Source organism: Telluria sp. LT2P80 (assembly GCF_059685955.1).
In genome coordinates this window covers 1-44,953 of the sequence record NZ_JCASIO010000015.1, presented here as the reverse complement: position 1 = coordinate 44,953, position 44,953 = coordinate 1, and the positions used below count along the sequence as shown (strand labels likewise).

General features: G+C 54.3%; 42 protein-coding genes and 2 pseudogenes. 33 read left to right on the top strand and 11 right to left on the bottom strand.

Features of this window, described 5'->3' with window-relative positions; genetic code table 11:
- Positions 1-302: 302 nt before the first annotated feature.
- The 6 genes and pseudogenes from AC56LW_RS23255 (at position 303) to AC56LW_RS23230 (ending at position 4,803) form a co-directional block, all read left to right on the top strand.
- The gene (locus AC56LW_RS23255) at positions 303-710 is read left to right on the top strand and encodes a hypothetical protein (protein ID WP_499638057.1); all 408 of its coding nucleotides are present in this window, start codon (positions 303-305) and stop codon (positions 708-710) included.
- Between the two features lie 130 nt (positions 711-840).
- On the top strand, positions 841-1,335 hold the full coding sequence (locus tag AC56LW_RS23250; protein WP_499638054.1) for an energy transducer TonB: 495 nt from the start codon (positions 841-843) through the stop codon (positions 1,333-1,335).
- Positions 1,336-1,779: 444 nt separating this feature from the next.
- Positions 1,780-3,807, top strand: coding sequence for a hybrid sensor histidine kinase/response regulator (locus AC56LW_RS23245; protein ID WP_499638052.1), 2,028 nt, complete (start codon positions 1,780-1,782; stop codon positions 3,805-3,807).
- A 199-nt stretch (positions 3,808-4,006) separates the two neighbouring features.
- Positions 4,007-4,207: pseudogene (locus AC56LW_RS23240) on the top strand (hypothetical protein); the annotation flags it as partial.
- On the top strand, positions 4,184-4,414 hold the full coding sequence (locus tag AC56LW_RS23235) for a YdeI/OmpD-associated family protein (protein WP_499638063.1): 231 nt from the start codon (positions 4,184-4,186) through the stop codon (positions 4,412-4,414). The pseudogene AC56LW_RS23240 and the gene AC56LW_RS23235, both read left to right, overlap by 24 nt.
- A gap of 161 nt (positions 4,415-4,575) precedes the next feature.
- Positions 4,576-4,803, top strand: coding sequence for a DUF8220 family protein (locus AC56LW_RS23230; protein WP_499638049.1), 228 nt, complete (start codon positions 4,576-4,578; stop codon positions 4,801-4,803).
- A gap of 1,173 nt (positions 4,804-5,976) precedes the next feature.
- Here AC56LW_RS23230 and AC56LW_RS23225 read toward each other — a convergent pair.
- Both AC56LW_RS23225 and AC56LW_RS23220 read right to left on the bottom strand, forming a co-directional pair.
- On the bottom strand, positions 5,977-6,669 hold the full coding sequence (locus AC56LW_RS23225) for a nucleotidyl transferase AbiEii/AbiGii toxin family protein (RefSeq protein WP_499561095.1): 693 nt from the start codon (positions 6,667-6,669) through the stop codon (positions 5,977-5,979).
- Positions 6,662-6,880, bottom strand: coding sequence for a hypothetical protein (locus AC56LW_RS23220; RefSeq protein WP_499638046.1), 219 nt, complete (start codon positions 6,878-6,880; stop codon positions 6,662-6,664). Before AC56LW_RS23220 ends, AC56LW_RS23225 begins: the two co-directional genes overlap by 8 nt.
- Positions 6,881-7,166: 286 nt before the next feature.
- Here AC56LW_RS23220 and AC56LW_RS23215 point away from each other — a divergent pair, with 286 nt between their 5' ends.
- The 8 genes from AC56LW_RS23215 (at position 7,167) to AC56LW_RS23180 (ending at position 11,959) form a co-directional block, all read left to right on the top strand.
- On the top strand, positions 7,167-7,793 hold the full coding sequence (locus AC56LW_RS23215) for a tyrosine-type recombinase/integrase (RefSeq protein WP_499561092.1): 627 nt from the start codon (positions 7,167-7,169) through the stop codon (positions 7,791-7,793).
- A gap of 205 nt (positions 7,794-7,998) precedes the next feature.
- Positions 7,999-8,328 carry an H-NS histone family protein gene (locus AC56LW_RS23210; protein ID WP_499561090.1) on the top strand — a complete coding sequence of 110 codons (330 nt, stop codon included), beginning with the start codon at positions 7,999-8,001 and terminating at the stop codon, positions 8,326-8,328.
- Positions 8,329-8,468: 140 nt separating this feature from the next.
- Positions 8,469-9,035 carry a hypothetical protein gene (locus tag AC56LW_RS23205; RefSeq protein WP_499638043.1) on the top strand — a complete coding sequence of 189 codons (567 nt, stop codon included), beginning with the start codon at positions 8,469-8,471 and terminating at the stop codon, positions 9,033-9,035.
- Between the two features lie 139 nt (positions 9,036-9,174).
- Positions 9,175-9,351 (top strand): hypothetical protein, encoded by a 177-nt coding sequence (locus AC56LW_RS23200; RefSeq protein WP_499561086.1) that lies wholly within the window; start codon positions 9,175-9,177, stop codon positions 9,349-9,351.
- A gap of 119 nt (positions 9,352-9,470) precedes the next feature.
- On the top strand, positions 9,471-10,016 hold the full coding sequence (locus tag AC56LW_RS23195; RefSeq protein WP_499561084.1) for a hypothetical protein: 546 nt from the start codon (positions 9,471-9,473) through the stop codon (positions 10,014-10,016).
- 610 nt (positions 10,017-10,626) lie between these two features.
- Positions 10,627-10,845, top strand: coding sequence for a hypothetical protein (locus tag AC56LW_RS23190; protein ID WP_499561082.1), 219 nt, complete (start codon positions 10,627-10,629; stop codon positions 10,843-10,845).
- A gap of 96 nt (positions 10,846-10,941) precedes the next feature.
- A complete protein-coding gene (locus AC56LW_RS23185; RefSeq protein WP_499638040.1) occupies positions 10,942-11,445 on the top strand; it encodes a hypothetical protein in 504 nt (167 codons plus the stop codon).
- Positions 11,446-11,548: 103 nt separating this feature from the next.
- The gene (locus tag AC56LW_RS23180; RefSeq protein ID WP_499561078.1) at positions 11,549-11,959 is read left to right on the top strand and encodes an FmdB family zinc ribbon protein; all 411 of its coding nucleotides are present in this window, start codon (positions 11,549-11,551) and stop codon (positions 11,957-11,959) included.
- Positions 11,960-12,145: 186 nt separating this feature from the next.
- On the opposite strand, the gene AC56LW_RS23175 is transcribed toward AC56LW_RS23180, so the two are convergent.
- The 6 genes and pseudogenes from AC56LW_RS23175 to cadR all read right to left on the bottom strand — a co-directional run bounded on the left by AC56LW_RS23175 (position 12,146) and on the right by cadR (position 16,406).
- The gene (locus tag AC56LW_RS23175; RefSeq protein WP_499561076.1) at positions 12,146-12,760 is read right to left on the bottom strand and encodes a hypothetical protein; all 615 of its coding nucleotides are present in this window, start codon (positions 12,758-12,760) and stop codon (positions 12,146-12,148) included.
- 68 nt (positions 12,761-12,828) lie between these two features.
- Positions 12,829-13,011 carry an antitoxin VbhA family protein gene (locus AC56LW_RS23170; protein ID WP_499638037.1) on the bottom strand — a complete coding sequence of 61 codons (183 nt, stop codon included), beginning with the start codon at positions 13,009-13,011 and terminating at the stop codon, positions 12,829-12,831.
- Between the two features lie 88 nt (positions 13,012-13,099).
- Positions 13,100-14,356, bottom strand: coding sequence for a tyrosine-type recombinase/integrase (locus AC56LW_RS23165; RefSeq protein WP_499561072.1), 1,257 nt, complete (start codon positions 14,354-14,356; stop codon positions 13,100-13,102).
- Positions 14,353-15,159 carry a hypothetical protein gene (locus tag AC56LW_RS23160; RefSeq protein ID WP_499561070.1) on the bottom strand — a complete coding sequence of 269 codons (807 nt, stop codon included), beginning with the start codon at positions 15,157-15,159 and terminating at the stop codon, positions 14,353-14,355. Before AC56LW_RS23160 ends, AC56LW_RS23165 begins: the two co-directional genes overlap by 4 nt.
- Before the next feature lie 517 nt (positions 15,160-15,676).
- Positions 15,677-15,840 (bottom strand): annotated as a pseudogene (locus AC56LW_RS23155) (transposase); the annotation flags it as partial.
- Between the two features lie 173 nt (positions 15,841-16,013).
- Complete coding sequence (gene cadR, locus AC56LW_RS23150; protein ID WP_499561068.1) at positions 16,014-16,406, bottom strand: Cd(II)/Pb(II)-responsive transcriptional regulator; 393 nt, start codon at positions 16,404-16,406, stop codon at positions 16,014-16,016.
- 89 nt (positions 16,407-16,495) lie between these two features.
- On the opposite strand from cadR, the gene AC56LW_RS23145 reads away from it, so the two are divergent.
- From AC56LW_RS23145 to AC56LW_RS23080, 14 genes are all read left to right on the top strand, one after another.
- Complete coding sequence (locus AC56LW_RS23145; RefSeq protein WP_499561066.1) at positions 16,496-18,766, top strand: heavy metal translocating P-type ATPase; 2,271 nt, start codon at positions 16,496-16,498, stop codon at positions 18,764-18,766.
- Positions 18,767-18,822: 56 nt separating this feature from the next.
- Positions 18,823-19,158, top strand: coding sequence for a cation efflux protein, CzcI family (locus tag AC56LW_RS23140; RefSeq protein WP_499561064.1), 336 nt, complete (start codon positions 18,823-18,825; stop codon positions 19,156-19,158).
- Positions 19,159-19,419: 261 nt separating this feature from the next.
- A complete protein-coding gene (locus tag AC56LW_RS23135) occupies positions 19,420-20,595 on the top strand; it encodes a TolC family protein (protein ID WP_499638034.1) in 1,176 nt (391 codons plus the stop codon).
- Positions 20,592-21,860 carry an efflux RND transporter periplasmic adaptor subunit gene (locus tag AC56LW_RS23130; protein ID WP_499561060.1) on the top strand — a complete coding sequence of 423 codons (1,269 nt, stop codon included), beginning with the start codon at positions 20,592-20,594 and terminating at the stop codon, positions 21,858-21,860. The genes AC56LW_RS23135 and AC56LW_RS23130 overlap by 4 nt, the downstream gene beginning before the upstream one ends.
- Before the next feature lie 11 nt (positions 21,861-21,871).
- Positions 21,872-25,045, top strand: coding sequence for a CusA/CzcA family heavy metal efflux RND transporter (locus tag AC56LW_RS23125; RefSeq protein WP_499561058.1), 3,174 nt, complete (start codon positions 21,872-21,874; stop codon positions 25,043-25,045).
- Between the two features lie 164 nt (positions 25,046-25,209).
- Positions 25,210-25,791, top strand: a complete 582-nt coding sequence (locus tag AC56LW_RS23120) for a hypothetical protein (protein ID WP_499561056.1) — start codon at positions 25,210-25,212, stop codon at positions 25,789-25,791.
- A gap of 112 nt (positions 25,792-25,903) precedes the next feature.
- Positions 25,904-26,830, top strand: a complete 927-nt coding sequence (locus AC56LW_RS23115) for a cation diffusion facilitator family transporter (protein WP_499561054.1) — start codon at positions 25,904-25,906, stop codon at positions 26,828-26,830.
- 16 nt (positions 26,831-26,846) lie between these two features.
- Positions 26,847-27,431, top strand: a complete 585-nt coding sequence (locus AC56LW_RS23110; protein ID WP_499561052.1) for an SIS domain-containing protein — start codon at positions 26,847-26,849, stop codon at positions 27,429-27,431.
- Between the two features lie 615 nt (positions 27,432-28,046).
- Positions 28,047-28,412 (top strand): flagellar hook-basal body complex protein FliE, encoded by a 366-nt coding sequence (gene fliE / locus AC56LW_RS23105; protein WP_499561050.1) that lies wholly within the window; start codon positions 28,047-28,049, stop codon positions 28,410-28,412.
- A 357-nt stretch (positions 28,413-28,769) separates the two neighbouring features.
- Positions 28,770-29,177 (top strand): diacylglycerol kinase, encoded by a 408-nt coding sequence (locus tag AC56LW_RS23100; protein ID WP_499561048.1) that lies wholly within the window; start codon positions 28,770-28,772, stop codon positions 29,175-29,177.
- Positions 29,178-29,357: 180 nt separating this feature from the next.
- On the top strand, positions 29,358-31,004 hold the full coding sequence (locus AC56LW_RS23095; protein WP_499561046.1) for a phosphoethanolamine transferase: 1,647 nt from the start codon (positions 29,358-29,360) through the stop codon (positions 31,002-31,004).
- Positions 31,005-31,744: 740 nt separating this feature from the next.
- Positions 31,745-31,960 carry a hypothetical protein gene (locus AC56LW_RS23090; protein ID WP_499561044.1) on the top strand — a complete coding sequence of 72 codons (216 nt, stop codon included), beginning with the start codon at positions 31,745-31,747 and terminating at the stop codon, positions 31,958-31,960.
- Positions 31,961-32,179: 219 nt separating this feature from the next.
- Positions 32,180-32,863, top strand: coding sequence for a response regulator transcription factor (locus AC56LW_RS23085; protein WP_499561042.1), 684 nt, complete (start codon positions 32,180-32,182; stop codon positions 32,861-32,863).
- Positions 32,856-34,115 (top strand): sensor histidine kinase, encoded by a 1,260-nt coding sequence (locus tag AC56LW_RS23080; protein ID WP_499561040.1) that lies wholly within the window; start codon positions 32,856-32,858, stop codon positions 34,113-34,115. Before AC56LW_RS23085 ends, AC56LW_RS23080 begins: the two co-directional genes overlap by 8 nt.
- A gap of 738 nt (positions 34,116-34,853) precedes the next feature.
- Here the strand turns inward: AC56LW_RS23080 and AC56LW_RS23075 are convergent.
- A complete protein-coding gene (locus AC56LW_RS23075) occupies positions 34,854-35,300 on the bottom strand; it encodes a helix-turn-helix domain-containing protein (protein ID WP_499561036.1) in 447 nt (148 codons plus the stop codon).
- Between the two features lie 68 nt (positions 35,301-35,368).
- Between AC56LW_RS23075 and AC56LW_RS23070 the strand changes: the two genes are divergently transcribed.
- A protein-coding gene (locus tag AC56LW_RS23070; RefSeq protein WP_499561034.1) for an IS3 family transposase occupies positions 35,369-36,456 on the top strand; the annotation gives its coding sequence in 2 pieces (ribosomal slippage) (positions 35,369-35,621 and positions 35,621-36,456; 1,089 coding nt in all).
- 30 nt (positions 36,457-36,486) lie between these two features.
- Here AC56LW_RS23070 and AC56LW_RS23065 read toward each other — a convergent pair.
- Positions 36,487-37,686, bottom strand: a complete 1,200-nt coding sequence (locus AC56LW_RS23065) for an ISL3 family transposase (RefSeq protein WP_499638060.1) — start codon at positions 37,684-37,686, stop codon at positions 36,487-36,489.
- A gap of 135 nt (positions 37,687-37,821) precedes the next feature.
- Here AC56LW_RS23065 and AC56LW_RS23060 point away from each other — a divergent pair, with 135 nt between their 5' ends.
- The 3 genes from AC56LW_RS23060 (at position 37,822) to AC56LW_RS23050 (ending at position 42,564) form a co-directional block, all read left to right on the top strand.
- Complete coding sequence (locus AC56LW_RS23060; RefSeq protein WP_499561032.1) at positions 37,822-38,832, top strand: DNA-binding protein; 1,011 nt, start codon at positions 37,822-37,824, stop codon at positions 38,830-38,832.
- Positions 38,833-39,368: 536 nt separating this feature from the next.
- A complete protein-coding gene (locus tag AC56LW_RS23055; protein WP_499638031.1) occupies positions 39,369-41,237 on the top strand; it encodes a site-specific integrase in 1,869 nt (622 codons plus the stop codon).
- 535 nt (positions 41,238-41,772) lie between these two features.
- Entirely contained in the window at positions 41,773-42,564 is a 792-nt protein-coding gene (locus tag AC56LW_RS23050; RefSeq protein ID WP_499638028.1) for a hypothetical protein, read from the top strand.
- A gap of 54 nt (positions 42,565-42,618) precedes the next feature.
- Here AC56LW_RS23050 and AC56LW_RS23045 read toward each other — a convergent pair whose 3' ends face one another.
- Positions 42,619-43,779: an IS30 family transposase gene (locus tag AC56LW_RS23045; RefSeq protein WP_499638025.1), complete on the bottom strand. Its 1,161-nt coding sequence runs from the start codon at positions 43,777-43,779 to the stop codon at positions 42,619-42,621.
- Positions 43,780-44,008: 229 nt separating this feature from the next.
- Between AC56LW_RS23045 and AC56LW_RS23040 the strand changes: the two genes are divergently transcribed.
- The gene (locus AC56LW_RS23040; protein ID WP_499638023.1) at positions 44,009-44,671 is read left to right on the top strand and encodes a thiol:disulfide interchange protein DsbA/DsbL; all 663 of its coding nucleotides are present in this window, start codon (positions 44,009-44,011) and stop codon (positions 44,669-44,671) included.
- Positions 44,672-44,953 lie beyond the last annotated feature (282 nt).

Genomic DNA, 44,953 nt, shown 5'->3' with positions numbered 1-44,953 from the left:
GCGGTCTTCACCTTCAATAAAGCGTTTCATCTGGCCCCTGCATTGATGAGATACTGGCTTAACGTTTCCTCAACCGGTTTCGTTTACACGAAGTGGTGTTTTTACACAGCCTGGGCCAGAAGCGGACTTTCGGCAACGCTAACGCATTAAAATGGAAGGATGGCATGTCTGGAGTACATCTGGAACTGATGCGGGACCCTTCCCGAATATTTCCACAACCCGCCGATCCTGATTCGGTACATAGTGCGAAGGTTTGGTTCTGTAAATACAGGAGCCTTGGATCACTGGCAGAACTATGTAACTTGGAAGAACTGGTGATCGCTGGTTTTCCTGATGAGTCCTTTGAATTCCTCGCAAGGCTTGAAAAGCTGCGCTTTTTGAGCGTTCTGCATATGCCTAAGATTTTTGATATCGCGCCATTAGCCAGACTAACGCAGCTGACGTCATTATCCTTGTCAACTCTTCCAAGTTGGGACGCATCACGGAAGACGACCACCATCCAATCGCTTGAACCATTGGCGGCAATCCCTGGGCTGGCACATCTGGAGCTTTTTGGTGTCTGTCCACTGGACAAATTGCTTGCTCCACTTGAAAAATGCCGGCGCCTCCAAACGGTTCGAATCTCGCAGTACCCGCGAGTGGAAACCAGCCGATTTTATGCTGCAACCAATGTTGACAATCGGTTTAACGCAGCGCCTTCCTTCTCCTGAGCCATCAACGGCCGCTTCGGGTCGGGTCCGGTCCTTCGTGACAGTTTGAGAATTTTCTAGCCTGACAACCTGCTATGCTGCGCCGACAGGCGGGGTTCGGCCAGAAGCGGATCAGACAGATAGGAGTGTTATGTTACGGATTAAACGAGCGGTCGTCGTTGCGAACTTACGTCTCAAATCGGATGCGGCGATCGCCCTCCTTGGCCTTGCCCTTATCTCGACTCTATCCAGCCTCGCCGGCTGTACACAGGCGCCCGCCGCACAAGCAGGCACCTTCACGCGCGGAAGCACCGCAATTGCCAGCACAACGACGACGGCCGAGAAGAACGTCACATGCGCCAGGCCCGAATATCCAAAGGAAGCGCGCCGGCGCGGGTTACAGGGCACCACGACTATCCGCTTCCTCATCGATACCGACGGCAGCGTCGCCCAGTCCGTTATCCTGAAATCCAGCGGCGACTTATCGCTCGACGAGGCGGCTCGCTCGGCCCTGTCCAAATGCCGATTCAAGCCAGCCGTAAAAGATAGCCAGCCACAGCGCGCTTGGGCTCCAGTCCAGTACGTCTGGTCATTAGCCCCCACCGGCAGTTCCCGGATGCCACCTAATGCCGCTGTCCAGCCTTAAGCAATCCGTCGCTCTACCAAATATTAAAAAATGAATGTCGTGGAGGAAGCTGAGAAACAAAGCCTCAAGGTGCCGTAAGGGCCGCTGCAGGCCTTGGGTCATGTCGCTTACTTCTCGTGGCTTGTTCGGGTTGACAGCTGCCATAAGATGAACGGCGGATATCGGCCAAAAGCGGTCCATCACGATGCGTTAGATCGGCGAATACCGGACAGTCGCGTTCTGGATCGAGCTTGGCTTATTGCAACCGGCAACAGTCGGCCAAGAGTGTCCATGGTGGTTAGCTACCGCTGTACGGACAAGGTAGAGCTTTTCGCCCAGACAGACTGTTCTAATCAAGTCGTACGATTTGACGGAAATAACAGTGGCGGCTTAAAAAATCCAATATGTTATGGTTCATTCAGTTAAACCCCTCCAGCGCTCAACTCAACAGTAACGGTACTTGCTGTGAATAAAAATTTCCCTGTAGAACAAGTATTCCCGCTCGCTGGCGCAAGTGGAAAAAGCATCTCTAACCAAGACTGGTCGGCTCATCCATTGGGTATTATCAATGGGTGGCCCCTTGTACTTCGCGCAAATTTAAGTACAGCGTTGTGCTCTAGCTTTGCATCGTTCGTGGCTTGGGGACCTAAGTTCTACACTTTCTATAATGACGAATATGCAAGGGTCTTGGGGAAAAAGACTTCGCTTGGGCAAGGTCTTCCCCTGACCGAGCTATGGCCTGAGATTTCCGATGTTGTACGTTCACTCGCCGAAAAGGCGTTCGCAGGTATAACCCAAAATTTCGACGACAGACCCTTCGTAGTTCACCGACATGGCTACACCGAGCGCACTTACTTTACATTCTGTTTTAGTCCCGTACACGATGAAGACGGTTTCGTTGGCGGCATCTTGGGTACTCTAGTAGAAACGACCGAAAAGGTAGCTGCGCTCTCACGGATTCAGGATAGCGACGAACGCTTCCGCCTAGCTTTAGAGGCTTCAGGAAATATTGGTACATGGGTTGTTGATCCCGAAACAAACATGACCTCTATGGACGAGCGCTTTGCTGCTCTTTTCGGAGTCGACCTTCAGGTCGCACGAAATGGTACTAACATCGACGTCTTTACCGACCGGATTCATCCTGAAGATCGCTCGTTGGTGGAAGCAGCTGTCGCAGAAGCGATCAAGAATGGAGAACGCTATGACATCGATTACCGGATCAAACAACGGTCAGGAGTGGTGGTATGGGTTACCGCGAAGGGAAAAATGTTTACTGACGCGAGAACCGGTAAGCAGCGGTTTGCAGGCGTAGCCGTTGAAATAACGGAGCGAAAGCAGATGGAAGAAGCTTTGCTTGAGAATGACCGCCGCAAGGATGAGTTTCTGGCAATGTTGGCGCACGAACTACGCAATCCTTTGGCTCCGATCATGGCTGCTGCGGAAGTGCTTCGGCTTGCGAAGTTCGACGAAGCGCGTGTCAAGCAAACGAGCGAGATAATTTCGCGTCAGGGCAGGCATATGACCAGTCTGATCAATGACCTGCTCGACGTCTCTCGTGTAACGCGTGGCCTCGTCACGCTAGATACGATTGACCTTGATGCAAAGCGTATCGTGGCGGAAGCCGTTGAACAAGTCCGCCCACTGATCGAAGTGCGTCGCCATCACATCGCTGTTCACACGTCCCCTGAATCAGCCTATATTCGAGGCGATGGCAAGCGCCTCGTGCAGGTGGTCGCAAACTTGCTAAACAATGCTGCAAAGTACACTCCTGAAGGTGGAGCAATCGATCTAAAACTGGCAGTGCGTAGCGCCACTGTTCTGATTACTGTAGAAGACAACGGTATTGGTATGGCATCTGATTATTTGAGCAAAGTGTTCGACATGTTCAGTCAGGCGCAAAGAACAACAGATCGAGCGCAGGGTGGATTGGGAATCGGACTATCACTGACGAAAAGCTTAGTCGAAAAACACGGTGGTTCTGTGGAGGCGGAGAGTGCCGGCTTGGGCCGAGGTAGTAGATTCACGGTTTCGCTGCCAAGAATTTCGGTTTCAACTGCAGAAACAGAAGTTCAGCCAGATCGTTCGGAAAGCGTGCGGCATAGCGGCCTGCGAATCATGGTGGTAGACGACAATGTAGATGCCGCCACTATGCTTGCCATGTTCCTTGAAGCGCAAGGACATCAAGTGATTGTCGAGAATGACTCTCGACGCGCGCTGGAGTTGGCCCGCGAAAAACATCTGGAGGCTTTTCTGCTGGATATTGGCTTGCCGGAGATTGATGGCAACGAACTTGCGAGGCGGTTGCGGGCGCAGCCTGAATCAGCATCTTCGCTTTTAATTGCAGTAACTGGATACGGACAGGAGCAGGACAAGCAAAGTACCGCTGCTGCCGGATTTGACCATCATCTTGTTAAGCCAGTTGACATGACGCAGTTGGCCTTGCTACTTGCCAACTTAGGGCAAAAAAACGTCGTGGAAGGTGGGCGAGCTTGAGCGCTCGATCCGGCTTCATGAACGACAAGAACTTACCCTCGCTTCCAGCGTCATACACATAGCTGCGAGGCAAGGTACTGAACATAGGCAGCCGTTGAGCGGCGGGTTTGGGTCGGGTGCTTCCGGTCGTCACTACACGATGAGTACGCCAGAATGAGGTCCGATTCCAAAGGAGAACCTCATGAAACCGAACGTGCAGATGCCGTTTCATCAAGCGGCCTGGAACAAGGGCAAACTGGTCGGCCAAAAGATACCGTTGAAGTTGAAGGAGATATGGGCAATCCGAATCCGCCTTCAGCTGACGGAAAAAGTCAGGGACCTGGCCCTTTTCAATCTGGCCATCGATAGCAAGCTTCGCGGCTGTGACTTACTGAGTTTGAAAGTTAGCGACATCGCACACGAGCGGAGCAACATACCGGAGCTGGATGTTCCCGATCGCGAGCGATTTGAGCGCAACGCTGCGGCTTGGGCTTACTTCCAAGCCGCACCACCTGGCCATCGCAAGACCATCCTGAACTGGATTACGAGTGCAAAGCGGCAGGAGACACGTCGCAAGCGACTGGAGCAGTTGATGCAAGAGTGTGCAGCGGGCAAGCGACTAACTTGATCTCAGCTCAATGCTTGTGGGCGATTGCGAGGGGGGTAGCAACGGCTGCTTTGGGTCGATTCCAGACTGTCGCGGCCACCGCTGGCTTCTCAATCGAACAACCTGCTATGCTGGTTCGAACCACCGGGTTGGCCAAGAGCAGACGGAGGAAGGAACCATGCGTGAAGAATATTCAGATTTTTGATGGTGCCGCTAACGCGGTATGTGACATCTTCGCTGCGACTGATGAGGAATTCTCCCTCATCTTCCAAGATGGCTTAGACATAGCTTTTATCGATGAAGGCTACAAAAACCATTCGTCGCGAACATTGGATGCCGCTTTCACAGCAATTTCGAAACGCCGTGTACCCAAGCGCGAAGTGATGGGCATTGAGGGCATTGTCTTCTAGGGAAATGAACACAGGAAGGTCTACGATCCTTCGCGTTGCGTTGCGATGAGCAGACAGTCAATCCAGGTCGATAACGTTTAGAGAAATTTTCTTAATTGCAATCTTCTAAACTATAGTGAATGTCAAAGCAGCAAAAACGAATGCATTCCCAGGCTCAATCCGTTAGCCAAGTTGTTATTCTGAAACTATTTTTAGACGAATTGCAAGTTTATTTGTATTGACGGCAATCATAGATAAGTAAATATAAGCTAAAATGTAGTCTTATTCTTACAATGATCTACGGTGGCACATTCTATTCTTATCGTCGAAATCGATGATCTAATCCGTCAAACAATTAGCGACGTTTTCGAGTTTTTCGAATACCGTACTATCGTTACTAATTCCCATGACATCGCTTTGAGTATGCTGTTAGGTGTATGGTTTGGAACAATAATTTTCTGTCCAACTAGGGACGATCCAGATGGCAGGCGATTCGCTTGGGAAGTAAAAGCAATACAGCCAAACATCAAGACTATCGTAATAAGCGGACTTGGACGCCTTGAGCACCTATCTCCATATGTTGATGCGTTCATTACCAAGCCCTTCTCAGTTGTAAATATCTTAGGCACGATCCGAACAGTACGGGCTGAAAGTCAGGAGGATTTTGACTACAAGACGCCTCAGTCAAGAAAATAAACCAAGCCATTCGATTCAATACGATGATAATTTTCGATAACAGACCTCCGCAGTATATGACTTCGGCAGAGCTTGAAGACGCAGTCCGACGACGCCGTGACCATACCAAGAAGTTAGTTGTGGAAGCACGCAAACGTAGAGCTGCGTCGTCTAATTCTCCTCTTGCTAACGAAGTCGAAAAACCGATACATAGTTGAAACAAACGATACTTGACCGTCAGCACTCAGCTACCTTCACATTAGCGGGAATGCTCCGCTCCACAGTCCGCTGAGGGTTGGGAGCAGCCAGCCACGGGCCTGCCTCTGTTGGTGGCGTTAAGACAGGTAAGACACGCGAGCCGCGGCTAGCCCGCTAATTGCCTAGGGGAACGGAAGCGGGTGCGTCGCAATTTTCGTCCGGGTTCTCAGGCGCTACCGATGTCACAAGAGCACTGCCATACACGGCACGCACGCCACGCGTGGCCGCGGCGATTACCTCCGTCGCGCTTGCCGATGGCGGCTATGACGACGTGAATGACGCCTTTCCCCGCAGGACTGCCGGGATCTGCTCCACGAGCTCGAGCGCCATGTGCATCTTGGCTAAGCACTGCGCCAAGTAAGCGCGATCGCTCACCATCTCGATTGCGCCGTGGAAGGCACGATCTGATGACGAACCGTAAGCCTGGCGTACCTTATCCCAGGCTGCCTGCGGTACTGCACCCCAATGACCGATCATCATGGCCAGATCGATGATGTCTCGGCTAGCCACTGCCTTGTCGCGGTACCGATCGGTGTTGGCCAGTAGCTTTTCAGCGTACATATCGGCGCGAGAGAGGGTCGGCACACCTGTCGCCGTGTTCATCTCACCTTCAATCTGGATACGTCCCTCGCTGACGATCTCGAACTTCACTGGCACGTCGTCGATGCGCAGAAATGTGCGTATGCCGTACCGGTCCGCGCGTACCTCGCGCGCTAACTGCACCGGCCGGGAGAAGATAGCGCCTAAGGACGTGTCATGGATTGTATTGCGCAGCTCGCGATAGCCTTCTTGAGAAGCGCAGAGAAAGTCGATGTCGACTGATTCCCGGTATTCGTTCAAAGCAAGCACGATCGCGGTACCGCCGCCGAAGAAGCACTTGTTCTGGGAGAGGAAGTCGGCGTCGAGGGCGGCCAGCAGGAGCTGAATGCGATTATGGTGGTCGCGCTTAAACACTCATCAGCCCATGGCCACAGGTCTCCGTCAGGCCATCGATCAGCTCGCGCTCCTGGTCATCCAGCTGTTTGTGGTCGACGAAACGCCAGTTGCTCTCGTAGAGCCCGAAAGCCTCTTCTGCCGTGATGACATCGTCCGGCCGCCGGCTCCAGGCAAGCAGAGCCAGTTGTGGGTAGTCCCCGATCTTCAGGGTGAGCGGTGGGATTTTCATGAGAACGATTATCGGTCTTCCCGGCAGAAAGTCAACGCCTTGCCCGTGCACTCCTGATGAGGGTCCAAATTACCCGAGACCAGTCAACCCAGGAAAATCGGTTCACTTTGCTATCAATCAAAGCTACTGGCTTCCAGTGTCACCCCAGGAGGGGTGACGGTTGTTGAACGATTTTCCATTACACCGTACTTGAAGGTCCGCAATGGGTTGGGTGACGCCATCCGACTCCGTCCGTAACTACAGCAAGAGTACGCCAAAATAAGGTCCGATTCCTAAGGAGGACCTCATGAAACCGTGCATGCAGACGTCGGCTTCTCAAGCTGCCTGGAATAAGGGGAAACTGGTTGGCCAGAAAAGTCCATTGAAATTGAAAGAGATATGGGCCATCCGAATTCGCCTACAGTTGACTGAACAAGTCAGGGATCTTGCCCTATTCAACTTGGCAATCGACAGCAAATTGCGCGGCTGTGACCTGCTGAGCTTGAAAGTTAGCGACATCGCACAGGGACGTAGCATCATGCATCGTGCGATAGTCATGCAGCGTAAAACGCACCGTCCAGTACAGTTTGAAGTCACTGACATGACAAGGCAGTCGCTGTTGGCATGGATTGACCGAGCCAAGCTTTCTAACAACGCGTTCCTCTTCCCAAGCAGAGTCAAGCGGTCGCCGCATTTGTCCACGCGCCAGTACGCTCGCATTGTCAGACGGTGGATTACTTCAATAGGGCTTGATGTCGCAGCATACGGCACCCACACCATGCGTCGAACGAAAGCGACACTCATCTATCGAAGGACCAAGAACCTTCGTGCGGTTCAGCTTCTGCTAGGGCATACCAAGCTCGAAAGCACAGTTCGATACCTTGGCATCGAAGTTGATGACGCACTTGAAATTTCCGAGCAAACTGAGGCTTAGACTTACTGCCGCCGGCCGATGTCGGGGGGTATTCTGTCAACCTGATCGTTTGCTCAAGGTAGTAGGGCAGATAACTCAAATCATTCCGCATGCTTTGTTCAGGCCCTTTAGAAGACCGCTGACGGTGCTTCGTAAGACATGTGAATTAATGAGCACGTAGTAGAATCGGCACCAGAACGTTATAACTTACTGAAAAGGAAACAAAATGACTAAGATCGACCTGTCAAGCTACAGCCTTAGCGAACTGAAGGAACTCCAGCATGGCATCGGCCAAGAAATCAAGAACCGCCAACAAGGCGACTTAGCAAAAGCACGTCAGCAAATTCTATCGATTGCACAGGACGTAGGCGTGACAGTCGAGGAATTGCTCGCAGTAAATTCGAAAAAGTCGTCGAACGGGAAAGGGCAAAAGGTAGAGCCGCAGTACCACAATCCAGCTGAAAAAGGTCAAACTTGGTCGGGCCGTGGACGCCAGCCGAAATGGATCGCAGAAGGCATCGCTGGCGGCAAGCAACTGGCAGACTTCAGAATCTAATTTCAACGGTACACAGGTATATTTCTCCGTGCTAGCTCAACCGACAGCAGTTGTTGAATACGCAGCTTTCGGCCAAAAGCGGCCCTTTGGAAGCACAGCAGTGAGATGATTTTAGCCAGCAGTATTGATGAAGGATTCTGATGTTTCTCGTCCGTTGTGAAGCCAGATGTGATGAAGCTACGGCATTCCCGTCAAGGCTGCGCTCTGCCGTGCGTGACGCTGTTGCCTCCGTGACTATCGGCGAGTGGCATCCGCACAGACATGCGTTCATGGTCAACGTGGAGGGCGAAGCGCTTCGCATACCTTATCGGGTCTACTACGATCCTGACCTATTACGTCGGCAACTAAGGGAGTTGCAGGCTGCAGCTAGGCTAACACTCCTGTGCTTGGGGACGCGCCATTACGACGGCTATTTACGTCAAGAATGTCTTCGGGAATTGGTTAAAAACGAAGCGCCCTGGCTCACGCCGTATGTTCTTCAGCTTGCTGGCGAATACGTTGTCGAGATTATAGAGGACGTCGCTAACGCCATTGGCGAGCACAATCCTGCCACGCTGCGGGCTTTCGCATTGGAGAATTCTGCATATCTGGCGACACTTGGACGCCGAATCACAAGTTACTGGAGCTACCACCGACATGCTTATCCGGAGCGCCATTCGTATCCAGGAGCCAAGGTTTTAGCTGTCCTGAATGCTGCTTTGGAATGACTGTTTAGGGTCGTCGATTCCGGCCTGTCGCGACCGCCGTTGGATTTTCAACCTGGCAACCTGCTATGCTGGCCTGAACGGCCGGGTTCGGCCACAAGCGGACAATTACCCCATGCAAATTGCACGAAAAGGAAATGTTATGAAGTACTTTGTTAGTCTTGGACTTGGTACGGCAGTGGGCACGCTGCTTTTTACAGGTCTTCTAAGTGCCGCCCATGAATTTGACTGGGGTCGCGCACTGTTCGTTGGCTTGTTTGTTGGTTTGGCAGGAGCAGGCTTATCGTCGCTTACTCAGAAAAAGAAACAGGATCGATAGATAGCGCGTTCGCCGGAGTGAACGTCCGGTTTGGGTTGGAAGCAGACGTAACCTGTAGGTCTGCAACCGGCCAGAAGCGAACTTTCGGTAACGCTAACGCATTAAAATGGAAGGATGGCATGTCTGGAGTACACCTGGAATTGATGCGGGATCCTTCCCGGATATTTCCACAAGTCGCCGATCCTGAATCTGTACATAGTGCGAAGGTTTGGTTCTGCAAATACAGGAGCCTTGGATCACTGGCAGAACTATGTGACTTGGAAGAACTGGTGATCGCTGGTTTTCCTGATGAGTCCTTTGAATTCCTCGCAAGGCTTGAAAAGCTGCGCTTTTTGAGCGTGCTGCATATGCCTAAGATTTTTGATATCGCGCCATTAGCCAGACTAACGCAGCTGACGTCATTATCCTTGTCAACTCTTCCAAGTTGGGACGCATCACGGAAGACGACCACCATCCAATCGCTTGAACCATTGGCGGCAATCCCCGGGCTAGCACATCTGGAGCTTTTCGGTGTCTGCCCACCGGACAAATTGCTTGCTCTACTTGAAAAATGCCGGCACCTCCAAACGGTTCGAGTCTCGCAGTACCCGCGAGCGGAAACGAGCCGATTCTATGCTGCAACCAATGTTGACAATCGGTTCAACGCAGCACCATCCTTCTCCTGAGCCATCAATGGCCGCTTCGGGTCGATAGCAGCCGGTCACGTGGGACCGAAACGCTCTGGGCGTTGTGTCAAACTTTATTGTTGCAAACTTTGAACTAGGCAGGCTTCGACCGGTGCTTGTGTCAAACATTGTTTTGACGCGCTGCATATCGAAATCGCCCACTTTCATAGGGGAGCTTGTGTCAAACATTATTGTTCGTCCACAGCAGCGAGCATTGCGAAGGCATACGACACGGCCTTGCCAGCGCAAGAGCAAGAAGCTGTCCGACGCCACCTAGCCTTCATTCTCCCAAAGTTGAAGGAGCCGAACACTCTTATCGCGCCAGTCCAAGCCGCGCTCATGGCAGTACAGAGCCGTCCGGTTGTAAAGCAATTGCACGAACACGCAGTGGCCAGAGTGATCGGCGCAGTACTGCTCGCTTTGGTCATCGCGGGCTTGACTAAACTACTTGGCTGGAATTAACCAAGAAAATCCGCACAGCAGCATCCACGGCCCGCATGACGGGCCTGGTGCAGTGAGAGCTGGCACGGTGCCGGCAAACATCCGAAAGCGCGCCACGCGCCCGATAGCCAGCCGGAAGCTGACAAAAAAATCTAGGAATTAGGCAAACATGAGCGACTTCTTCGCAAATCAGTTATCCCCTGGCCCCGCACTCGGAATGCTCGGCATCTTCATCGCGATTGCCACCTATTTCAACTGGAATGAACTCGCTACGGCATCGGTCCAGATCGGGCTTCCCTCGGCAAATGTGTTGCCAAATTTAATGGGGATTTTTGCCACGATGGTCAGCGTGGCAGGATTCATCTATGTGCTGGTAAAGCGTCAGTAACCCTCGGAAAACCCAGCGGTACCGATGCCAGCCACGAGCTGGCGTCGTCAATGAGAGGGTCGGGTACTGTGCCTGGCCAACGAGGAAAAAGGAACCATGGCAGAGCACAATAAATTGCATATCGCGGGGCAGCTCTTACTCAATGCGGCCAAGGATTTTGAAACGGCAACAACGGACGCCGACTACGTGAAGTGCATTCTGCTGGCGGGTGCAGTGGTGAACGTCTGCTATCCAATAGTTGAAGAGAGGGGTGGTAAATCCAGCCAACGAGCGAGCGCGGAGCTAGCAACCAAACTGACGGAGATGCGTTCCGGCGAGCCCTTCGACGCGAAGGCCTGGGAGGCCCAGGTAAAGCGTTACATTGGATTCGACGTGTTTGTGTACAACGCGCTTAAGCACGCAGGAGACACACGAAAGAAAGTGGCCGCAGTTGATGACATCTTTTTTGAGGCGGATTTGAAACATGAGGCGAGAAACCTCATTCTCAACGCGATAGATGACTTTAGGTCGGTTCCACATTCGCACGCTGCCATCGCTGAGTTCGACCCTGAGCTGCTAACACTCGTGAACTCTCCCTGGCCCCTAGGTCGGCGAAGCTGAAATCACGGAAAATAGCCTCGTGCAGCAGAGCGAATTCGAGGGCCATGGAGATTAGTCGTATTTATTTCGGAAAATGACACACACATCATGATCGAAGACACCCATGGATGAGGCCCACGTGCTGTACCTGTACAAATGTGCTCAATGCCGGCACGAAGGCGAAGTGTATCTGCCCGGCGATGCGCACGACGGCGCCCCGCATGAGTGCAGTTCGTGCGGCGCCAAGGTCTTTCTCGAATGGGACGGCGGCGTGACCTTCGGTGCCGAATCCGTCAAGCCACCGATCGAAGAGGCACAGCGCTGGCGGGAGGAAAAGGGCTATGCCGGCCGCGGGGGCGTAGTAATTATTTTCAAAGGTACCGCCGATGCCTGGGTTGACAAGCTGCGCAACCCAAACCATTGGCAACCGGGGTGCATCGCCGTTGATGAGAGCGGCAGGACGTGGACGGCTATTGGCGGCACTGAGCGAGACGGTGCGCTAATGTGGCTCTCAGACGACCCGATCCTGGATTGAAGGCCGGAGGAAGAAGAAAAGCTTCAACGGGTTGACCGAGATAGCCGCTGTTGAACATGCACGCATCGTCAGGATATCCACAATCCGTGTGGAGAACACCTTCAATCCAGACATGAAAAGCAGCAGGCATGCGGGTTCTATCGGCGTGCCTGCATTTTAGGCATTGGTGCCCTAGCCTAAGTCATATCAACGCGGCGCCTTGTCAATGGCCATGCGGTCAAGAACGGTCATCGGGTCATACGGCGTGCCAAAGATTCGCTGCAGAGCTGCCCGGAATTCGACCGGCAAAGTGCCGTTCTCTTCTCGCTCTTTCCCCGGGTTCGACATCTCATCCATGATATCGAACGCTGGCAGTCCAATCCTTGGCCTAGTGCTCGCATGCCAGACCATTGCATCTTCGAAGTCTTCAGCGGTTACAACGAACGGCAAGATAACTGGTGGCGGGGCGAAAGCGCGATCCGGCAGCTCATGTAGTGGAGCCCATGAAGCGCGAACGTCGACGATCTCGTCGTTGTCCTTTTTCGCGCAGCTGAGAAGTGCAGCGCCGAAATCTTCGCATCGCATTGAGGCGCTGTGCTTTCCACTTGCGCGCACGTGGACGGCGACCTGGTCGATCGTGTCGTTTGGCAGCTGGATATGCACTGGCGGACCATAAGGAAATAGCTCGCAGATCGCAGCATGGAGAGCGGCAAAGTCCACATCCGAATGGTTAACCCGCGGCGGCTGCGCTCGGCCCGCGAGCACCTGCGAAAAGTCGGGGTTCACCCAAAGCCCACACACCATCTGAAATTTCTTCGCCATTTCTTTCCCTGTTAAATTATCGAGCCCATCGAGCAGATGAACATAATAGTAGTCGTGAATACAACAATCTAGACCGGGTGCCTGTTGTATTGCGTCCTGGTGTACTCAAGAGCACTATCTAGTGAAATTTCACCGTCGATATACCGATTGAGTAACGCAGTGAATTCCGAATCGGGCTTCAAGCCTTCCAACGCGGAATTAGCCAACGCTCGCTTTACCGCCTTTTCGGGGTCTTGTCTTGTGGCAGCCATGATTTATTAACATCTTTCTGGCGAGTATTAGGGCCAGCTTACACATCCTGGTGCGCCGATTTACGCATTTTCGATAACGGCCTGGCTACTACTTTGGGACGGATTCTATGTCGTCAAAAATTGCCGGCGATTGAACCTGCGCAATAGCGCCAAAGTCGACCTTTTCGCTCGCACGCACTACGTCAAGCGCACCCTGGCGCGTATAGTTCATCGTCGTCTCGACGCTGCTATGGCCGAGCATAGAGGCGACGGTACGAATATCTTGCCCTTTCAGGAGTGCGGCCGTGGCAAACGTGTGGCGCAGCCAATGCGCAGATGCTTCCCTGAGCCGATCAGCTGTAGCGCGATCCCCTCGGGATTGGATGACCGCGGCAGCATCGGACAGGCGAGCCTTGATGATCTTGTTGAGGCCTTGGCGCGTGGTTACGCTTGCCCAAGCGCCGAAGAAGCGTTTGTCGGCCGCACGTGTAATCGCGCCTCCCTTAAGCTCTATTTTCTTCGTGCGGGGCGACAGCAGCAGGGGCGTTGAATCTCCGTGCGAAGGATAGGGGGGCAGGGCGAACGAGAGGCGGTAGGCGATCAGTGCGTCCATCAACAGGCTTGTCACCGGTACTGGGCGTTCCTTGCCTCCTTTAGCGTTTTCACCGGACACAGTGAACACCCAGTACGTCTTGCGGTTCGCAGGATCTGCCAACTGCGTGAACGCGCCCATCTTTGCTCCGACAATTTCCGTCGCACGCAATCCCGCTTCGCGCAGACATACGAGGATAAAGCGATCACGCAAATGCCGGCGTCGGTCAGTCAAGCATGAGCGATCCTGCTCGTCCATCACATGAAGGACCGTGTCGTACACATCAAGATGAATCGCTCGCGACACGTTCAGGCGCCGGGCTGCTGGAGCCTTTGTCATGGCCATTGGGTCGCGCTGGAGATATCCGCTCGCCTGCAAGGCTCCGAACATCGCCTTCGTGAACCGCATGATGTCGCTTTGCGAGCTAACTGAAGGCTGCGACTTAAAGGGAGTGTGGTTCGGTTCGCCCTTATTCGCGGGAAGGTACCGCGGCGGCACCTCCTTGAGGAAATCGCGGAACGCCTCAACGTCTTGCATGCTCCATGTCGAAGGCGGGCGGCCGAGCACCTTTTCGCAGAACCACCGCAGCTTCGCAAGGTGGAAGCGATATGTGGCAACCGTGGATGTCTTCCCATTGCGGCTGTTGGACGCCACCGTTGCGAGCCAGACCTCGATTGCGTGCCAGTCGTCGACCACGGCGCCCAAGATATGCGGCGTAGAGTCGATCGGGCGGGTGGGGAGGGCGTTTGGCTGAACAATCAGGTCGTTCTTCATCGTTTTTGCTCCGTGCGCAGTTCAGGAGGAATCGCGCCGCCGCGCTGATAGGCGGCCTGGCGAAACACTTCCATCAATCGTTCATTCGTTTTCAGCAGTTCTTCAAGCTGGCTCCGGCGGTCACGCTCCGCCCGGGTTTCCCCACGCACGTCATCAATGGAGCGCATGGCGAACTTCCGTATCTCGGCAAGCTCGTCAGCCACTGCCTGCATTGCTGCACCATGAGCCTCGCGCAGCGCCTGCGCCGACGCTTCGGCCTGATGCAGCCTCGCGGTCGCATCAGCTACACGCTCCGTCGACACCTGGAGGTCGGCAGCCAGCTTGGCAGCGAGCCCTCGCGTTTCTGCCAACGCCCGGTCTGAGGCCGCAAGGCGGTTGCAAAGGTCGGCAATGTAGGTTTGAGCCATTTGCTGCTCTCCCTGGACTGCTTTTCCTACGGCGCCGAGCTGACGTGCCAACACATCCTCAACCGCACCCCTTATCAAGCCATCAATGTCGCCGGTTGGCGCTAGCCAGCTCGGGGCCGCTGCATCGGGAACCGACGCCGGCGCCGCCGCACCTGAGATCTCCCGTTCAACGGCTTCTTTTTCGAGCGCAAGCGTATTGGTCGATGGCTTGTAATCAGGCGCGTAAGCATTAAGCAGGCGCCGGTAAATCGCTGGACTGAACGTCCGCCCAGTCGCTGTATGGACAGCCCGAATGAACTCATGCACGAATGGCCTGTTCGACGGGCGACCAGGTGGATATTTCTCTTTGAGCGGCGAGACAAACAGCAGCAGCTTACTCGCTTGCTCGTCGGACATCTGGAACGGTATTCGGGCCAAGGTGGTGCTCTTTCGTTGGCGCTGGGGGCGTGGCCGCAATGCTGCGCCAGGCAGATCAATCAGCGCGTAAAGTCAGTTTTCGAACACGGCAGGGTGAAACGCAAGTGCTCTTACCTAAATCTACTAACTGAGCTCGGTACTAAGTCTTTGATTTGAAACGACGTTAAATCAATGACGAAGTTTTAGGTATCTGGTTGCGCTCGATTTACGCGACCCTGTACCTAACAATACTCACTCAGCGCGCACTGAAAAAAAAGTACCTAAACACCGTCACATAGCGACACTGACTCTGGCGAAACGCGCCGAGAATCATCTCGATCGCTCGCTGATCTTGGGAACCGGCAAGTCACGGCCACGTGTAGTGATGACACCGCTGTTAAAGCGAACAAATGATTTATCTCGACAGAGGCACGTACAGCCGCGGTGCGCGGGCCTCCTGCCAAGGTGACGGGTCGCCGGGATAGCGTTTCGGGCTTTGGCATTGACTCAGGTCGGGGCCCATCTTTTGGCGCAGGGGAAGGCTGAACAAGCCTTTTATTTGTCGAGGAGAGCTGCATCGCCGTTTTGCTGTATTTTCAGCTGCGGCCCCGTTTGCCGCTGGCACGGCCGGCACCACATGTCCTTGTGCTGTGAAATGAGCAGGGAGCCGGACGCCTTCACCGCCGTGTTGCAGAGTTTCCAGTGGGTTGTTCGGTGTTTCGGTTATTTTGGGGCACTCATGCCATAAGCTTACCTATACCATGCTCGAAGGCTGCACGGGTCGATTTCTGCAACAGCACCTCGACACGTCGACACATGCATACAACGTCGTTTGCGGTTTCAGCTACTTTGATTCAGACGCCTCCGAGTGCGTTGAGTATCGCGCACGAGCGAGTTGCATCCGTGCTGTTGCATCTGCTGCGCAAGCGCCTCAATTGCTCGTCGAGCATCGTCAGCGCCGCAATCCGTGCACTTACCTCTGCAATATGCTGATCCAGCAAAGCGTTGACCTCGGCGCAGTCCTGCTCGGGGAAGTCCCGAAGGTCGAGGAGCTTACGAATCTCGTCTAGTGGCATATCCAGAGCGCGGCAATGCCTGATGAAGTCTAGGCGTTCAGCGTGCGCATGCCCATAGGATCGATAGTTGTTTGCGCTGCGAGCGGGCGGGGCCAGCAACCCAATTTGTTCGTAATATCGGATGGTTTCCACCAGGCACCCAGAGCGTTGGGCCAGTTCGCCTATTTTCATGATATCGGTCCCTTTACGCAAATAGTGCTTGACCCTGTACCCGCTTCAGGGATTTAAATGGCGACTATACACCAATCTGAGAGACGACCATGTCGAAATGCCAGTCGAAATCCTGTTGCGAAATCAAACCGCCTGCAGCGTCGCTTGCTAACGAAGTGACGATAGAGGACGCTCCGCACGAAGTGACGATCCACATCGCGCAGATGTGCTGCCCCACGGAAGAACGTCTCCTTCGCCATGCACTCGCCAAACTGCCTGGCGTCGTAGCGCTCGACTTTAACCTGATGCAACGCCAATTGAGGGTCACCCACACGCTGCCTGCTCCTGAGCCCATTCTTGTGGCGATCCGCGCACTTGCCATGATGCCGGTGCCAATGGCACTTCCGGAACCCATTCGCATCCAGGATTCGGATCAGCCGGATTCTTCGAAGCCCAGTGAAACCCGAGCGGACCAAGTCACCCCCGCCGCGCCGTCGCGCGCTCCGTTCATCAAACTTTTGCTTGGCTTGGCAGCGGCGGTTAGTGCCGAAGTTATCGCATGGACGACCGGAGACGAGAACTCACTTTTGGTAATTGTGCTTGCGGTGCTAGCCATCGCGCTCACCGGGCCGGACGTTTATCGCAAAGGGTGGGCCGCGCTACGGCATCGGAACCTGAACATCAACGCACTGATGTCGATCGCGGTCACTGGCGCCGTGCTTATTGGGCAGTGGCCGGAGGCCGCAATGGTGATGGTCTTGTTCTCACTGGCCGAATTGATCGAGTCTCATGCTCTTGATCGCGCACGCAATGCCATCCAAGGTCTGATGGCATTGACGCCCGATCGTGTCACTGTTCGCGGTAACAATGGCGTATGGGCAGAGCGCGATGCCGCCGGTGTCAATGTCGGCGCTCTTGCACGCGTTGCGCCAGGTGAGCGTGTCGGCATGGATGGCCAGGTCACCGCCGGTGAGTCTACCGTCAATCAAGCACCCATCACCGGGGAAAGCATGCCGGTCGCGAAGGTCGCAGGGGACAAGGTATTTGCCGGGACGATCAATGAGAGCGGCTCATTCGAATACCAGGTCACCTCGTTACATAGCAACTCGACTCTGGCGCGCATCATTCGAACTGTGCAGGAAGCCCAGGGAAAACGGGCTCCGACCCAGCGGTTCGTTGATCGCTTCGCCACCGTTTATACCCCAGTTGTATTTTTCGTCGCATTGCTCGTAGCAATCTTGCCGCCTCTGTTTGCTGGCGGAGAGTGGATGGACTGGATTTATAAAGCGCTGGTATTGCTCGTCATCGCCTGTCCATGCGCACTGGTCATTTCAACACCGGTGACGGTGGTGAGCGGCCTGGCGCGCGCCGCTCGAGCGGGAGTGCTGATCAAGGGCGGTGTCTACCTGGAGCAGGGCGCGAAGTTGCGTTACATCGCGCTCGACAAGACGGGCACCATCACGCGTGGGAAACCTTCGCTCACCGACGTCGTTCCTGTCGATGATCCCGATGAGGCCGCGTTGTACTTTGCCGCGTCGCTCGCCGCACGCTCGGACCACCCGGTCTCCAGTGCCATCAGTCGCCATTGGCATGATGAGTTGGCAGGCACGCAACTGGCTGAGGTAGAGAGCTTCAAGGCCCTTGGTGGGCGTGGAACGCAAGGGCGTATCGACGGCGTTCTGTATCACCTTGGTAACACGAGACTGTTGGACGAACTAGGAATTACAAACGAACAGGCTAGCAGTTTGATCGCAAAACTGGAAGGCGAGGGCAAGACCGCTGTCGCCCTGATCAACGGGCAACGTGTCCTTGCGATCATAGCCGTGGCCGACACGATCCGCCCAACAAGCATTGAGGCCATCGAGCGTCTCCATCGCCTCGGGATTCACACCGTGATGCTCAGTGGCGACAACGTTGCTGCAACAGCGTCCATTGCGCGACAGGTTGGAATCGACGATGCCAGAGGCGGTTTGCTGCCGGAAGAAAAACTCTCTGTCATCGACGAGGAACTGGCACGCCATGGAAGCGTAGGGATGGTTGGTGATGGCATTAACGATGCGCCAGCCTTGGCACGCTCGAGCATCGGTTTCGCCATGGGCGCAGCGGGCACTGATACTGCGATCGAGACGGCCGATGTCGCTCTGCTGGAAGACGACCTTCGCAAAGTGCCGCAGTTTATTGTCCTTAGCCGCGCTACCGGGACCATCCTAAGGCAAAATATCGGCGCCGCCCTTCTGATTAAGATCGTGTTTTTGATACTCGCAATCGTTGGTTGGGCGACTCTCTGGATGGCCGTTTTCGCCGACGTGGGCGCAAGCCTGCTCGTCATTTTTAATGGCATGCGTTTATTGCGCATAAACCTGCATGAGCGCAACCATTAACAGTGCACGATGTTATACTGCCGCCCATGACCCGCCGATTTCTCACTTGCTTGCTGATGATGCTCGCATTCCAGTTCACCTGGAGTGCGATCAGCGCCTATTGCATGCATGAGACCGGGCGCGCGGCGCAGCACCTCGGACATCACCAACACAAGGCCGATGCCCACGATCAGCTAGCGAAAGCTGCTGATGATGGCAAGCCTGCCTCGACCAAAAAGATTGCTCAGCACTCGCACTGTTCGTCTTGTGCTCATGCTGTGTTGGCTCCTGCGGCCGCACCTGTTACGCAGTATCTGCTTACGGCAGGCATTGCGCCAACCAGTATTAACGTCAAATTCGCCTCAGTTCCCCAGGTTCCTCCTGAGCGCCCCCAGTGGGCTGCCGCCATTTAAGTCCGGCGGCAATCCCTTTTATTTCCAGGTAATCCTCGCTGTTTCCGATCGTGCGCTTTGGCGCAAGGTCGGCGCTTGCGCAGTCGCCGGATAGCTTTCGATTCTTTCACCTCGGAGTTATCCATGCAATACAGATCTATGATCCTGGGGGCGCTCTTGCTGCTTGCGCAGTCGGCCCCTCTTTACGCTCAAACAGCGCAGTCGGAAGTACTGCGCGACCGAACTATACCGCCGGGGGTTGCCGATACTGTGCAGCTCCCATTGACTCTCCAACAGGCTATTCGCGCGGCGTATGCTAATAACCCCAGTCTGCGCGCATCATCGCACGCAATAGGGATCGCCGAGGGCGGCCGCATCCAGGCCGGTGTTCTGCCGAATCCGGAGCTGTCCCTGTCGACCGAAGGGACCGACCGTCGTTCTCGAGTCGAGACAGCACAAATTACCCAGACTATCGAGCTTGGCGGCAAACGTGGGGCGCGTGTCGCTGCCGCCGAACAGGAGCAGTTGCTAGCTGCCCGGTCACTAGATGTTCGACGCGCTACGCTGCGCGCGGACGTCATGGCGGCCTATATGGAAGCATTGACTGCGCAGGAGCGCGTTGTCCTCGCCGAAGCAGCATTGGAGATTGCCCGGCGCGCGACAAATGCCGCAAGTCGTCGTGTCACCGCAGGCAAGATATCGCCGGTCGAGCAGACCCGCTCCAGCGTGGCAGAGTCGGCCGTGCGCATGGAACTTACTCAGGCGATGGCCGACCGGGCTTCAGCTCGGCGCCGGCTCGCTGCGCTGATGGGGATTTCGCGTGCCGTCGAACAGCCTTTGCAGATGCCGGCCATCGAGTTCGCCGCCATTCCTGCCATGGCAGAACTCGAGCAACGCATGAGTGCATCGCCGCAACTGCGACAAGCCGAGGCGCAAGTGGGTCGGCAAAACGCGCAGGTGACCATTGAACGTTCGGCACGGATACCGGATTTATCAGTCACGGTGGGAACTCAGCGTGATCGCGAGCGCGGGGGCAGTGAAGCAGTATTTGGCGTTTCCATACCGCTGCCCTTGTTTAATCGTAACCAAGGCAACATGCTCGCTGCCCTTAGACGCGTGGACCAAGCACGCGACGAGCTGGAAGCTGAACGCCTACGCCTGTACCAAGAACTCGCCGATGCACGCCAACGTGCCGAAGTCGCGCAGTTACAACTCGATAGCCTCAAGACTGAAATGGTGCCGGCGGCACAACAAGCGTACGACGCCGCCGTGATCGGTTTTGAGCTCGGCAAATTTGGGTTCCTCGACGTACTTGACACCCAACGCGCATTGATTCAGGCGCGCACGCTCTATCTGCGCGGCCTTTCGGAGCGCTATAGGGCAGCCACGGATATTGAACGTGTCGCGCCCACAGCTGGCCCTGACGGCACAGCTATTTTCAAGGAACACATGCAATGAAATCACTAAGCAATCACCAGAAGAAAAGTCTGCCGATCATCGCCGCGATCTTGGCCATTGGCGCCGTCTTGGCGATGACAATACTGTTCTGGAACAAGAACGGTGGCGAAGTCGGCGCAGGCGAAGATGCCCATGGCCACGCCGAGACCGAGAAAACAGAAGGAGCCAAAGAAAGCCGCACCGCCAGCAAAGAGGGTTCAGAAGAAAAAGAGGGTTCAGAAGAAAAGCATGACGACGAAGGGTTGGTCAAGCTGTCGGTCACGCAGGCTGAGAAGGCGGGGATCACGACCTTAATTGCCGGGCCGGCCACGATCAATAACATGGTGAAGCTTCCTGGCGAAGTTCGTGTCAACGACGACCTGACGGCGCACGTCGTGCCGCGCTTGAGCGGGGTGGCCGAATCTATTCCCGCGCAGCTGGGGCAAACAGTCAAGAAGGGACAAGTGCTTGCTGTGATCTCCAGCCCTGATCTGGCCGACCTGCGAAGCGCTGCTAATGCAGCGCAGGTCAGGCTCGGGATGGCAAAAACCGTCTACGAGCGTGAGAAAAAACTGTGGCAGGACCGCATTTCTGCCCAGCAGGACTACCAACAGGCGGAGCAGGCATTGCGTGAGGCTGAGCTGGCCCTGCAGACTGCCCGCTCGAAACTGGCAGCGCTCGAAGTTTCAGGCGCAGGTGGCGCATTGAACCGTTACGAATTGCGTGCACCGTTTGACGCTGTCGTCGTGGAGAAGCACATCACTCTGGGCGAAGCGGTGCAGGAAAACACCAATGTGCTCGTACTGACTGACTTGTCGCGGGTCTGGGTAGACGTCGCTGTCACGCCAAAAGATTTGGGGAGTGTGCGCAGCGGCGCATCCGCGACCGTCACAGCCACTGGCTCAGACCTGACTGCTGTTGGGAAAGTGAGCTACGTGGGTTCGTTGGTCGGGGCACAGACGCGCACTGCGACTGCGCGCGTAGTTATCGCCAACCCGGGCGGCGCCTGGCGTCCAGGTCTGTTCGTCGACGTCATGCTGGTGCAAGGAACAAGACAGGCCGCAGTTGCTGTGCCTGTCGACGCCATCCAGACGGTCGAAGACAAGACCGTTGTCTTCGTAGCCGTTGAAGGCGGCTTTCGCGCACAGCCGGTCGTGACCGGCACCATCGACGGCAAAGGAGTCGAAATCCTCGAAGGCTTGCGCCCAGGTACGCGCTATGTCAACGGCGGAAGCTTTGTACTCAAGGCCGAACTCGGCAAGGGTAGCGCCGAGCACGGCCATTAAAAGGGGATTCCATGTTTGAACGCATCATACGTTTTGCCATTGACAGCCGTTGGCTCGTCATGGGCCTGGTCTTCGCCATGGCGGCGATCGGCGTCTACAACTATCAGCGCCTGCCGATTGACGCAGTACCCGACATCACCAATGTGCAGGTCCAGATCAATACATCGGCGCCAGGCTACTCGCCGCTCGAGGTCGAGCAGCGCATCACCTATCCTGTCGAGACTGTGATGGCCGGCCTGCCTGGATTACAGCAAACACGCTCGCTGTCGCGTTACGGGCTGTCGCAGGTGACCGTCATCTTCAACGACGGTACTGACATTTATTTCGCGCGTCAGCTGGTCAACCAACGACTGCAAGAAGCGCGGGAGGGACTGCCTGAAGGTGCGACACCGGTTATGGGTCCGATTTCCACCGGCTTGGGCGAAATCTACTTATGGACGGTCGAGACTGAAGCAGGGGCAAAAAAGCCTGACGGCACACCCTATACTCCGACGGACCTGCGCGAAGTACAGGACTGGATCATCAAGCCGCAACTGCGTCAGGTACCAGGCGTTACCGAGATTAACTCGATCGGTGGCTACGCCAAGGAATACCATATCACCCCCGATCCGAACCGCCTCAGCTCTTACGGGGTCACTCTGGCTGATGTCGCCACAGCAGTCGAGCGCAACAACGACAATACGGGCGCAGGTTACATCGAGCGATCGGGCGAGCAGCTCCTGATTCGCGCGCCTGGCCAAGTACGCACTATCGACGATATCCGAAACACAGTCTTGAAGAACGAGGATGGGGTCGCGGTGCGTATTCGCGATGTCGCTGACGTCGCTGTTGGACGCGAATTACGCACGGGTGCCGCGACCGACAACGGTGTCGAAGTTGTGCTCGGTACCGTATTCATGCTCATCGGTGAGAACAGCCGGCAGGTCTCGCAATTGGTCGCAGACAAGATGGTGGAGATCAATAAGACCCTGCCTGCCGGCGTCAAAGCCGTTCCTGTGTATGACCGCACGGTACTGGTCGATAAAGCGATTTCCACAGTGCGCAAGAACTTGCTGGAGGGCGCAATCCTGGTCGTCGTGATTTTGTTCATCTTCTTGGGCAACATTCGCGCGGCCATCATTACAGCGATGGTCATCCCTCTGTCGATGCTATTCACATTTACAGGGATGGTTACATACCGCGTTAGTGCGAACCTGATGAGCCTTGGCGCACTCGACTTCGGCATCATCATCGACGGCGCCGTAGTGATCGTTGAAAATTGTGTCCGGCGCCTGGCGCATGCACAGGAACAGAACAAGCGCGAGCTGACTTTGCAGGAGCGTTTTCGGGAAGTCTTTGCTGCTGCCAAAGAGGCGCGCCGACCGCTCCTGTTCGGTCAATTGATCATCATGGTGGTATACCTCCCGATCTTCGCGCTGAGCGGGGTAGAGGGGAAGATGTTCCATCCGATGGCTTTTGCTGTGGTCATCGCACTGCTGGGTGCCATGATCCTGTCGATCACTTTTGTACCTGCTGCGGTAGCCCTGTTTATCGGAAAGCGAGTGGCGGAAAAAGAGAATCGTTTGATGACGATGGCGCGCAACGCATATGAACCGGCGCTGCGTATTGTCCTGCGCAACGGGCCGATAGTACTGACCGCCTCAATCGTGATCGTGATGCTCTCTGGGCTTCTGGCAACGCGCCTGGGTAGTGAATTTATTCCGAACCTGAATGAGGGGGATATTGCGATTCAGGCTTTACGCATTCCAGCGACTAGCCTGACTCAGTCTGTGGACATGCAAAAGAAGCTGGAAGTAGGACTGAAAGCGAGGTTCCCTGAAATTGAACGTGTCTTTGCTCGCACCGGGACAGCCGAGATCGCATCTGACCCCATGCCGCAAAATATTTCTGATGGCTACATCATGCTTAAACCGGAGTCTGACTGGCCCAAGCCCAAGCGCAGCCACGCCGAGCTGGTGGAAGCGATCCAGAAAGAGGCGGAAAAATATACGGGTAACGCGTATGAGTTCTCGCAACCTATCCAGCTGCGTTTCAACGAGCTGATATCAGGCGTGCGTAGCGATGTGGCTGTAAAGCTGTACGGGGACGATATGGACGTGCTGGCATCGACTGGTGCCCAAATCGCTGCAGTACTGCAACGCGTGCCAGGCGCGGCTGAGGTGAAAGTAGAGCAGACCACCGGTTTGCCAATGCTGACGGTCAATATCGACCGTGACAAGGCAGCGCGCTATGGCCTAAACATTACTGACGTTCAGGCAACCATCTCGGCGGCAACCGGTGGCCGCGAGGCCGGCACCATGTTCGAAGGCGATCGCCGTTTTGCGATCGTTGTGCGGCTGCCGGAGGTACAGCGAACAGACCTTGATGCGTTGCGCCGGCTTCCGATCGCACTACCGGCTCGCTCGGGCTCTAGCGCCGCCGGTACGAACTTCATTCCTTTAGGTGAATTAGCGACACTCGACATTGCGCCAGGCCCAAACCAAATCAGTCGCGAAGACGGCAAGCGACGTATCGTGATCAGTGCCAACGTACGCGGGCGCGATATTGGTAGCTTCGTACCGGAAGCAGAGGAGGCGCTGGCCAAGAGCGTGCGCATCCCGGCCGGTTACTGGACCACGTGGGGCGGTACGTTCGAGCAACTGAAATCGGCGACCCAGCGCCTGCAGATCGTCGTGCCTCTTGCACTGTTCTTGGTGTTCATACTGCTTTTCATGATGTTCCGGAACGTGAAAGATGGACTGCTGGTGTTTACCGGCATTCCTTTTGCCTTGACCGGGGGGATTGCGGCCTTGGCACTGCGAGACATTCCGCTCTCTATCACGGCAGCGATCGGTTTTATTGCCTTGTCCGGAGTGGCAGTGCTAAACGGACTGGTAATGATCTCGTTCATCCGGTCGCTGCGTGAAGACGGCATGTCGCTCGATGAAGCCATAACGCATGGCGCGCTTACGCGCCTCCGCCCGGTGCTGATGACGGCATTGGTGGCATCGCTCGGGTTTGTGCCGATGGCGATCGCTACCGGTACGGGAGCCGAGGTTCAGCGCCCGCTGGCTACAGTAGTGATTGGCGGCATTTTGTCCTCGACAGTACTTACTCTGCTGGTATTGCCGCTCCTGTATCGCATGGCGCATCGAAAGGATGCTGAGGGCCCTCTACGTGAAAGTCGTGTAGTAACCCCGGTCTGAACCGTTGAGCAGAAGATGCGCCGGGACGGTCCCGTCAACGCGCCGTCCCGCAGATGCCAGTCGACGATCGACAATCGATATTTGACAGGCTATCCGCGCCGTTGGGTCTTGTTCATTGAGACGGGCGGGGCGCGTCGCTCTGCCGCGTTTGGGAGATTTTGTTTATGCGCATGACACCAAGCGGTCTCGATACCGCCGTATCTCACGTAGTCCTGGGATCGAGCATTGTGGTGGTCATCTTGACTATGTACGGAGCTTTCTTTTGGGAAAGTTTTTCTTTAGCTGCAGGCGCGTCGTATCAGCTTGCCATTATGACGCTGAACAGCGGGAATCTTGAGGGGGAGCGGAGCAAAATGGGCAAGGCAGCTCAAAGCGCTGTAGTGCGTTTTGCCGTAGTCAGCGTCCTTGTGTTACTCACTCCATTTCTTGCTGGCGGCGCAGTGCATGCCTTGAATCATGCATCAACTTTGGTGCCACTCGAGTTGTTGCCGGGCGCATTATGCGCATTTTTGGTTGGTGTGCTACGTGGGTTTTACTACCGGTATAGCAGCGCCCAAAAGGGCGCGATCGTTTTGGTTAATGCCGCTCTGGCAGCACTTCCATTTATTGCGCCGCTTCTCACTGTATTGGCGATCGCAGCAGGGTTCCAGAATGCCGATGGCATTGTCGGTGTGGGCTTGATGGTTATTATGATATTCGCTGTGCTGGCACCGCAGGTAGTGCAACTGAGTCGGTTGTTGGATTAGAGAAGAGCTATGCTTGTACAGATCGCGGTCGGATCACATTGATATCCGATCCTCGAGTCCAGATGCCGGTCTCGATCTTAAAATTAACGACGTAACGAATTAAGGAGAAACCATGGGTTCGGGTCATTCACACTCCCACACCGTCTCACCCACGCAAAACACAAGTCGCTTGTGGATCGCGCTTGGCCTGACGTCAACGTTCTTGGTCGCCGAGCTCATCGCCGGAATTATGACCAATAGCTTGGCGTTGATCTCTGATGCGGCGCACATGTTCACCGATGCTGCAGCACTGGCTATATCACTGGCGGCAATTCAAATCGGGCGCCGGCCGGCCGATACACAGCGCAGCTTTGGCTACTATCGCTTCGAAATTCTGGCCGCTGCCACGAATGCGATCCTGCTGTTCATGGTAGCAATGTACATTTTGTTCGAAGCGTGGAAACGTCTGCAAGATCCGCCCGAAATCGCCTCTGGGACCATGCTAATCGTGGCTGTACTTGGCCTAATCATCAACTTGATCAGCATGCGGCTTCTCTCTGCTGGCAAGGACTCCAGCCTGAATGTCAAAGGCGCTTATCTTGAGGTGTGGAGTGACATGTTGGGATCGATCGGTGTAATCATCGGTGCGCTTCTGATCCGCTGGACTGGAGCCGCGTGGATTGATTCCGTGATTGCCGTGGCGATCGGCTTTTGGGTACTGCCGCGTACTTGGGTGCTGTTAAAAGCAAGCTTGAATGTGTTGCTTGAGGGCGTGCCTGAGGAAATCGTCCTTGCTGATGTGGAGAAAACGATTTTGGCGGTGTCCGGTGTCGTTACCATCCACGACCTGCACGTGTGGGCCATCACGAGCGGCAAGGTGAGCTTGACCGTGCACGTCGTACGCAATCCCGATCAAGCTGACGACGACACTGTGTTGGCCGGGGTACGTCGTGCTGTTGCAGACAAATTCGACATTCACCATTCCACCGTCCAAGTTGAGCGTGCACCTTGTGAACAGGCGACAGGTGCACACAGTTTTGAGTCACGCACAAGTCATTGAAAGTATAGGAATTTACATGATTGAACATATCAAAAATGGCCTGACCGAAGCGCAGCAGGTGCTCGATCAGTTTGTAAATGATCAAAGCAAGCTCCAGAGTGTCGCCGCCGCGGCTCATTTGTTGGTGACAGCTTTTCGTAGTAACGGAAGGGCATTTTCGTGCGGTAATGGCGGATCAATGTGCGACGCAATGCATTTCGCGGAAGAGCTAACAGGGCGGTTCCGTCACGATCGCCCGGGGATTGCCGCAACTGCAATCAGCGACCCCACTCACATCACGTGCGTCGCGAACGACTACGGGTATGAAAATGTGTTCAGCCGGTACATCCAATCTCATGGCCGTCCTGGCGATGTCTTGCTTGCGATAAGTACTAGCGGGAAAAGTGCTTCGATCCTAGTAGCAGCCCAGATGGCTCAGAAACTCGGCATGCAGGTCATCGCATTAACCGGGGCTTCTGGATCGCCCTTGGAGGACCTATGTGACGTCTGTATCAGTTGTCCATCTAGGGCGTTTGCCGATCGGACTCAGGAAATGCACATAAAGATCATTCATATTTTGATAGAGCTGATCGAACGAGAGCTTTATCCAGCGAACTATTAATGTAGTTTGAGTATATTTTGACCGGCATGCGGGTACCATACAGGATCTAAATTGAAACAACCGGATAAAACCACTCGGAAATAAATTTCTCAGATCGATATCATATCTGTCCCTAGCAGAATAGGTACCTTGTCAGGCTTGACACGAGGCTTTTCTTCTTTTTGTTTAGGTAAAAAAGGTACTTCGCCGACAGATGTATTGATTCAATTAGAACTGTGTCCATTTAGGCTACCTGAAAGCTGCGATGACTGTAACTAAAAATCAGCTTTCAGCGCAAGGTGAGAGCCTACTCAACGCCTATCGCGGGTATGGCAGCGAGGACAGGAACCAATGGTTTAATTAAATATCAAAAAGAAATAAGGAGCGCTTTCCATTCCAACATTAGTCTTTTTTACCGGCCAACGTTCCTCTAAAGAAATCCTATGGTTGTCGTGTTTCATCCTATTCTCGAACATGTGAATGACGTGCTTGACATTGTCCCACGGTGCGCGACGTGTGGTTTGACATGCATTTAACGAGCGCTTAACAGGCTAATCGCTACGATATTCAAAATTGCGAAAGCAAAGCTCATATCTCCTGTCAGGATGACGGATTTCTTTAAAACGTGGAGGGCCTATGGCGATCAATAGTATTGATAGTATAGACGGCAGCGCGACTCAGGCTATGTTGGAGCAACTGAGGGCGGGGTCACGCAAGCCAATATTATTGCAAGAAATTGTAACTTATTCATCTGCGTTAGGCAGCAAGCCGGCAGTCAAAATTGACTTCGCGCAGACCCTGGAAAAGACATTGCAGGCCGTGAGCGACCGTTCTGCAGAGGCCCGGGAGCTCGGGCAGCGTCTTACACTAGGTGACAACTCGATCAGCTTAGCGGACACTATGATAGCGATGCAAAAATCGAGCATTGCCTTTCAGGGGACTCTTCAGGTACGGAATCAGGTAGTGACTGCTTATACCAACATCATGAATATGCAGGTGTGATCCATTGGACTGATCCAGCATCGCCCACTGAGTTTCGGCACATACTGCTATGTAGTCACTCTACACAATAATCGACTGCTTGCGAATTCTTTGGGCAATTCACCTGACCGCAAAACAGCTCGGATTACGTCGCAGTGCCAGATAAGCCCCTCACGCCGGTCGCGCTGCGGCGACCGGTCCGCCTCCTAAGCGTAACATACCTATTTTTTCTTTTTTAACGCTTTTTTGCTCCTCTTAACTCTGATTTTACGGGCTTGATGAGAGCATTTGCAAGTTAGGCGATTTGGGAGCTCGTAGCAATATCGTGAGCTTTCTATGTTATTGAATCATAAAAAAATCATATTAAACGAAATCGTTATGAAAATCGACGAAGATTACTCGAGCCAATACAAGAGCGTCGGCGGCGCTAAACGGGTGACAGCTGCATTTGGCTACTCAATAAAGGGGCTTCGAACAGCGTGGCGAAACGAGCATGCGTTCCGCCAGGAGATGGTGGTAGTTTGTCCGGGAATAGTAATTGCTTTATGTGCACCAGTTTCAACAATCGAAAAAGTTGCGCTGACAACTGTTTTGCTGCTTGTTCTGATAGTAGAGTTGCTCAACTCCGCTGTTGAGGCTGTGGTCGACAGAGTGTCGCTCGACTACCATGTTCTATCAGGGCGTGCGAAGGATCTGGGCAGCGCGGCCGTGTTCACTACGATATTGCTAGCTGTGCTGACTTGGGCGATCTTGTTTGTACCAGTCGTGCTATCACAATTATTGTAATGCGTTTGCCACTTAGTTTGAGAACGCCCAACGACAAAGAAATATTTGATGCCATTGTCATTTTTTCATCCTCCGTTTATCAGGAACTTAACATCATTTTCACCTTAGCGATACGGTTAAAAATCTATTCTGAATGAATTATGTTGCCTAACGGGGCACTGACTCATCAAGGGTAATCAAGTGACGCAGATTTTCAAGAAGCATTTTAGTGTATTTTCGACAATTGTAATTGCTGCTGTGTATCTTTCGATATTCTCGAACTCGGGGTTCTGGGTCGGTTATATCGAGTACATCGATGGCATCGATTTTGCCCGCGTTCCGCTGCTACTTGGAATGTTCGCTATTCTGGTTCTATTTTTCATTGGAATTCTGACTTTATTCAGCTTTAGTCGAATTTTCAAGCCCGTCGTTATTGCGGCTATCGTTATTTCTTCCGGCATTAGTTATTTTATACATCAATATGGTATTTCTATAGATAAAACGATGATCCAAAATGTATTTGAGACCGACTTCAAGGAGGCGACAGAGCTGTTAAATTGGAGGATGTTCGTCTACGTTACCGTTTTCGGTATCATTCCTTCGGTTTGGTTTGCCGGCACAAAGATCATTTATCCTGGAGGCAGTAGCGGAATGATGACGCGTCTCACGCTATTCACTGGTGTGATCTGCGTTGCCATCTTGTTGCTAATCTTAACGTTCAAGAGCTTGGCGCCTACCTTCCGCCAGTACCATGAATTGCGGTATAGACTGACTCCGATGAACCTAATTCAGGCGACCCAAGCCTATGCCAGCACTCGATTGCGCACCCCTATCATAGTGAAGCCGCTCGGACGGGATGCAATTAAAGGTCGAACGTGGATCGAGGGGCGAAAGCCAGTAGTTTTGGTGATCGTAGTGGGAGAAACCGCCCGAGCCTCGAGCTTCTCGTTGAACGGTTACGCTAATGATACTAATCCGCTACTGTCGCGCCAGAAAGGACTCATTAATTTCACCAATGTCCAATCTTGTGGCACGGCGACTGCCGTCTCTCTCCCGTGCTTGTTTTCCACATTGGGGCGTAGCGATTATGATGCGCTAAAGGCCCGCGGGCAGGAGGGACTACTGGATGTCTTGTCGCATGCTGGGATGAGAGTCATTTGGCGCAGTAATAATTCCGGATGCAAAGGCGTATGTGATAGGGTTGAGTATCAGGATCTTTCAATTCCCGAACCGGGAGCAGTACATTGTTCAACAGAGGAGTGTTACGATGAGCGCCTGCTCGCAGACTTCCCTGAATTTATTGGTAAAATCACTAAGGACACGGTGTTGGTCCTGCATCAGAAAGGTAGTCACGGACCGGCTTATTCGCTGCGGTACCCTGAGCGTTTCGCGAAATTTGGTCCTGCCTGTACGACGACCGATTTCCAGCAATGCACGCGAGAAGAGATCGTTGCTGCCTATGACAATACCATTCTCTACACAGATTACATCCTCAGCCGAACGATCGCCCAACTTGAAGCGGCGGCTAACGTTGGCGTTGTAGACACTGCGATGCTCTACGTATCCGATCACGGAGAATCGCTTGGCGAACGAAATATGTATTTGCATGGCGCACCTTATCTGATCGCACCGCGTGAGCAAACCCATGTGCCAATGATAATGTGGATGTCTTCCGCCTTCAGTAGGCGCTTTCGGATAGATCAGCAGTGTCTTAACGCGCGACGTCAGCAGGAGTTCACGCACGACAATTTTTTTCACTCTGTGTTAGGCATGTTAGATATCAATAGCGCCACCATTAATCCAGCGTTAGATATCTTCAACCCGTGTGTTCGTAAAATCAATTCCTGATCGCCGAAATGCTTCATTTAATGGCGCAGTTTGAGGACAAAACAGACCGTGTTTCTCATGGGTCAATGCTATACTTCACGCCATGACTCGCAGGCTCGTTCAGGTTTTACTCCTCATGTTTGCACTGCAGTTCAGCTGGAGTGCAGTTAGTGCTTATTGCATACAAGAGACGGGTCTAGTTGCGCAGCATTCCGGCCATCATCAGCATCAGGCCGACCGAGGCGACGGAGTCGTTTCGATCGAACCAGGCAATGCAACTGGTTCAAAGAAAGTCGTAAGCGCGCACTCTCACTGCTCGTCATGCAACCACGCAATATCCACGCCGGCTGCACTCGAGCAGGCCATGCCAGTTCGTGTCGCGAACCGCGTCTTTCCAGTCGCCAATGATGCTGCATTCACTTCCCTCTCTCTTTCTCGCCCTGAGCGCCCGCAATGGCGCGGTGCAACCTGACCACCGCTGAGAATAAGCAGGTTAAACCCTTCACAGGATTTGACTATGTCGACATTCGTTTCTAGGTCTTAAATTACGACACGCTTTGTAGTTAAGAGAACGCGGTTAGCACGGTCGTGGTTGTAAAAGGATCTTCGGCGCAATGTACTTAGCTGGCTCCATAGTGCACCACTAAAGCGGATATTGCGATGGCGCAATCGGGTACGCGGGCGCGAGCTGACTTCCAGTGCAATTAACGGCAGCTAATGCCCCATCACTCCGAGCCGATGAAATATAGGCCCTGTAATCCATGACTCCAGATTTGCAATTGCGCTGGTCGCGATCCAATGTTTCTCGCAAAGATTTTGCTTGCCGTGCTTTTATAGCGACTTGGACTGCAATCGATGCGATTTTATTAGGCAGCGTTTCGCTCGATGCCGCCGCCTTGTGGTTGTTCGCAATATTGGCGCACTACACCTCAACAACCAATGGTAGCGATGAGTCGGAAGCCGCTGTGAACTTGTGATGGCGTTGACAGGTGCGCCTAAATCTAAGCTTGAAGACTAAGAAAGTGAATTCAGTTGCGAACGTGGGCGACAATTCGCAAATCGATCGCATGCACTTCATTTCCAGGTGATTCATATTCTAATCGAACAGGTCGACCACCGTCGCAATGTGATTGCGACTTGACAGAATCGTGTCCTGAGTAATATCGAAGTCACGATAAACTATTGTGAGAGCAAACATGCGAGTGTTAATAGTAGAAGACAATTCAGAAATCCTTGCAACCCTTTACGGGTTTCTTGAGCCTAAAGGCTACACGCTTGACTCAGCGCGCAACGGCTATGGCGGTCTAGCCCTTATTTCAGAAAACGAATATGACGCGATTGTCCTTGATGTCATGTTGCCGGGAATTAGTGGGATCGAGGTTTGCCAGAAATTACGCTACGAGTTCAAGCTTAGCACTCCAATCTTGATGCTGACTGCGAGAGATAGTCTAGCTGATAAGGCATCTGGGTTCGAGAGCGGCGCAGATGATTATCTCATTAAACCTTTCTCAGTTGCCGAGTTGGACATGCGGTTGAGGGCAATGATACGTCGAGCTACCGGTGCCCATGGAATCGACCGGGCTCTACGTTTCGGAGCCTTGTCGTTCGACCCGGAGCTTCACGAGGTATCGCGTGATGGTGTTAGGATTGCGTTGACCCGAATCGGTTACGTCATGCTTCGCGCGCTGATGGTGGCCGCACCTCGTGTTGTAACCCGTGAGACGTTAGAGCATGTCGTGTGGGGCGAGAATCGACCGGAAAGTGATTCACTTCGAACCCACATCCACTTTTTGCGCCAAGCTATCGATAAGCCGTTCGAGTTCCCGATGCTAGTAACGGTTCCAGCCGTTGGGTACAGATTGGTGCTTCCAGATGCGTAACGATGTCCTGTTAAGTCGACGCATACTCTCCGCCTTCACGCTTTTCGGCTTTGTTCTCGCCGGTTGCTTTTCCATACTCGTTGCCGTTGCTGTAGAAGGAATAGAAGTCCATCTCGTTGATAACCGGCTTGCAGAAGTGGAGAAGTGGGCTTTGCCGCGCGAAATTGCTGGAATAGAAGTCGATCTGCCGGCTGGGCTTCGCTTTCACCGAGGTGATGACATCCCCACATCGCTGCGCGGGCTACCGCCAGGGATCTCCGACTCGGCAAGTGGACAAGAAAGCTTGCACGTACTAGCGGGAGCCGACGCGTTCGGCCCATATGTTGTCGTAGACCATGGCAGTGATTATGAAGAAGTGGAACTGGTCGTCTACTCTACCTTTGCTGCGTTCTTTGCTTGCTGCGTTCTCTCAGCTGCAGGCCTGGGAAGATTTGTGGCTCGCCGCATCGTTTCTCCGATCAGCGAATTAGCAACTGCTGTCGCGCGAGGTGCTAGGGTTCTGCCGCTTACGGAGCGCAAAGACGAGTTAGGGTTTCTCGCTAGAGCGCTTGAGGCGCATACTGTTGAACTACGCAGAGTGCTTGATCGTGAGCGTTTCTTCACCGGAGATGTGAGTCACGAACTTCGTACACCACTCATGGTAATCACTGGTTCTACTGAGATCCTTCTAGAAGGTGAGAATGACGAACGTAGGCGAGCGGCGGCTTTGCGTGTCTTCAAGGCCGCCAAAGATGCCGCCGAATGCATTAACGTGATGCTTCTGCTCGCGCGTGTTCCCGAACTGAGCAATTTTGAACCTGTTTCGGTTGGTGAAGTAGCATATGCGGAGGTTGTGACTTATCAATCTCTTGTTGCCGGCAAACCTGTTCGACTTATATGTGTTGGCGACGCCCCACTTATCATGCGCGCGCCTGTCGAACTTTGTAGGTCAGCCGTTGCCAATCTCGTTCGAAATGCCTGCGAATACACTGAGCAGGGGGAAGTGACGGTCATCCTTGGAGAGAACCACTTGACTGTCCAAGATACGGGCCCGGGTCTTCCAGAGGCAGTCAAAAGTACGTTAGGGCACGGGAATCGTCTTGCCCCGTCAAGCGGGTCCCTTGGTACTGGACTTGGTCTGTCGCTTGTGACGCGCATTTGCGATTACTTGAACGCCTCGTTCGAGTACGAATCAAGAAAAGGCGGTGGAAGCCGTTTTACTATCCGCTTCCGAGCGACCGAGAGTACTGATCGGAAAGCAGAGCAGGAGTGAGAGTGCTTATCAGCAAAGACTGAGGATCTAGACCGTGAGCGGACAGTAGTGATCAAATTGCAAAAGTAACCCGGAGCCGAGCACCGCGCTTCTGCAGCCCGGATCGAAGATATAAAAGCTCAGGTTCAGGCGTCACAGCTCCAGCTTACGCGGCAGGGTCAGGAGCTTGGCACTTGCATGGCATTGTTCGAACTGCTCGCTGATGAACGTGACCGTTTAGCAAAATCAGCTCCAAGGAGTGAACTGCAGAGAGCTGAGCTGCACATGGCGCTTGCCGCAGGGCACGCGACGGTCCTTGAGCTGCGCGGACAGCTCGATCGAATATCCGTCGCATCGAAACCAGCCGTGCGATAACGGCGCTGAGCGCCGGCAACGCCTACAAAACGGCGCCGTACGAATGGCACATCAAGCATATAACGCAACGACATTGCTAGCGCACCAAGTCCGCATAGGTGTGCACGAATAATAAAGTTTGACACAACTTCTTTATCAAAAACAACAACTTGCGAATTTCTCGGCCGACGCCACCAAAATAGAGTTTGACACGAATTGCATGAATTCGAAACATGTCGGCGTTCTTGCAAAGATAAAGTTGCACACAACCTCCGGGCTTCTTCGACCTATTCGACCGACCGCTTTCGACCTTGGATTCAAAGCAGACCTTTGACGTGGGCGTCTGTTCAACGTAGCCCTGAAGAATAGTTGAACTAGCATGTGCTTATCGGACAGCACATCTCGCTATGTCATAGCACTGAATGTCTTTCGCCAGTCTCTGGGACTGACCTGAAACCGCTTTTTAAAGTGTTGGCGAAATGAGGTTGGCGTCTGGAACCCGGCCATACTCGCAATCCTGTCGATCGACAGCGATGTCGTTTCCAGAAGTTCGCGCGTCTGGTGAAGGCGTTCATTGACCAGCCATTCGACCAGCGTCATGCCGGTTGCCTTGCTGAAATGGCGGGTAAAGGTGCGACGGCTCATGGCGATGCGCTCTGCCAAGTCGTCGATGCTGTGTGTCCGGTCGAGGTTGTGGCGAAGGTAGTCGAGCAGGATGTTGAGCTGCGCATCCTGGGTGGACGCGGCTACCGGTTGTTCAATGAACTGGGCTTGGCCACCCTCGCGGTGAGGAGGTATAACCATGGTGCGCGCCACCTTGTTGGCCACGCGGGCGCCGTAATATTCGCGCACGATAATCCCCCCACAAAAAGAGCGCGATCAGAAGTAGAATTTTCTACTTAAGATACAGAAAGCTCTACATGAAGACGTCCCGCTTTACCGACAGCCAGATCATTGCCATCCTCAAGCAAGCCGAAGCCGGCAGCCCGGTACCGGAACTGTGCCGCGAGCACGGCATCAGCAACGCCACGTTCTACAAGTGGCGCTCAAAGTTCGGCGGCATGGACGCCTCGTTGATGGCACGGATGAAGGAGCTGGAGGAGGAAAACCGGCGCCTCAAGAAGATGTACGTCGAAGAACGTCTCAAGGCCGAGATCATCGCGGAGGCACTCACAAAAAAATGGTAGCGCCATCTCAGCGGCGGGAGATGGCGCAATGGGCCGTGTTGGAGCGGTCAGCCACAGTCAAGCTGGCGTGCCACGCCTTTGGCATCAGCCAGACCTGTTACCGCTACAAGGCTAAGCTGGACGCGGAAAACGTCCTGATTGCCGACTGGCTCGTGCGGCTAACGAACAACCAGCGCAACTGGGGCTTCGGGCTGTGCTTCCTGTATCTGCGTAACGTTAAAGGCTTCAAATGGAATCACAAGCGCGTCTACAGGATTTACCGGGAGCTCGAGCTGAACCTGCGCATCAAGCCGCGTCATCGCCTGGTGCGCGAAAAACCGCTGCCGCTGGCGGTACCGACCTCGATCAACCAGAGCTGGTCGATGGACTTCATGCACGACCAACTCGCCGATGGGCGCAGCATCCGTCTGTTCAACGTGATCGATGACTTCAACCGCGATGGACTGGGCATCGAGGTCGACTTCTCGCTGCCGTCCGAACGCGTGATACGCTCACTTGACCGGATCATCGAATGGCGCGGCAAGCCGGCAGCGATCCGGTGCGACAACGGTCCTGAATACATCAGCGCAGTGACCTTGGCGTGGGCGGCCAAGCGAGGCATCCGCATTGATTTCATCCAGCCCGGGCAGCCCCAGCAAAACGCTTACGTTGAACGCTACAACAGGACGGTTCGCTATGACTGGCTTGCCCATCACCTGTTTGAAAGCCTCGACGAGATCCAGGAATTTGCCACCAACTGGCTGTGGACCTACAATTACGAACGGCCTAACATGGCGCTCGGCGGTATCACGCCAAAACAGAAACTGGCACTTGCCGCTTAACCTCTACTTTTAGCGTGCTCTAAAAATGGTTCATCGCACTTTACCGGGGAACGCATCCTTGATCTTCAAGAAGAAATATGATGCGTCCCGAAATCCGTAGGCCATGCGCTTAATGACCTTGATGCGGTTGTTGACGCCTTCCAGGATCGATGAACTCATCGGATAGATAGCAGAAGCGAGGATGCCACGTCGGTATTTAGCCAGGCGTTTGGCAAACTGGATCAACGGTGCGATCTGGCTTTCCAAGGCGAGCTTGAGCCAGGTTTTCCATCGACGAGCACCTTCCCGAACTGATGGCGAATACCAGATTTCCTTCAGTTCGGTCTTGAGCAGGTAGACCGTTGCCAAGGGCTGGTTAGCAGCGAGCAGTTCTTCGAGCTTGATGGCCTGTTCGGCCTTAAGGTTGTCGCGGTTGCGTAGTAACAGCCAGCGACTGCGCTTGATGACCTGGCGGGCCTTTGGTTCGGCGCGCAAGGTGTTGGCTTGGTCGACACGAACCCGATCGACCACTTCGCGGCCGAAGCGCGCTACCACGTGAAACAGGTCATAGACGACTTCTGTGTTCGGACATTGCTGGCGAACTTCAAGGTCCATGGCCGTGTTCATGTCCATGGCGACGGCTTTGATGCGCTGGCAGCCTTGCTCTCCCAGCAGCTCGAAGAATGGTCGGATCGCTTCCCGGCTATTGCCTTCCCCAACCCACAACACCCGCATTCTCTCGGCATCGAGGGCGACAGTGGCATACCGGTGTCCCTTGTGCAGGGCGAATTCGTCCATGACCAGGCGCTGTACGCTTTCTGCCGAAAAGTCACCATGCAGGTGTTTCAAGCGCTGGTGATCGATGTCCTTGATGGTATGCCAGTGCAGGCCAGTTAGCCGGGCTATATGGGCAATGGGAAGCAACTGCGCCAGCGCCTCGACCCAGAGGCGCACGCGGTGCGTGATGCGCGACCGGCGGTCGAGCCAAACAATGTGCTCGGCCACCCGTGCATTGCAGTGATGGCAGTCCAGTCGCCGCACCGGCACATCGAGCCAGACACGCTTGTCCAGAACGTCGCGATCGCGCACCTTACGCCTTCGGCGCTCATGCACTAGGGCACAAGGCTGGCGACACGCCCCGCAGACGGCATCACTTGCCGGACAGGTATCAAGAATGATTAACAGCGCCCCATCTTCCTGTTCCTCGACGGCATCGACAATATGACCTTCCCAAAACGGGAGAGACGACATAGCATTGAGCATGGCGGTGGTTTGATAGATTGACTTGTTTGGCGACTATCAATCTACCAACATCAAACCTCCGCCGCCACCATCTGCTCAGATCGTCAACCCCGTCTTCCCCCGTTATCCGCGTAGAACCCTAAAATGGGGGGATTACCGGATCTGTATCGGGAAGCCTGCAGCATCATGTTCTTTAGATACGGCCTAACGCCGACCACGAACGCGCTCTACCAATTCGTTCGTAAGGGAAGCATGTCTGTGCCAAACGAAGCACTGAGGCGGTTCTGGAGCGACCTCAGGGAACGGGCCAGGGTCGACCTACAGCACGCGGACTTGCCGGACCAGGTCAAGCATTCAGCCGGCCAACTGGTCGGGGAAATCTGGTCGTTGGCCCGCCAGGCGGCTGACGAATCAATCGCAGCCTTGCAGCAGAGCGTGGTCGTCGAGCGCGAAGCGGCACTGGCCGAGAAGGCGACACTGGAAAACCAATTCGCCCAACTGTTATCACAGTTCGAGAACGCTCGCGCTCAGATTGCGTCGGCTGAGGCGACAGTTGCGCAACAGCGAGAAGAACTAGGCGCGAGGGCAGCAGTCGAGCGGGAGACGGGGAAGCGGCTTGTCGAATCGCTGGCAGAAATCGAACGGCTGCAAGGCCTCATCGATTCAATGTCCACAGCACACGTGACCGAGATCGACAAAATAACGGGGCGCGTTGTCCAAGCCGAAAGACGCTACACCGACTTGGAAAAACGTACACTGCTTGACCTGGACCGTGAGCGCACGACGACGTCTAAATTACAGAAGCAGCTCGATGCAGAGCGCAAGGCATCTGCCGCCCGAATCGAAGGAATGCAGAACCAGGTGCAAGCGGCGCAGTTCCAGCTTGCGAGACAAAGTCAGGAGCTCGGCGGCTATATAGCAAAGACTGAACTACTGTCCGACGAACGCGACCGAGCCGCCCGCCAAGCTGCGGAAAGCGCGAACCAGAGTGCGTCGCTAGGCAGCCAGCTTGCCGCCGAGCGCGCCAGAGTGACCGAGCTTCGTGGACGGCTTGAGCAAAAGGCGCTGAAATCGGCATCGGCCAGAGAAGAGTTGGGTTCGGCACGCGCAGCGTCTCGTCGGCGGCGACCCGCACGAAGCAAGCCAGACAAATAGGCCAGGCCTGACGCTAGCGGCCCGATTCCCACACGCCGATCCGCGAGCTGCACCCAGTTGTTTCGTCTGTCATAACTGAACGTCCGACGCGATTCCGTATCCAAAAACACTTCCGTTGTACCTAAAGCTGTTGACGTGATGAGTAAGCCATGAAGATTTACCTAAACATATAGACTCGACGGCGAAAACGGGGCTTATACGCAGAGTCGGTAGGTTTAGGTACCCCGAGTACGGAGTTTTAGGTACGAGCGCTCGCACACTGCGCATTTTCTCGTAGCGGTTAGGCACTTCCCTTACGTGATTATTGTTATAATCACGTAAGCGTTGTTGACCCAAAATTTCACGTGAAACAGTTGATACGCCCGCATACTCGCCGCAAGTGACTGATAACTATGAAGAAAAATCCCGTGAAACAATGACGCTTCGAGCAACATGCCCACAGCATCTGCATGCACTGACGATAACCAACACAATTGCAACCGGACGGCGCTCTGGCCAGACAGTCATAACGCCTCGACCTACACAACAAGATTCAAATGGCACAGCACAGCAAAATCGCGCTTCCCGACATTGACTACAACCGCACTGACTATGCCGCATTGCGCGCCTACTGCAGCGGAATCCCGGTTTCACGTATTGCCGACCTTTACTACGCGTCCGATAGCCCCGAGGTCGAAAATGGATTGGAACGCCATCTAAAGCGGATGCGCGATCACATCGTCGAGCGCTCGATCGAGCGCAACCCTGAGTTCGCGAAGACCTTGCAGACAGCACGTTTGACTCGCGATATCTCGACCTCTCAGCTTGGCATCTTGGTACAGGCAGCCGAAGCGACTAACCCAGGACCGCATCGCGACCACCGTCTTGGGCAGTGGTTCCGGCCGACGATTTCAAGGCTGTTACGGGAAGAAGGCATCACGACGATCGGCGAGCTGGTCAATCGCATCGAACGCCGCGGCGCCGGCTGGTGGCGCGCCTTACCGCGGATCGGTGCCCGTCGCGCAGACGCGATCGTGCGATGGTTGAGTAAGTGGCCCGAGCATCTTGGGCAGATCGACGCATACCAGTTGCGAGCGCCGGCGAACGCCGTGTCCGCAGTGCGCCCAGTTCTGGACCCGCGCGCACCAAACCCGATCGCGCCGCTGGGTACGTTCCAGCTGCCCCCTTACCTGACTGGCGTAGACGGCATCAATCGCGCGCCCGCGTTCTGCTTCATCGCCGCCCGTGATGACCTCGAGGCCGTCGACACATTTCTGGCGCGCTACGACGACTCCCCAGAAACTCAGCGCTCCTATCGTAAGGAGCTCGAACGCCTGATCCTATGGTGCGCGCTGGTTGCCCGCAAGCCGCTCTCTTCCATGCTAGCTGAGGACTGTTTGGCCTATCGGACATTCCTGGCGGTTCCCGATCCCCGGTTTTGCGGCCCGCGTGCGCCTAGGAACACCGAGCGCTGGAGGCCCTTCGACGAAAAGCCTATGAAGCCGCAATCGCAACGCCTGGCAGTCGTTATCCTACGCAGCGCATTCGACTGGTTAATCAAAGTGCGCTACCTGGGCGGCAATCCGTGGGTGACCGTGAAGGATCCCGCAGTCACGAAGCGAAAACACGTTATGAAGATCGACCGGGCGTTGCGCCGTGACACTTGGGAAACCGTGGTCGAGATTTTGCAGCGACTTGGGGAGGTCGAAACGAATCGGCAAGACCGGGTCGCGCTAGTGGCGTTGCTGCTGATGGGTGATTCCGGCTTGCGTAGAGCAGAAGTCGTCAGCGCCTTGCGCGCCAACTTCATCCCCAGTCCGGATGCGGCCGGCGTGTGGATGCTTACCGTCGAGGGCAAGAGGAAGGTCGAGCGCGACGTCCCGGTCAACAGCCGCACCGAAGCGGCTCTGCGCGCGCATTGGCGCGACCGAGACCTTGACTTCGACGACCCGACCAGACGCGGCTACTTGATCGCACCGATCGTCACGCCGGCAACGAAGGCAGCGGCAAAGAGACAAGCACGCGAACAACGCGCGAATGAGCTGGGAACCGAAGAAGCCTTGGCCGAGCTCGAGCAGGGCAACAGCTATCACGTAAACTCGCTTTATTATGTAGTCGACGCAGCATTGCGCCGCGTACGCACATTTGCTGCTGCGCTGTCGTTAAACGAAATGCCGGCTTTTTCGCTGGACGAAATCATTCAGCTACAACGAACTTCGCCGCATGCTTTCCGGCACACTTACGCCACCAACGCCGTTGAAGACAACGTGCCAATGGAAGTGGTCCAGGACGTCCTCGGACACGTTAATATCATGACTACAAAAGTGTATGCGAAGACGCGCCAGCGCCGCATTGCACAGGAGGCAGCGAAGCAGTTTGCACGAAACGAGGATGCAGCGGAGAAGCGGCGACTGGAGAGAACGTGACTGCTGTTTCATCGAACCTTGGCCTTAAAGTGCCAAGCGACGCAACGACTTGGGCTTGCTGGTGGCGGAAACTACTCTAAATCGACAATAGGTTTGCTAATGTCGAGTAGAGGCAAGGTAGTTTACTAGCTCTAGTATCAAACGCGACGGTTGTCACTATCAGACATGAACGAGATCTGTGCGTCGATCTGAACGCGTCGGGTTGCGCATAGCAGCACATCGGTCTGCGGAATGTACGACTGTGACAACATACTTGCCTAGAAACCGTTCACCTAAGCACCCTGCCCATTTCGCAGGCATTCCGACAACATCCCCATGCAGAGCGGCTTGTGCCCTTCACGAACCTAAGTTGTCCACAGAAAATGTGGATAACTATACCGCACACCCATCCCCTACTCTCGGTCCTCCATTTTCGATTCTTTGCCAAGGCCTTGCCGAACAGCTAACGACACTCGTACACTGCATCGGGTGAAGGTCCGAGTTCGGCCAAAAGCGGCCGTTCGCAGCTTCGCTTAAGAAAATACTCAAACAAGACATGATTAATTCAATTTTCTTTCTTAAGCTATTGTTTGTGCCCTTATTGATTCTCGGCGTGACGCTTGCCGGTCGTCGCTGGGGGCCAGCGGTGGCGGGATGGTTATCCGCCTTTCCGATCGTTGCCGGGCCGATCTTGCTGATACTGTCGCTCGAACAAGGCGCACCATTTGCGGCCGCTGCCGCCCAGGGCACTCTGCTCGCAGTGATCGCTATTCTCGTGTTTACGCTCGCCTATGTGTGGGCCTCGCGTCGATTTAATGTTTTTGGATCGATGCTGTGTGCACTCGTTATGTATGGCGTCGCGCTTGTCGTTCTGCAATCAACACAAATAAGCATCATGCTCAGCTTTGTGCTCGTCATCGCATCGCTTCTGATTACACCCTTGTGTTTTCCCGCAGTTGCGCCAGACCCTATCGCGCCGACCAAGTCGAGCTCAAGTGACCTTTCCTGGCGCATGCTCGCTGCCGCATTACTCGTGCTGTTCGTCACATTTTCGGCCTCTCGGCTTGGCGCGAGGATGAGCGGCTTCCTTGCCATGTTTCCCATCATGAGCACGGTTCTTGTCGGATTTTCGCATCGTCATTCGGGCCGAGCATTTGCGGTCGCCCTTCTACGCGGGATGATCTATGGCTATTTCGCGTTTGCCACGTTTTGCTTGCTTATTTCAGTGCTGTTGGAAGAACAAACTATCGGGGTTGCGTTTCTAATTGCGCTGATATCCGCGCTCGTCGTTCAGTTAGCTGTCAAAACTCTTTTAAGTATTTATCAGGCGCGGCCAGTGCTTCGCTGATGCGTGCTCCTGTCCTGTAACAGTTTTGGGGAATGGCTGCTTTGGGTCTTGGATTCAACCGGTCGATGCAACAAGTTTGCTGAATCGTTCAGCGGGTGTCTGGTATTCTAAAGTCTTCCTTGGCCGTTCGTTCAATTTGCGAGCTACTTCGTTAAGTTGGGCCTGCGAGTACGCGGAGATATCGATGCCTTTTGGGAAATACTGGCGTAATAGTCCGTTGGTATTTTCATTGCTACCACGCTGCCAAGGGCTGTGTGGATCGCAGAAGTAGACATCGATATCAGTGGCCATGGTAAAACGCTTGTGGTCAGCCATTTCCTTGCCCCGGTCCCAAGTCAGTGATTGATAAAGCTCTCGGGGTAACTGACGGGCGTTATCAATCAATGCGCTGATGACTGTTTCTGTATCTTTGCTTGCGACTTTTACTAGCATCACGTAACGAGTGTGGCGTTCGACAAGGGTAGCGATCTGGCTATTTCTGTCTCCGAACACTAGGTCTCCTTCCCAATGTCCTGGTACAGCGCGATCCTCCACTATGGCAGGTCGTTCGCTGATCGATACCGTATCTTTGATCCTGCCGTGATTTTCTTTCTTTTGCGTATGATGACGCGATCGGCGCATGGCCCGGGTTCGCCGAAGATGCTCAAGTAGCTCCTTTTTCAGCGCACCACGGGCCTGAATGAAGAGGCTGCGATAAATCGTTTCATGCGACACCTGGTAATCCTCGCTGCCTGAAAACGTATGCTTGAGCCACCCAGCAATTTGCTCAGGCGACCACTGTAATTGGAGTTTGCTTGTTACGATATTTGCCAACTCAGGGTTGGTCACCAGTTTGCAGCACTTAGGACGATGGGCTCGCTTCCAAGCAGCCGCGTCTGCACAGCCAGCTCGATAGCTCGTCTGGCCACCATTGCGACTGATCTCACGGCTAATAGTGGACGGTGCTCGTCCAAGTGCTTGAGCAATCTGACGGATCGATTGACCAGTAGCTAGCGAGCGTGATATTTCTTCCCGCTCGGCCAAGGTTAATGCCAGTCTTGATCGGTGTCTTTCTGCGGGCCGAATGCCACCAGACTCGGCAAGAATTCGCTGTATAGACGAGTGGTTTCGATCGAACAGCTGGGCAATTTGCTGGAGCGATTCCCCCTTTTTCCAGTGCTCCCACATCAACGCCTTCTGGGCTTCCGTATAATAAATCCTTGCTCTCTGCTTCATCCGTAACACTCCTTCTGCTTACCCAGAGTTTAGTGTGTTGCGTCGACCGGTTGAATCCAAGGTCGATGCCTGCTTTTCGTGACAGTCCGCGACTTTTCAGCCTTCATGAACTGATATGCTCAGCTGAACGGCGGGGTTCGGCCAAAACCGGACGAAGAAGCACGCAACCCTTTGCTTTTCTTAGGGCATTTGCCCCTACACTTCCAGCTCAATTTATAAAAGGATGGTTATGCGTTCTCTACGTTTTGCTGTTATAGCCGCTCTCATGGTCACCAGTACCGCGTTTGCATCGCCGACGGACCCGAAAAACGGTGTCGACTACCAAACCCTGAGTGCGCCGCAGCCTGTCCAGGCGACAGGGAAGAAGGTTGAGGTGATCGAGTTCTTCGCTTACCACTGCCCGGCGTGTAATGCGCTCGAACCGACCCTAAATCAGTGGATCAAGAAGCAGGGTGACAATATCGTCATGCGACGCATCCATCTGCCGTTCCAAGGACAGACCGATCCAGAAGCACACCTTTTCCTAACCTTGGAGGCGATGGGTAAGCTAGAGGAATATCACCCACGTATCTTCCAAGCTGTGCACGTACAGCGTCAGCGCCTGATGAAGGATGATGCAATCATCGACTGGGCAACCAAGAATGGCCTTGACCGCGCCAAGTTCGTAGAGACTTGGAATTCATTCGCCGTGACCACTAAGCTACGTCGGCTACAGCAGGTCTCAAGCAATTACAAAGTTACCGGCACCCCAACCATCATCATTGACGGCAAATATGTTGTGTCGCCCGACTTGGTGCGACAGGCAAACAATATCCGGAATCCAGAACAGGTAATGACAGCCACCGGTCAGGTCCTAGACGCTTTAGTCGCGAGGTCTGCTGCTACCAAGTAGGCATTCGTTAACATTTAAACACTTGGTTAAGGTGGGTTCAAACTGATAGGTCTGGATGGCAAACGGCTACTGTTTGACCGTCCGCTTAGGGTCGGTACCGGCCTGTCGTGACAGTCAGTACTTTTTCAAGCCAGGCAACCTGCTAAGCTGACCCAAGCGGCCGGATTCGGCCCAGGCCGTGTAAAAACTTAGAAGCAGGCCCTGGCAGCGGAACTGTACCCGCCGATGCATGTTGAGCGGCTCTTCAAAGCGCTCAGGGTGCAATGCCGCGTTTTCCGGGAT

Excerpts from the sequence above, each read along its gene's own strand:
- AC56LW_RS23250 (WP_499638054.1), top strand. The coding sequence starts at position 841 with ATGTTACGGATTAAACGAGCGGTCGTCGTTGCGAACTTACGTCTCAAA.
- AC56LW_RS23220 (WP_499638046.1), bottom strand. The coding sequence starts at position 6,880 with ATGAAAATCCCACCGCTCACCCTGAAGATCGGGGACTACCCACAACTG.
- AC56LW_RS23215 (WP_499561092.1), top strand. The coding sequence starts at position 7,167 with ATGAAACCGTGCATGCAGACGTCGGCTTCTCAAGCTGCCTGGAATAAG.
- AC56LW_RS23210 (WP_499561090.1), top strand. The coding sequence starts at position 7,999 with ATGACTAAGATCGACCTGTCAAGCTACAGCCTTAGCGAACTGAAGGAA.
- AC56LW_RS23205 (WP_499638043.1), top strand. The coding sequence starts at position 8,469 with ATGTTTCTCGTCCGTTGTGAAGCCAGATGTGATGAAGCTACGGCATTC.
- AC56LW_RS23200 (WP_499561086.1), top strand. The coding sequence starts at position 9,175 with ATGAAGTACTTTGTTAGTCTTGGACTTGGTACGGCAGTGGGCACGCTG.
- AC56LW_RS23195 (WP_499561084.1), top strand. The coding sequence starts at position 9,471 with ATGTCTGGAGTACACCTGGAATTGATGCGGGATCCTTCCCGGATATTT.
- AC56LW_RS23190 (WP_499561082.1), top strand. The coding sequence starts at position 10,627 with ATGAGCGACTTCTTCGCAAATCAGTTATCCCCTGGCCCCGCACTCGGA.
- AC56LW_RS23185 (WP_499638040.1), top strand. The coding sequence starts at position 10,942 with ATGGCAGAGCACAATAAATTGCATATCGCGGGGCAGCTCTTACTCAAT.
- AC56LW_RS23180 (WP_499561078.1), top strand. The coding sequence starts at position 11,549 with ATGGATGAGGCCCACGTGCTGTACCTGTACAAATGTGCTCAATGCCGG.
- AC56LW_RS23175 (WP_499561076.1), bottom strand. The coding sequence starts at position 12,760 with ATGGCGAAGAAATTTCAGATGGTGTGTGGGCTTTGGGTGAACCCCGAC.
- AC56LW_RS23170 (WP_499638037.1), bottom strand. The coding sequence starts at position 13,011 with ATGGCTGCCACAAGACAAGACCCCGAAAAGGCGGTAAAGCGAGCGTTG.
- AC56LW_RS23165 (WP_499561072.1), bottom strand. The coding sequence starts at position 14,356 with ATGAAGAACGACCTGATTGTTCAGCCAAACGCCCTCCCCACCCGCCCG.
- AC56LW_RS23160 (WP_499561070.1), bottom strand. The coding sequence starts at position 15,159 with ATGTCCGACGAGCAAGCGAGTAAGCTGCTGCTGTTTGTCTCGCCGCTC.
- cadR (WP_499561068.1), bottom strand. The coding sequence starts at position 16,406 with ATGAAAATAGGCGAACTGGCCCAACGCTCTGGGTGCCTGGTGGAAACC.
- AC56LW_RS23145 (WP_499561066.1), top strand. The coding sequence starts at position 16,496 with ATGTCGAAATGCCAGTCGAAATCCTGTTGCGAAATCAAACCGCCTGCA.
- AC56LW_RS23140 (WP_499561064.1), top strand. The coding sequence starts at position 18,823 with ATGATGCTCGCATTCCAGTTCACCTGGAGTGCGATCAGCGCCTATTGC.
- AC56LW_RS23130 (WP_499561060.1), top strand. The coding sequence starts at position 20,592 with ATGAAATCACTAAGCAATCACCAGAAGAAAAGTCTGCCGATCATCGCC.
- AC56LW_RS23125 (WP_499561058.1), top strand. The coding sequence starts at position 21,872 with ATGTTTGAACGCATCATACGTTTTGCCATTGACAGCCGTTGGCTCGTC.
- AC56LW_RS23120 (WP_499561056.1), top strand. The coding sequence starts at position 25,210 with ATGCGCATGACACCAAGCGGTCTCGATACCGCCGTATCTCACGTAGTC.
- AC56LW_RS23115 (WP_499561054.1), top strand. The coding sequence starts at position 25,904 with ATGGGTTCGGGTCATTCACACTCCCACACCGTCTCACCCACGCAAAAC.
- AC56LW_RS23110 (WP_499561052.1), top strand. The coding sequence starts at position 26,847 with ATGATTGAACATATCAAAAATGGCCTGACCGAAGCGCAGCAGGTGCTC.
- fliE (WP_499561050.1), top strand. The coding sequence starts at position 28,047 with ATGGCGATCAATAGTATTGATAGTATAGACGGCAGCGCGACTCAGGCT.
- AC56LW_RS23100 (WP_499561048.1), top strand. The coding sequence starts at position 28,770 with ATGAAAATCGACGAAGATTACTCGAGCCAATACAAGAGCGTCGGCGGC.
- AC56LW_RS23090 (WP_499561044.1), top strand. The coding sequence starts at position 31,745 with ATGACTCCAGATTTGCAATTGCGCTGGTCGCGATCCAATGTTTCTCGC.
- AC56LW_RS23085 (WP_499561042.1), top strand. The coding sequence starts at position 32,180 with ATGCGAGTGTTAATAGTAGAAGACAATTCAGAAATCCTTGCAACCCTT.
- AC56LW_RS23080 (WP_499561040.1), top strand. The coding sequence starts at position 32,856 with ATGCGTAACGATGTCCTGTTAAGTCGACGCATACTCTCCGCCTTCACG.
- AC56LW_RS23065 (WP_499638060.1), bottom strand. The coding sequence starts at position 37,686 with ATGTCGTCTCTCCCGTTTTGGGAAGGTCATATTGTCGATGCCGTCGAG.
- AC56LW_RS23060 (WP_499561032.1), top strand. The coding sequence starts at position 37,822 with ATGGGGGGATTACCGGATCTGTATCGGGAAGCCTGCAGCATCATGTTC.
- AC56LW_RS23055 (WP_499638031.1), top strand. The coding sequence starts at position 39,369 with ATGGCACAGCACAGCAAAATCGCGCTTCCCGACATTGACTACAACCGC.
- AC56LW_RS23050 (WP_499638028.1), top strand. The coding sequence starts at position 41,773 with ATGATTAATTCAATTTTCTTTCTTAAGCTATTGTTTGTGCCCTTATTG.
- AC56LW_RS23045 (WP_499638025.1), bottom strand. The coding sequence starts at position 43,779 with ATGAAGCAGAGAGCAAGGATTTATTATACGGAAGCCCAGAAGGCGTTG.
- AC56LW_RS23040 (WP_499638023.1), top strand. The coding sequence starts at position 44,009 with ATGCGTTCTCTACGTTTTGCTGTTATAGCCGCTCTCATGGTCACCAGT.